Genomic DNA, 56,094 nt, shown 5'->3' on the forward strand with positions numbered 1-56,094 from the left:
CCACTCGCCGGTCCGGTTCAGCCAGCGAGAGGCGAACCACTCGTCGCTGCGCCGGCCGAGCAGCAACGCCTCGGAGCGCAGCGCCTCGTCCGTCTCGTACTCGGCCCACGCCGCGCGATCCGCACCGCTGAACTGGTCGAACCAGCCGCCGTGCTTGAACCCCTCCTGACCGTCCGGGTCCTGGACGACCCCGTCCAGCGAGACGTTCGTCGAGATCACGATCTTTCCCATTGCAGTTCTCCTTGGCTTGGCTTGTACCTGCTGGTTGGACACCGAACCGACCGGAAACTGAGCGCTGCCTAGCGTCCAGGAAGTGCCAGGGGCAGACCGAAGGCCTCGAACACGGCGCTCTCGAAGCGGGTCATCGCACAGATCCGGTCGCCGGCGACAGCCACCACGAACAGGCTGGTTCCACGGCGTACACCGTCGGCGCCCAGGACGTACGCGCCGAAGGCAGGCTGCCCGTTGGCTCGCGTGGGCACGAGGCTGTAGGCCCGGCCGGGAACGAGCAGGACCGCCATGAACCGAGCCACGGGCTCTCGGCCCTCGTACTCCAGCGGCATCGGCGGCATCGACACGAAGACGTCGTCGGTGAACAACTCGACGAGCGCATCGAGATCGGCGGACTCGTAGGCCCGGACGAACCTCGTGACGATCGCATCCTCCTGCGGCGAACCGGCCGCGGGTGGCCGGTCCTGCCGTCGCCAGTCGGTTCGCTGTCGCTCCAGGGTCGATCGCGCGCGCTTGAGCGCGCTGTTGACCGACGGCACGGTGGCGTCCAGCATCTCGGCCACCTCACTCGCGCGGAACCCCAGCACATCCCGGAGGATCAGCACCGCGAGCTGGCGGGGCGGCAGTACCTGGAGCGCGGCGACGAACGCCAGCGAGATGGACTCACTCTGTTCGTAGCGCGCCTCAGGGCCGATCGGCACTCCGAGGGCCCCGTCCAGGATGGAGTCCGGGAGCGGCCCCAGCCACACGGCGTCGCCGAGTCTGGTTGGTTCGGGCGGCTCCACACCAGGGATGTCCCACGCCTTCGCGGGACGCCGGCGAGCTGCCCGCAAGGCGTTCAGGCACTGGTTGGTCGCGATCCGGTACAGCCAGGTGCGGATCGACGCACGCTCACCGAAGCCACCCAATCCACGCCAGGCGGCGGTCAGCGTCTCCTGTACGACGTCCTCGGCGTCCTGCAGCGAGCCCAGCATGCGGTAGCAATGCACAGACAACTCGTGGCGATGCGGCTCGGTCAGCGCCTGAAACGCCTCCCCGTCACCCGCCCGCGCTCTCGAGATCAGATCTCCCGTCACCACTTCCACCTTTCGCAGACCAGGACGCCGGTAAGTCGTCGTACAGACACCGCAGACCCTGGCAACTCATCGCCGGTTTCCACCGGGAGCGTCTTCCCATACTGACGTGGTGTGCGGACCGGCTCAGCGGGGATGACGGCTGGCTGGGCCGCTAGCTGGTTGAGCAACACCGACGACCGCGGCAGACAGGGCCGGCCGGTACGGGCGCGGTACGGGCAGCGATGCGTCGGAGACAACCCATACCGTGACGACCTGTTCAGCGGGCGGACCCCGACAGACAGGGCCGGCCTGCGCGAGGACACCTTTGGAGGATTGTTGAAGACACGCATTCTGGGCGCCGTGGTGGGGATCTCAGCGCTGCTGAGTGGGCTGCTGGTCGCCGAGCCGGCGCATGCCAGTGGCAGCTACACGGGCCTGCCCTACGTGGCCGGTAGCGGCACGATGTACACAGACTGGTACGACGAGGGCGTGGTGAGTGTCGCTGTCCATCGGTCTTCGAACGCCACGTGCTTGTGGCAGGCGATCCTCTGGTCCTACGGCCACCTGGCGAAGAGCGAGATCGACGGCATCTTCGGCGACCGGACCGATGCTGCGACGCGGGCGTTCCAGCGGGCGCACGGAATCTCTCCGGACGGCTCCGCGGGCCGCCAGAGTTGGACCGCCGCGGGCGGGATCTCACACACCGTCGACACGTCCGGCTGGACCAACGGACTGTTCTCCGGCTGGGAGCACTCGTTCAATGTCCGCCGCAGCACCGCCGGTAACTACCAGTTCAACATCGGCGACGGCTGGCAGTGGGCGTCGTACAACTCTCGCACCTGCAGCTAGCGTCGCGTGCCAGATGCTTGCGTGACCTGCGCCGCAGCCGTCCCCGCCGGTACCGGACGCCGAGGATCCCGAATAATACGCCGACCGCCGATTGCAGTACGGCGACTCCGTCACACCTCAGCGTCCTCACAGTGCGCACCAACGCGCCATGAACAAGCTCGGCGCCCGCGACCGCGCACAGCTCGTCGTCCTGGCCTACAAGAGCGGCCTGGTCACCGGGGCCGGCGCTTGAGAGCTGCCGGGAGTGGCGGGAACGGCATGTGCGGCGCGGTCTGGTACCAGTAGGCGGTGGTGGCGATGTCGTCCTGGCGTTCGAACAGGCCGTGGTCCCAGGCGCCGATCTGCTGGACGGTGACCTTGAGGCGTTCGGTGAAGTGGATCGGGTCAGGGAGATGCCATCGGTACAGGCCGTGCATGGGGAGCGCCTCGGTCGAGAAGGGGGATGCCTTCGTCCGGTCGCGCGCCGAGTGGAACGGATAGCCGCAGTACGGCGCGCTGAAGGTCCGGATCTCGGGTTCCGGATCGGCGCGGAGCTCGTCCTGGAAGGCCCAGGCGCCACCGGCGTAGTCCTCCAGGCCCGTGCTGCACAGGGTCGGGAACTCGTCATCGTCGTCGACGAAGAACTTGACCTCGCCTTCGCCCCACCAGTAGCGGTGCAGTGAGGTCAGCGCGAGGTAGGTGCCGACGTAGGTGCCACGGCCGGCGACTCCGTCGAGGATCACATGGTCGGTTCCGAGCGGCGCCGTACCGTCCGAATGCCGCCATTGAGCATGGAAGTACGGCGTACCGGCCGCGATCTCGTCGCCGAGGGTGTAGTCCACTTGGTAGTACACCCCGTGCAGGTCGCCGGGGTGCTGGCTCTCCAGGGTCAATCGGGCGCCGGCGCGGAACGGCATCGGGAAGTAGCAGTTCATCCCGCCGGTCGGCGCGACCACGATCGGGGCCGAGTTGACCAGCGCGCGGGTACCGAACCCGTTGCAGAAGAAGTCACCGAGCGGCACCTCGACCGACGGCAGATCCGAGTCGTCCCAGTACGCCCGCAGGACCAAGTCCCGCAGTACGAACGGACCCTGGTCGGTGCGATCGGCAACGGTCAGCCAGAGGTGCCGGATCACCCCCGGCCCCTCGATCTCGGCCAAGGTGAGCGTCTCACCCGCGCGCAAGAGTAGTGCGGGCGAGCCCTTCCGACCGGGCCCGAGGGCCGACGCGGCACGCGCGGCCGCACCAGGTGCGCCGGTCCGGTTCTCGGCGTTGATCGACCGGCTCACCACACCGTCGGGCAGGACAGGGACGTTGAAGGTGGAGAACAAGAGAGTCCTTTCGAGGGCTATTTGACGGCACCCGCGGTCACCCCGCGGTTCAGGGTGCGCTGGAAGATCAGGAAGAAGACGAGCGTCGGGAGCAGGGACAGCAGGGAGCCGGCGTTGAGCACTGTGATGTCGATCGAGTGCTGGCCGCGCAGTGTCGACAAGGCGATCGGCACGGTCTGCGACGACTGGTCGGCGAGCAGCACAACCGGGATATAGAACTCGTTCCAGGTCCAGATGAAGAAGAACACGACGAGCACCGAGAGCGTCGGGCGCAAGATCGGCAGCACGATCCGCCAGAGGATCTGCCACCGGGTCGCGCCGTCGATCGCGGCCGCCTCGAGGATCTCCTTCGGCACCGTCCCCATCACGCTCGCGAGCAGATAGGTGCCGAAGGCCCCTTGCAGTACGACGAACACGATCACGACCGACCACACCGTGTTGAAGGTGTGCGTGGCCTGAGCGCCGTAGAACAACGGGTAGATCAGCGCCTCGTGCGGCAGCATCGTGGACAGCAACAGTACGGCGAGGGTCGGCCCGCTCCCTCGGACCCGTCCGACACCGATGGGGTAGGCGCTGAGCAGGCTGAGCGCGACTCCGCCGAACGCGACGACGGTCGAGATCAGCACCGAGTTCCACAGTGCGACCGGGAAGTCCACCAGCGACAGGTAGTTGCTGAACGCATCGAAACTGAAGCTTCGCGGCCACGCGATCGGCCCGTGGCTCGAGTAGTCGTCACCGGTCTTGAAAGCGTTCAGCACCATCAACAGGAACGGCGACGACATCAACAACGCGAGCAGCCCGGCGAGCGCGAGCACGATCCAGGTCAACGGCGACCGGCGCCGCGGCCGGCGCTCGACCTCGACCGCCGTACGCTCCGGGGCGAGTGAGACGGTCATGTCAAGCCCTCCGTTCGGAGCGACGTTGCCAGCCGAGCAGTACGGCCGCCACCGCGAAGATGACGATCGCCATCACGGTCGCGATCGTCGATCCGTACCCGACCTGCGACAGCTCGAAGAAGTTCCGGTAGGCGTAGTAGGACGGAACCAGCGTCGACCCCTCGGGGCCGCCACCGGTCAGGATCAGGATTGGGGCGAACACCTTCAGCGCGGCGACTGTGGCGGTCAGCACCACGATGAAGATCTCCGGCCGGACCGTCGGCAGCGTGATCGCGCCGAGCTGCCGCCACCAGCCGGCACCGTCGATCGCGGCCGCCTCGTACAGCTCGGGATCGACCCTGGACAGCGCCGCCATGAAGATCACCAGCGGGTAGCCCAGCTGCAGCCAGACCAGCATCAGCATCACCGAATAGAGCGCGAGATCCGGACTCCCGAGCCAGTCGGGCGGATCGCTCACCCCGACCGAGCGCAGGAACGTGTTGATCGACCCGCTGCCCGGATCGAGGATCCAGCTCCAGATGAAGCCGGCCACCGCGATCGGCAGGATCTGCGGAAGGTAGTAGGTCGCCCGCAGAAAGCTCGCCGCCCGGGCCCCGAACCGCTTGCCGAGGTAGTCGACCAGGGTCGCGGCGAGCAGGATGCCGGCGCCGGTGGGGATCACCACGATCGCGATGATCATGAACACCGAGTTCCGGAACGACAGCCAGAAGTTCGCGTCGTGCAGCAGATCGCTGTAGTTGCCGAACCCGTTCCAGTGCAGCGGCGCGATCCCGCCCTTCCAGCGGAAGAAGCTGAGTACGACGTTCGCCGCGAACGGTACGGCGACGACCGCTGTGAACCCGATGCCGATCGGCAGCAGGTACCACCAGTACGCACGTCTCATCGTTTGGTGCCGTCGTCGTAGAACTTCTGCAGAGCATCGAGGTACTGCGCGGCCGTCTCGTTGCGGTTCGACATCGACTGCATGTGGGTCTGGATGAAGTCGAGGAAGCCCGGCACCGGGTAGTCCGGGTAGAACGACAGCGTGTCGGCCTTCACCAGCTGGTCGAAGCGCTCGGTGAACTGACGGGTGATCGGGTCGCTGATCGTCGCGGTGTCACCGGCGAGTGGCAGTCCGCCTTTCTGGCCGATCACGTTCTGCACCTCGGGGCTCAGCGTGGTGTTGATCCAGTCGTAGGCCAACTCCTTGTTCTTCGCCTTCGCCGGAACGCCCCACAGGTGCCCGGACGACCCCATCGACAGCTTCGCGCCGGGAAGCGTGAAGTAGCCCCACTCGAACTTCGCGTCCTTTCGGATCCGCGCGAATTCGCCGTTGTTCCAGATCAGCATCCCGGTCTTGCCGCTCAGGAAGTTGACCGTGGCCTGCTCGAAGGACAGTCCGCCGAGCTTGTCCCCGACGTACCCCTTGTCGATCCACTGCTGGAACTTCTCCGCGCCGTCCATCCACGGACCGCTGTGGAAGTCGACCGGCCCCTTGACGAACATGAAGTCGTCGATCTGCTGCCGCGTCGACAGCGCCGAGACCAGTGAGTACCAGATCCACATCTGATTGAAGCCCTGATTGGTGTTCGCGGAGCTGGAAATCGGGATCGGCCCGGCCGCCTTCAGCTTGTCCATCGCGGTCTCGAACTCCGCGAGCGTGGTCGGCAGCTTGGTGATTCCGGCCTGCTGGAACTTCGCCTTGTTGTAGTAGAACATCACGTACTCACCGATGTTCGGTATGCCGTACCAGTCGCCGGAGCCGGCGTGGCCGTTCTCGTCGTACTTCGCGAACGCCGCCATCGAACCGGTGACCTTCTGGTCCCAGCCGTTCTTCGTGACCTGCTCGGTGAGCGGCTCGAGCAGCCCTGCGCGGCGAGCTGACCGCCGTCGGCGTTGCCCTTGTTGAACTCGACGACATCCGGTACGTCGTTGCCGGACAGGGTGATCTTCGCGTTCTGACGGAACGCGTCGAAGCTGGTCTGCTGGAACTCGACCTTCACGTCCGGATGCTTGGCCTTGAAGAGCTCCAGCGCCTTCTGCCAACCCTGACCTTGCGCGGTCGACGCGTTCTCGTACTGGAGGATCTTGAACGTCTTGCCCGACTCGCCCGAGGATCCGTCGCCGCACGCCGAGACGGATGTCGCGGTCAGAGCAGCTACGGCCCCGATGATGACGCTTCTCCGCGAGATGGCTGCGTGGGAGATTGATCGCATGACAACTCCTTGAACTGTAGATAGGCATGACTGATCGGCCCACGACCGCGCGAGGTCGCAGGTGATCGGGTGGGTGATGGCTCAGCCGGTGCCGGGAGCGGGCGGCGCGACCGATGAGCGTTCGACGACCGGACAGGGCATCAGCCGGTGGGCCGGGTCCGGGTCCGTGTCACCACGGCTGCGGGCGATCGCCTGTTCGGCCGCCCACTCGCCCATGGCGCGATGCGGAAGCTGGATCGTGGTCAGACTGGGAAGCAGGCTCTCGGCAACGAACTGCTGGTTGTCGAAGCCAACGACCGACAGGTCGCCCGGGACGTCCAGCCCAAGCTGGTCGGCAACCTGGTAGAAACCCATCGCGATCCGGTCCGAGAAACAGAACACGGCCGTCGGCCGATCCGGCCGGCGCAGCAGCTCGAGAGCCGGCTCGCGTCCGGCCTCAGCTGTCACGTCGGCGGCCTCGACGATCAAGCCCGGGTCGACCTCGACGCCGTACGAACGCAACGCCTTCTCATACCCGGCGCGACGTAACTCGCGGGCGACGAAGATCGAGTCGGAGACGTTGCAGAACGCGATCCGGCGATGACCTGCCGCCAGCAGCCGCTCGGTCGCCGCCTGCCCGCCGCCTGCCTCGTCCGGCACAACCCAGTCCGCCCCTGCCAGCGGGTCCTTGGGGCGACCGTCCAGGACGACAATCGGCAGCGAGTTCGGAACCAGTGGCAGCTCGACGTCGCGATGAAATTCGGCGGCGATGATCAAGGCCTCGATGTTGCGCTGCAGCAGCGCCCGCGTCGCGGGTCCCTCCACCTCCGGGTGACCGACAGTGTCGATCAGCATCAACAAGTAGTCCTGCTCGGCCGCCGCCAGCTGCGCGCCGGCCACCATCTGACCGGCGAACGGAATCGACGCCGCACCGTCCGTCAGCAGCCCGATCGTGAGCGACTGCCGCGTCTTGAGCCCTCTCGCCAGCAGATTCGGCACGTAGCCCATCTCCGCGGCGACAGCTCGAATCCGGACCGCGACATCGGCCCGGATCCGTCCCTTGGCGCGGTCGTTGAGCACCAGCGACACCGCCGACACCGAGACGCCGACCTGCTCGGCGATGTCGCGCAAAGTCACCATCTCAACCATCCGTCAAACGATTGCCGTTCCAGTCGAAATTGACAGTGATCCCGTCAAACGCGTTGACGCAAGCCCCTGACCGACGACTGTGATCCCCCTGTTGCGAGAGCCCGCAGCATCCCGTGGGAACGGTGGACGCCGGTGCCGCGTCGACGTCACTCGATCACCCAGGTCGCTAGAAGGTGATCGAGGTGAAGGCTCGGGTTTGTTCGGTGAGGGCTCGTTCTACGGGGAGGCGTTCCATGGACGAGGCGCCGTAGAAGCCGTGGACGCCGGTGGTCTTGCGGAGCACGTACTCGGCATCGTCGGGTTCCGCGACCGGTCCTCCGTGGACGAGGACGATGATGTCGTCACGGACGCTCCGGGCGGCCGCGGACCATTCGTTGCTCAGGGCAACGCAATCGTCGAGGCTGCGAGCGGTGTCCGCGCCGATCTGTCCCCCGGTGGTCAGGCCCATGTGGCACACGATCACGTCGGCGCCCGCGCCGGCCATGGCGACCGCGTCCTCCGTCGAGAACACGTACGGCGTGGTCAGCAGGTCTCGCTCGGCCGCGATCCGGATCAGCTCGACCTCCTGTCCGTACCCCATGCCGGTCTCCTCGAGGTTGAGCCGGAACGTGCCGTCGATGAGGCCCACGGTCGGGAAGTTCTGCACTCCGGAGTACCCGGCCGCGACCAGGTCGTCGAGGAAGGTCTCGGGCTGGTAGAACGGGTCGGTGGCGTTGACGCCGGCCAGTACCGGTGTCCGTTGGACGACGGTGACGATCTCGGCGGCCATGTCGAGCACGATGTCGTTCGCGTTGCCGTAGGCCAGCAGGCCGGCGAGGGAGCCACGGCCTGCCATCCGGTAGCGCCCCGAGTTGTAGACGATGATGAGATCGATTCCCCCGGCCTCCTCGCACTTGGCGGACAGGCCGGTGCCTGCTCCGCCACCGACGATCGGCTCGTGCCGCTCCACCTTGCCGCGCAGTCGCTGCAGGATGTCCCGGCGCTCAATTCGACCCATCTCTATCTCCCTCGTGATCTCGTGGTCGCTACCTGATGGCAGAAATCGCTGTGTGCAGCCGCTGCACCATGGCGTCGGCGAACTCCACCGCGTTGATGTCGCAGTTCAGCTCGATCAGGTCGACACCGCTGTCCTGCAACCCCACCCGGACGGCTTCGAACAACTCCTGATCCGCGTCCGGGTCGTAGAACGCGCCATCGCGCACCGCGATCGCCGAGATTCCGTTCAGGGGGAGGAAGACGGTGGCGGATCCGACCGACTGCCCGACCTTCGCGGCAAGTTGGGTACCCAACTCCCGGCACTCTGCGGGCGTGGTGCGCATCAAGGTGGTGGTGGCGTTGTGCTGATAGGTCAGGCGTCCCGCGAAGCGTTCGGGAACGCTCTCCGGCGGCCCGAAGTTGACCATGTCCAAGGCGCCCACCGAGATCACCGCGGGTGTGCCGGTGCGGGCCGCGGCACAGAGCCGATCCGGTCCGGCGTCGAAGATCCCGCCCACAAGGTGGTCGGCAAGCTCGGTGGTCGTGACATCGAGGACCCCGGCGAGCATGCCGTTGGCTACCAGCGACTCGAGGGTCCGCCCGCCGGCGCCGGTCATGTGGAACACCAGCACCTCGTACCCCAGCGCCTCCAACTGTTCGCGGGCGCGCGTGACGCACGGTGTCGTGACGCCGAACATGCTCGCCGCCACCAACGGCTTGTCGTCGCTCGGCGTCCGGACCGGCGCGGCGGTCACCATGCCGGCCATCGCCGCCGCGGCATTGCCGAGAATCCGGGTGGAGATCCGGTTCAGTCCGGCCACGTCGACGACACTCGGGACCAGGATCAGATCCGTCTCACCGACGTACGGCGCGTTGTCTCCGGAAGCGGCCGTGGAGACGATCAGCTTGGGCACTCCGAGCGGCAGCGGCCGGAACGCGGCGGCTGCCAGCGAGGTGCCGCCAGTGCCACCGAGGGCCATCGCGCCCTGTAACCTGCCTTCACCGAACAACTGCTCGACGACGCCCGCCGCGCCGCGTGACATCGCCTGGACGGCGGCTCCGCGATCGCCCGCGGACGCCAGTCGGCCGAGATCCTCGCCGGCAATCCTGGCGACGTGATACCGGTCGATCTGCGGGACGAAGTCCGGTTCCCCTAGCACTCCGCAGTCGATCGTGATCACCTCGACTCCGAGGTCACGGAGTCGCTGGGCGACGAACTGATACTCGGAGCTCTTGGTGTCGAACGTACCGACGAGTGCGACGGTGGCCATGGTCTCCTCCCGAAGTCCTGTCCCATGATGGAGGACCGGTATGAAGCCAACGAGAGCCAATTCCCCGCGAATGGTCACTCAGCTGAGCGTGCATCAGATGGTTCGCCTGATGGGTCAGTGGGGGTCGGGTGAGGGTGCCCTGCACACTCAGCTGGCGAGTCAGCTCCGCATGCTCGTGGTTTCCGGAAGACTCGCCGCCGGGGTCCGGCTGCCGTCCGAACGGTTGCTCGCCGAAGCGCTGAACGTCAGCCGTAACACCGTCGGAGCCGCGTTCGACGAACTGCGCGGCGACGGCATCCTGACCAGCCGGCGCGGGGACGGAACCTATGTGAGCTCGGCCCGGCAGTTCCTCGGCGTCCGTGGCGACGACCGGTTCGAGTCGTTCCTCGCGAGCACGGCCGGCCCCGGCACACGCATCGATCTGCGCAGCGCCGCTCTCCCCGGGCTGCGCCTGGTCGTGGACGCGGCATCGGTCATCGGTCCGGAACTCGCGCCGCTCGTCGACTCCCACGGCTATCTCCCCGAGGGATTGCCGGCGTTGCGGGTCGAGGTCGCCGGGTACTACAGCGCGATCGGTCTGCCCACCACGCCGGATCAGATCCTGATCACCACCGGCGCCCAGCAGGCGATGCGGATGGTCGCGGTGTCGATGCTGGAGCCGGGTTCGGTCGCGCTGGTCGAGGAGCCGTCGTTCCGCGGCGTGATCGAGGTGCTCCGGGCGGCCGGAGCCCGTCTCGAGCCGATCCGTCGGGGCCCGTACGGCATCGACTCAGCCGAGTTGACCGAAGCGGTACGGCGGACCAGGCCGAAGCTGCTCGTGATGCAGTCCACCGTGCACAATCCGACCGGGACGGTGATGAACAGCGGCCGTCGGCGGCAGCTCGCTGTCACCGCGGCAAACCTCGGTCTGACGGTGCTGGATGACACGACGCTCGCGGATGCGATGATCGACGGCCCGCCGGCGACGCCGATGGCCGCTTGGGGGTCCAGCGTGATCACCGTCGGTTCGGTGAGCAAGTCGTTCTGGGGCGGGCTGCGGGTGGGGTGGCTGCGGGCCGATCCGGCCACCGTCGCGTCGCTCGCCTCGATCAAGGCCGGCGAAGATCTCGGTACTTCGTTGCTCGCGCAGGTGACGACCGCGCGGCTGCTGCCACGGATCGACGAAGCGCGGGCCGAGCGCAGCAGGGCGCTGTGCGCTGCCCGTGATCTCGTCCTCGGCTCGCTGGCGGAGCTCCTTCCGGAATGGGAGCCTGTCGTGCCGGCCGGCGGCGCTTCGCTGTGGATCCGCCTTCCGGCGCCGGGCGCGACCAGCCTGGTGCAGCGGGCCGAGCGCCTCGGCGTACAGCTGCTGCCCGGGCCGACCTTCAGTTGCGTCGACGCGTTCGACGACCATCTCCGCATCGGGTTCGCGACCGATCAGCAGCACGTACTGGCCGGTCTGCATGCGCTGGCCAAGGCCTGGCGGATCATCGGCAAACGCGTCTGAAACACCCACGGGTGCCGAATTGGCACTGTCCAGGTTCGCGCCCTGCTCGCAGGATGACAGGACAACGAACCGGACAGCCAACGCCAGGAGGCACATCGTGGGCCGTGGTGGACTGACACCTGCCGACAAGGTCATCGTCGAGCTCCAGGAGTGGGGCAAGCTGGAATGGATGGTGTCGGGAGCCATCGGCAACTCCGACACCATGACGGTCGGCCGCTGCACGATCGAGCCCGGTCAGCAGAACCCTCCGCACCATCACCCGAACTGCGACGAGATCCTGCATGTCGTCAGCGGCACGATCGACCATCGGCTGGGCGATCGGCAACTGCCGATGTCCGCCGGGGACACGATCTCAATTCCGGTCGGCACAGTGCACAACGCCCGGAACGTCGGCAGCGAGCCGGCGGTCCTGCTGATCGCGTTCTCCACCGCTGAACGGAAAGTCGTCGGCGAGTAGCCGCGACCGTGAGGTCAGATGACCATGACAGAAGAGCTCGCAGTCCGCGCCGCCACTGCGCAAGCCGGCCGAAGGTCGCGAAGCGGGGTCAGCGGCCAGAGCCGGCTCGAACGCCGGTGGGGCCTGCTGCTGGCCCTGCCCGCGATCGCCGGATTCATCGTCTTCACCCTGGTACCGATGGCCGCGTCGGCGGTCCTCAGTCTGACCGACTGGACGATCGGATCGTCGCCGTCGTTCGTCGGTGTCGACAACTACGTGCAGATGTTCACCCGTGACCCGCTGTTTCTCAAGTCCCTCGGTGTCACGACGTACTACACGCTGGGCGCGGTACCGCTGACCCTCGTGGTCGCCTTCGCGATCGCGATGCTGCTCAACGCGAAGGTCCGCGGCCTGGGCGTCTACCGCACCATCTACTACCTGCCGACCCTCGTGCCCAGCGTGGCGAACGCCGTGCTGTGGCTGTGGATCTTCAACCCGGACTTCGGTCTGCTCAACTCGACCCTACGGCAACTCGGTCTGCCGACGTCCAACTGGGTCTTCAGCGAAACAGTGGTGGTGCCGTCGCTGATCCTGATGAGCACCTGGGGGTTCGGGAACATCATGGTGATCTTCCTGGCCGGACTGCAGGGCGTGCCACGGCATCTCTACGAAGCCGTGGCCATCGACGGCGGTGGAGCCTGGCGGCAGTTCCGTCACGTCACGCTGCCGATGATGACGCCGGTGCTGTTCTACAACCTCGTCACCAGCATCATCGGGACGTTCCAGGTCTTCAACCAGGCCTACATCATGACTCAGGGCGGCCCGAACAACGCGTCGACCTTCTACGTGTACTACCTGTACACAACTGCCTTCACCAAGAGCGCGATGGGCTACGCGAGCGCGCTGGCCTGGGTTCTGTTCGTGCTCGTCATGGTGATCACCGTGGCGCTCTTCCGGTCGTCCCGCCGGTGGGTCTACTACGAGATGGGAGCGGCGCGATGACCGGGGCCCGCACGCGGCGGGTGCTCATCTACGCGGCGCTCGTCGTTGGCGTCGTACCGACCGTGCTGCCGTTCGTGTGGCTCGTCCGCAGTGCGTTGATGGACAACAACCAGATGTTCATCGCGCCGCCGGAATGGCTACCGCGGCCCTTCGAATGGGCGAACTTCAGCGGAGCGCTGACCGCCCAGCCGTTCGTGCGGTACTTCGTCAACACGATGGTCATCGAGGTCTTCACCGTCGTCGGGACACTGCTCACCTGTTCGATCGCCGCCTTCAGCTTCTCCCGGCTCCGCTGGCGGGGACGCAACGTGGTCTTCGGCATACTGCTCAGCGGGCTCATGCTCCCGCAGGCTGTCCTCCTGGTGCCCACGTTCCTGATGTGGGACGCGGTCCAGGCGATCAACACGTACTACCCGCTGATCGTGCCGGCCTGGCTGGGCGGTGCCGGCGGCGGGATCTTCAACGTCTTCCTGCTCCGGCAGTTCTTCCTCACCATCCCGTACGAGCTCGACGAGGCGGCGTACATCGACGGAGCCTCGCCCTGGCGCGTGTTCTGGCAGGTCATCGTTCCGCTGTCGAAGCCGGCACTGATGGTGGTGGGGATCTTCACCTTCATCCGGACCTGGAACGAGTTCCTCGATCCGCTGATCTATCTCAACGACAGCAGCAAGTTCACGCTCGCCCTCGGCCTCGCGTCGTTCCAAGGCACGTACAACGCGCAGTGGGGCTATCTGATGGCGGCCGCCACCGCGACCATTCTGCCGATCATCCTCTTGTTCTTCTTCGCTCAGCGATACCTCATCGAAGGCGTCACCTTGACCGGCGTCAAGGGCTGATGACCACACTTCCGGGAAGGCACATGACCGTACACAAAGTCGCATTGGTCGGCGCGGGCAACATCTCGCGCACGCATCTCACCAGCTACGCGAACCATCCCGATCGGGTGCAGGTCGTCGCGGCCTGCGACCCACTCCCCGAGCGACGTGAATGGGTGCGCGACACCTTCGGGATCACCCGCACCTACGACACCGTCCGCCACCTGATCGACGCGGGTGGGTGGGACACGGCGGTCGTGTGTACGCCGAGCCACGTGCGGACATCCGCCGTACTCGAGCTCGCCGCGGCCGGGAAGCACATCTTCGTGGAGAAGCCGCTCTCGTTCGAGATCGCGGACGCCCGTTCCATCGTCGAGGCGTGTGACGCCGCCGGTGTCCAGCTCGCCGTCAATCAGAACTTCCGGGACAGCTACGCCTTCAGTCTCGGTCGTGAGCTGATCGAGCAGGGCGAGATCGGCGAGGTGCTGGCGATCTCTCAGCAGGAGCTGACGTTCCGGCAGGACAAGGGCTGGCGACTGTCCCAGCGCCACCACGCGCTCTCGGTCATGGGAATCCACTGGTTCGACGGATTCCGCCTACTGCTAGGCCGTGAAGCGGACTGGTTGTCGGCGCGCACCTTCTCCTCCCCCGCCGTCGACTCCGCCGGCGAGACCGACGCCAGCGTCCAGATCTTCTTCGGCGACACCCCGGTCACGTACGTGCAGAGCTTCTCCAGCCGCGTCGAACGCACCGAGACGCTGGTCTTCGGCACGTCGGGCACGCTCCAACTCGGGTACGCCGAAGCGCAACTGCACACCGACGGCGAGACCAAGACGATTGCCAACCCACTCGTGGGCAGCGAACGGTCGGAAGCCATGTTCCTCGGACTCGACCGCCTGCTGACCGCTGTAGAGACCGGAACCGAAGCCGCCAACAGCGGCCGGGACAACCTGCGGACCGTCGCGCTGCTCGACGCGGCCTACCGTTCCGCGGAGACCGGCGCGCCCATCGAACTGAAGGACGGACTGCCGTGGTGATGATCGCGTTCTCCAAACCCACCCGCGGAGCAGAGCAGCAGCGACTGCTGTTCGACCGCTATCCCGAGTTCGGGTTTGCCGGGCTTCAACTCAAGGGCGGACAGTACGGCGACTACCTCGACGACCCGGCTGCGGGTGCAGATCGATTCCGCTCCGACTGGGGCGTCGAGCCCGGGCACATCTCGTCGCTGATCACGATGAATCCCCTCGACGAGGCGGGCCGCGAGCGGCTTCACGCGCTGCTGGTGTTCGCCGGCGCGGTCGGTTCCCAACGTGTCGTCCTGTGCCACGACGTACCCAAGGACGGGCTGGACGACAGTGACCTGATCCGCTTCGCCGGCGAGCTGTCCGACCACGCGGAGGAGGCCGCGGAGCAGGGCGTCGTACTGTCACTGCACCATCACACGGGCGAGCCCGTGATGCATCGGCGTGACTTCGAGGTGTTCTTCGGTGCGGTGCGCGAGAACACGCTCCGGCTCACGGTTGACACGGGGCATCTGCTGATGTCCGGGGTGAACGACATCCCAGGCTTGCTCGCCGACTTCGCCTCCGTGATCGACAACGTCCATCTCAAGGACTACGCCGACGGCGAGTTCCGCCTGCTGGGGCAGGGATCGGTGGACCTGATCAGCGTCCTGGACGCCATTGCCAAGCTCGATCCCGGCATCACGCTCTGCGTCGACGAGGAGAGCCGCGCCGAGATCGTCGAGGGGCTCGAGGTGTCGCGGGACTTCCTGGCCCAGCACCAGACTTCCATCGCGTTCAGAGGAGACACCGATGCCACCTGATTCCCTGCCTTCCAGCTTGTCCCGCCGGACGTTCCTCAGCGCCGCCGCACTCGCCGGCCTCGGACTCTACGGTTGCGGTGGGCAATCAACCACCAAGAGCAGCGGGGGCGCCGCGAACCTGCAGTTCATGTACTGGGGCTCGGCCAATGAGAAGGCCGCGATCGAGCAGATGATCCAAGGTTTCGAGAAGTCGCACTCGAGCATCAAGGTGCAGGGTGTGCACGTGCCGGGCGACTACGAGACGAAGGTCAACACCCTCGTTGCCAGCGGCAATCTTCCCGACGTCGCGTACATGACCGCGCCGACGGCGTACCGGTTGGCTGACCAAGGCAAGATCGCCAACATCTACCCCTACATCGAGAAGTACTCGCAGCTGTCTGGCCGGAAGCCGCAGAACTTCTTCTGGTACGGCGACAAGAAGGTCGCCGGTACGCCGGCGGCGAGCGAGATCAGCCTGCTCTGGTACAACAAGGATCTGTTCACCGACGCGTCGATGATCCCGCCTGCCGAGGCCGCCAAGGCGTGGTCCTGGGACCGTCTGCTCGAAGTGGCGACGTCCCTGACCTTGGATCAGGACGGCAAGCGGCCGAGCGACTCGGGATTCAAGCCCGATCGCATCCGCCAGTTCGGCATCTCGGCTCCGTTGACGACGCAGTGGACCTGGTATCCGCTGATTCGCAGCAACGGCGGCGACGTCACGGACGAGACCGGCACCAAGTACACGCTGAACAGCCCCGAGTGCGTCGAGGTCTTCCAGAACCTGCAGGACCTGATCTACAAGCACAAGGTCGCGCCCAGTCCGGCCCAGCTCGGCGGCGGCGACGGTAGCAACGCACCGACCACCACGGTCCAGTTGCAGACCAAGCGGGTCGCGATGGCGATCGACGGTCAGTGGACCCTGCTCGACATGGGCGAGAGCGATCTCAAGTACGGCATCGGCGTACTGCCCTCCTACCAGGAACCGATCACCCAGGAGGCCGGCAGCTGCCGGGTCATGTCGGCTGCCACCAAGCACCCGGAGCAGGCGATCGAGCTCTACGCGTACAGCGTGGACGGCAGCAACAGCGACCTCTTCAAGAAGGGGCTCTGGATGCCGGTCGAGACCAAGTACTACTCCGACAACGCCGCGATCGACTCCTGGACCAAGAACGACGTCCACCCGCCCGAGTACCGCACCGCGGCCGTCGACTACCGACTCAACAACTCGGTCCGCGACTTCACCCAGGCACTCAAGAACGTCCCCGCGATCCAGGAGATCCTGACACCGGCCATCCAACAGATCGCCACCGGCAAGACACCGGCAAAAACGGTCCTGGACGGCCTACAGGCCAAGATCCAGCCACTACTGCAGGGTCGCTACCCGATCCCGACCTCCATCTAAGCGCCCGGCGCCCGGCGGGTCAGAGAGACGAAATCCTCCGTTCCATGCGCTGCAAGGCGGCGCCGGAGATCTCGACGCCCCACCCGGGCGAGTCGGACAGGACGATCTCGCCGTCGCACGCGACCGGGAACGGCTCGTAGACCCGCATGGTCGAGGTGTCTTCGATGGTCCACTCGTGGAACAGGCTGCAAGCCGGCATCGCCGTCACCAGATGCGCGGTGAAGATCGCCGTCAGCGATCTCCCCGACGAATGCGGAACACACGGGAGCCCGGCAAGGTTGGCCAGATCCGCGACCTGCCGGGCACGCGTGACGCCGCCGATGTACCCGATGTCGGGCTGGATCACGTCGGCCGAGCCGTCCTGCATGATCTGTCGCATGTTCTCGACCGAGAACTCCTGCTCCCCCAGTCCGACGGGGATGTCCAGGGTTGCGGCGACGCTCCGGGTGTTCTCGTACTCCCAGAAGGGCACTGGCTCCTCGAAGTGCAGGTAGTCGTGTTCCTCGAGATCTTCACCGCGCGGAAGCCGTGCGCGGAGACGGCGGCGACGATCCGATCGGCCTCCTCCGAAGGCGTCGTGTCGCGACGCATCGCCGAGCCGTAGACCGGCACCGACGACCGGAACAGGAAGCTGCCGAAGTACTTGTACTCGGCACGTGCGCACTCGTCGGCCAAGGTCATGACGTCGAACGGATCCCGGCCCAGATAGTTCGGCGCGATCAGAGTATGCAGCACCTCCCCGGTGATCCGGGCTTCGGAGTGCGCCGTCTGCCCGTACCCGACCAGTCCGTCGTCGGTGCGAACGCGGACGATGCAGCCGTGGCCGGCGAACGTCTCGATCGAGATGATCTTGGTCAACGGGCTCAGCCTTCGCGTGCCGGCAGCTTGTAGAACGCCCGGGCGTTCTCGGTGTAGATGTTGTCGCGCTGCGCCGCGGACAGCCGGACCTTGAAGGCGTGCTGGGGATGGTCGAAGTCCCAGTGCGGATAGTCCGTGGAGAACATCACCTTGTCGGTTCCGCCGAGGTGTTCGAACACCTTGTGCAGATCGGCCGGCCGATGCGGTTCCTCGATCGGCTGCGTCGTCGTCCAGAAGTGCTCGCGCACATACTCCGAAGGCTTGCGGCGAACCTGCGGAACCTCGGCGCGGAAGCGCTCCCAATGGGTGTCCATCCGCCAGGCCAGGGACGGCAGCCAGGCGAACCCGCCCTCGATCAACGCGATCCGCAGGTTGGGGAGCCGCTCGAAGATTCCGCTGAGGATCAGGCTCGCCACGTGCGCCTGGAACGCGGCGGACATCCCCGCGTGGTCCTCCAGGTAGAACGACGGCCACCCTGCGGAGCTGATGGGAACGCCTCGAACGCCACCGCCGTAGTGGATGCCGATGGGCAGGTCGTGTCGGGCGGCGGCCTCGTACATCTTCCAATAGCGGCGGTCGCCGAGCGGTGCTGCACTGCGGGCAACCAGGAGTACCTGCACGAAGCCCGGATGGCCCGCGAGCCGCTCGATCTCGGCAACCGCCTGCTCGCTGTGCTCGGCCGGCACGATCATGCCCGCTCGGAGCCGCGGCTCCGGCTCCAGCCACTCCTTGACCTGCCAGTCGTTGGTTGCCGCCGACAACGCCGCGGAGAACTCCGGGTCGAGCTGGCTGCCGGCCGAACCCAGCGGACCGAGGATCCCGAACTCGACATTCAGTCCGTCGAGATGCTGTTTCTGCATGAATCCCAGATCGGCGCCCGCCGGCAGTCCAGACGGCGGAAAGGCGTCGTACCGGGCCGGAGATCCCTTGGGATACACATTCCCCGAGTGCTGGCGCGAGCCGAAGGTCCGCAGGTGGCTGAGCCAGCGGTTCGAGAGGTAGGGCTCCAGGGCTCCGGGCGCCATCACGTTGTGGATGTCGCAGTCGATGATCATCTGCTGCGCGGCGGTACGGCGTACGGTCCGCGGCTGTGTCTGTGTCTGTGTCTCGGTCATGTCTCCTCATCCCAGCCGGTACGTCGCGTGCGCGTTGACCGACATGATCCTGGTCTGCAGATCCCCGGAGATCCCCTGCGGCAACGCGTCGGCAGCGTTCGCGAAATTCGCGTGCGGGTAGTCGGTGGAGAACATCAGCATCTCGTCACAGAGCAGTTGATCGATCACCTCGACGAGAAATTCCGGGGTATCGGGCCGGTCGAGCGGCGCGATGGTCATCCGCACGTGATCGCGGATCACCTCCGACGGAGGACGTCCCACCCACGGAACCTCACGCCGCAGACCTTTCCAGTCCTTGTCGAACCGCCACATCAGTGGCGGCAGCCAGGCGAAGCCGCCCTCGATCGTCGCGACGGTCAGCTCGGGGAACTCGACGAAGACGCCTTCGGTGACGAAACTCATCAGCTGTGCCTGGAACGCCAGCGGGACATCGACGTAGTCCTCCACGAAGTACGTCGGCCAGCCGACCGGCGTCACCGGGTTGCCACTCAGCCCGCCGGCCTGAACGCCGACGACGAGCCCGGCGCGCTGCGCAGCGTCGTACATCGGCCAGAACCCGCGCCGGCCGAGCGGCTCACGGCTGCGCGACGGTACGGTCACCTGGACGAACTGACTGTGCTGCGCGGCCCATTCGACCTCCTTGGCCGCGAACGCCGGGTTCTGTAACGGCAGTACGGCCGATCCGCGCAACCGAGGATCCTGCTCCAGAAACTCGTGCAACTGCCAGCGATTCAGCGCCCGGGCGAGCGCGGCCGCCAGGTCGTCGTTGTGGATGGAGTCGATGGCATAGGTGCAGTTGAGGATCGCGTACTGCAACCCCCAGGCGTCGAGCAACTGATGCTGGAGCAACTCCAGGCTGGATCCGGGCGGTCCCTGCTCCGGCCGGGAACCCTCGAGGAAGAGATTCGGCGCGTTGGACGGATAGAGGTTCGAGGCCAGTCCGCCCATCCCGGACTCGGTGACGTAGTCGCGCCACCGCGCCTCGAGGTAGGGGAACAGGCTGGTCAGGCCATCGAGGTTGATGTGTACGTCGGTGTCGACCAGGTCGAGTCCGGCCCACTGCTGGGGGCGTGCGTAGTTCTCGAGTTGTTGCGTGGCCACTTGTGATCACCTTCGTGGTTGGTAGGAATTCACAGGTCGAGGACCAATCGGGCGGACAGCGCGCGGGAGACGCAGATCATCATCGTGTCGTTCGCCGCGCGCTCGTCCTCGTCGAGGACGGAGTCCCGATGGTCCGGAACGCCTTCCAGTACGGATGTTCGGCAGGTCCCGCAGGTGCCCTCTTCGCAGTTGGACAGGACGTAGATACCCGCCTCGTCGACGACCTCGAGGATGGACTTGTCGGGCGGTACGACCAGGACTTCGTCACTGTCGACCAGTTCGATCTCGAAGGAGGTGTTGGGAACGACCTCGGTCAGAGGTCTCGGCGCGAACCGCTCCACCTGCAGCGCTCCGTGGGGCCAGTGCGCGCTCTTCGCCTCGACGGCCGCGATCAGCGGTTCGGGGCCGCAGCAGTAGATCAAGGTCCCGGGCTGTGGTTCGGCGAGGAGCTGGTCCAGTTCGATCAAGCCGCGACGGTCCTGCGGCCATTCGATGACGCGCGCGGCATCGAACCGCCCGACGTCGTCCCGGTACGCCATCGACGCTTCAGTGCGACCGCCGTACACCAGGTGCCAGTCGGCACCTCCCGCGTGGGCGGCGGCGATCATGGGGATGATCGGGGTGATTCCGATCCCACCGGCGATGAAGAGGTACCGCGGGGACTCGTGCAGCGGGAAGTGGTTGCGTGGCCCGGTAGCCGTCAGCACGTCGCCGGCCTGTACGCGCTCGCACAAGGCGGCGGAGCCACCGCGGCTCTCGGGCTCGCGCAGCACGGCGATGCGCCACTGGCTGCGATCGTCGGGATCGCCACACAGCGAGTACTGGCGTACGAGCCCGGGATGAAGGTGTACGTCGATATGGCTCCCCGGGGTCCACGACGGCAGTTCCGAGGAGTCGTCGGCGACGAGCACCAGTTCGGTCACGCCGGACGAGACCTGCTGGTGGGACCTCACCCGCAACGTCAGGGTCGCTTCGCGCAGCACCTCCGCTCCCCCGGGCGCGTCAGATATTGACAATGACATAGTCGCGGTCGACCTCGACCTCGTACGTTTCTCCGGAGTACGGCCCAGGCTGGAATCCGGCCGCGGACAGTTCCGGATTCTTGGCCAGGGACTCACCGGATTCCACCCCGGTCGGATACGCCTTGACCTTGGTCTTCGCGGGATCGAACCATGACTGCCCGGTGGCGATCTCGAACTCCCAGCCGTGCCAGGGACAGCGGATGATTTCGCCACGCATGATGTACTCGTACTTCCCGGGCTTGTCCGAACGGACCAGTCCCGACGTCACGCCTTCACACATCGGTCCGCCGCCGTGCGGGCACTGGTTGCGGATCGCGTAGTAGTTGCCCTTGACGTTGAAGACGCCGATCGACCGCTTCGCGATCTCGACCACCTTCCGGTGACCGGGTGGAATCTCGTCGACCGTCGCCACCACGTACTTCGTCACGCTGTCTCCTTGTCCTCGACAGTGCTTGTCACTTGATTCCGGTCATCGAGATCCCGCGGGTGAAGTACTTCTGCGCGAAGACGAAGACCAGGACGGTCGGGATGATCGCGAGCGTCGCTCCGGCCATCAGCGGGCCGTACTGGGTACTGTCCTGCGTCTGGAAGAACGCCAGCCCGACCGGGACGGTGAACTTGTTGACGTCACTGAGGTAGACCAACGGGCCGAAGAAGTCGTTCCAGACGTTGACGAAGGTCAGCACCGCGAGGGTGGCCAGGGCCGGCTTCGACAGCGGCAGGATGATGCTCACGAAGATGCGGAAGTGGCTCGCACCGTCGACGAGGGCGGCTTCGTCGTACTCCTTGGGGATGGTCAGGAAGAACTGCCGGAGCAGGAAGGTGCCGAACGTGTTGGCGACGATCGGCGGGATGATCAACGGGAAGTGGGTGTCGATCAGACCGGCCTTGACGTACGCCGAGTACAGCGGCAGCACCATCAGCATGTCCGGGATCATCAGCGAGGCGAGCAGCAACCCGAAGGCGGCGTCCCGCCCGCGGAACTGCAGTCGCGCGAAGCCGTACGCGCCGAGCGCACAGACGAACAGCCGGCCGATGATCACCAGCACCGTGATGTAGGCGCTGTTCCCGAGGAAACGGATGAAGGGCAGGACGCCGTTGTTGATCAGGTACGCGTAGTTCTCGCCGGTGAACGGGTGCGGGATCAGGCTCGGGGTCAGGCTGATCACGTCGCCCGGCTCCTTGAAGGAGCTCGACAGCATCCACAGGAACGGGCCGATGGCAAGCAACGCCACCACGACGCAGACGACGTAGGTCGCCGTCGATGCCACGATCCGGCGCGGTCGGCGTCGCGTCATTGGTAGAACACCCACCTCTTCGAAAGCCGGTTCTGGATCCAGGTGACCGCGAGAAGCACAGCGAAGAGCACGATCGCCAGTGCCGAGGCGTAACCCATCCGTCGCAGCGTGAACGCCTCGTACCAGAGGTGGTAGATATAGACGTACGTGCCGTCGCCCGGTCCGCCACCGGTCATCACCAGGATGAGCGCGAAGACCTGGAACGAGCCGATCGTCTGCAGGATCAGCAACAGGAAGATCGTCGGCGTGAGGAACGGCAGCGTCACGTGGAAGAATCGTGAGAACCGGCCGGCTCCGTCGAGGACCGCCGCTTCGATCAACGTCTCCGGAACGCCTTGCAGGCCGGCCAGAACGATGATCATGTTGAAGCCCATGTTCGCCCAGATCGCCGTGACGATCACTGCGGCCATGGCCGATCCGGGTTCACCCAGCCAATGCGGTCCGGTGATGCCGAACTGCGCCAGGACCGCATTGATGACGCCGTACTGATCGCTGAACACCCACCTGCTGACAACGCCGACGGCGACCAGAGAGGTCACGTACGGCAGGAAGATCAGCGCCCGGATGACCGCCATCCCCCGGAGCCGGTTGTTGACCAGCAGGGCAAGGGCGATCCCGATGATGATGCCGACCGGAACGTACCCGACCGTGTAGATTGCCGTGTTGAGCAAGCTCTTGCCGAACAGCGGATCATGCCCGGCGAACATCTCCCGGTAGTTGGCCACGCCGGTGAACTTCGGTGCCGCCAGGCCGTCCCAGTCGGTGAAGCTCGTCGCCAGCGTCGGCAGGACCGGAATGATGTTGAAGATCAGTGTCCCGAGGACGACCGGACCGATGAACATCCAGCCGCGGAGGTTGCGGCGCCTCGATCGGCGGCCCGGCTCGCGCTTGTCGGCTGCCTCGAGGACCGGCGTCTGGATCGTCTGTGCGGTGGTCACTTCGTCGCGACCTTCAGGTCGGGATCGGTGAGCGCTCCTCCCTTCTCGAGCAACTCCTTGCCCTTGTTCCCGTTCCAGCTGCGCTTCTTGATCTCGGCGTTGACTGCGTCCCGTCCGCGCTTGATGTAGTCAGCGGTGGCGAGTTTGCCGCTCATCAGGTTGTTTGCGTTGGTGCCTTCGACGAAGGAGTCGGCGAGCACAGTCCCGATCGGCCCGCGCGGGAACGGGATGTCGACCGTGTGGCCGCCGGCCTCACCCAGCGTTTCGGCCCAGACGGTCGCGGTCTTCGGCCGCGGATGGTCGGTGAACGCGGCGCTCTTGGCGACCTCGGTCAGCGCCGGTACGGCGAACTGTGCCTTGGCCATGACCTCCGACGCGGCCTTGCCGCACAGTGCCGTCATCGCCAGGAAGGCGGCCTGCGGATCCTTCGCGGTCTTCGGGATGACCCAGGTCCGGGCGTAGTTCTTCGTCATCGCGAACTGCGGCGTCTTGGGCCAAGGCATCACGTCCCAGTCGACGTCCTTGCTGATCTGCGCGCTGACGTCCATGGCCTGCCAGGTCATCGCGAGCTTTCCCGCATTGAACAAGGGCAGGAACTCCACGTCGACGGTGGGTGCATGACCGTCGCGGATGTAGGAGATCTGCTTGTCGATCGCGTCCGCGGTATCCGGCTTGCCGTAACCGCACTCGGTCTGGTTGTTGTAGAGCGCGGTGTCACCAGCACCGTACGCCGTGGCCTGGACCGTGTTGACCGCGTACTGCAGACCGTAGATGTCGGTCCGACTTCCGTTCTTCTTCGTCAGCTTCTTGACGGCTGCGTCGAATTCGTCCCAGCTCCACGCATCGGACCACGACGTCGGCGCCGTGAGCCCGGCATCGGCGAACAACTTCTTGTTGTAATAGAGCGCATTGGCACTCATGCCGGGCGTGATGGAGAACTGGTACCCCTCCACGGCGACCTTGGTCGTGAATGTCGGGCTGTACTTGGAGAGATCGAACCCCAGGCCGGCGTCCTGCATCATCTTGTCCAGTTGCAGGATCTTGCCGTTCGTCGCCAGGTCGTACACCCGGTCGTCGTCGATGCGCTGCAGATCAGCCGCCGTACCGGATGCGAACTGCAGCATGACGCTCGCCCAGTCGTCGCCAGGGGCGGGCTTCCACACGATCTTGATCTTGTGCTCGTCGAGGCTCTCCTGCTGAGCAGCCGCGATCATGTCCTTGAACATCTTCTGCGTTGTGGGATCACCGACGGAACTGAAGGTGACCTCTGTCCAGCCGGCCGGCGTACCGGACGACTGCGATCCGCAGGCGATCAACGAGTTGCCGGCGACGCCGGCGGCGGCCAGCCCAAGGCCCCCTCGGAGCAATCGGCGGCGGGTGAGCAACGAGCCGGAGGTCATGGTGATCGTCTCCCTTGACAGGCGGGTTCGCCCGGCGCAGGCCCCCGAAGTCTGCGCAACACCAGCTCTCTACACCGATGTACTACGCGGCGACCGATAGCTGTGGGCTGTTGATCTGGGGGTGTGTCCCAAGTGTTTGCCTACCGAACCAAGGTGTCAACACTATGCGGAATATTAATTCCATTATCCGGAACCTCTAGCACTGACATCAGCTGTGGTCCAGTGCCAATTCGCCGCGGAAGGACCACCTATGCTTGCTACAGGCAAGTCCCGACCGGGGTCAGTGGTCGCAACGACAGAGAGCAGGATGGTGGACAACAGGGCGTCGGGAAGTGTCCAATCCGTCGAACGGGCCTTCCACCTTCTCGAGCTACTGGCCGCCAGCGGCGATTCGTCGCTGACCGAGCTCTCGGCCGCGATCGCTGTCCCGGCTCCGACCACGCACCGGTTCCTGAAAACGCTGGTCTCACTCGGCTACGTACGCCAGCTGCCGAACCGCCGCTACGGGCTCGGGCTCAGACTGGCGACGCTGGCGGGCCGGGTCGACTCGCAGTTCGGCCCGATCGTGAAACCGCACCTGGACACGCTCGCCCGGGAGATCGGCGAATCGGCGAACCTGGCGATCCTGGAAGGCAACATGGTCGTCTACATCGCCCAGTCCCCTTCCCCGCATGCGATGCGGATGTTCACCGAGGTCGGGCACCGCACGCACACTCATTCGACGGGTGTCGGCAAAGCGATCCTCGCCGGACTGGCCGACGACCAGGTAGCCCGCATCATGAGCAAGGTCGGTATGCCGGCCGCGACCGAGCGCAGCATCACCGACCCGGCAAAGCTCCGCACCGAACTGAACCGGATCCGCCGCACGGGCTACGCGAGGGACAACGGCGAACAGGAGGTCGGCGTCGTCTGCTATGCCGTCCGGATCCCCGATGTCCCGGTCTCGATGGCGATCTCTGTCTCCGGGCCGGCCTTCCGGATGACGCCAGAACTCGGCAAGGCCGCGGTCCCACTGCTGATCAGCGAGGCACAAGCGATCTCGGAAGAATTGCTCGGCGTCCTGAACTGACCCCGGCGGCCCAGGCGCTCACCATGGAGCACCCGGACGGCTGCCAGGTCGAACTCGCCGTCTATGCCCGGAGGCACTCCAGTCCGCGAACCCCGAGTTAGGTCGATCAACCCAACTGGAGGGCGCTGTCGGCGGCTCGGACATCGCCATGGCCGCCGGTCTGGCTCAGCGCTGCACCGGTCCAGAGGTACCGCGGCGAAGGCAACAACCCCTCGGCGATCGCCCGGGCGAGTCCGGCATCTCCACCGCAGGGGTCCCGCACGGTGGTGAATCCGCGGGAGAGCGCTCCGGTCAGCCGCCGGGCAGCAACCAGTGCCACATAGCTGAGCGGGGCAGATTCGAGCTTCAGTAGATCCAGATCGATGCCGTAGGCGTGGCAGTGCGCGTCGATGAGGCCGGGCAGCACGGTGCGACCTCGCGCATCAAGTACCTGGTCGGTCTCTCGAGGCGGTCCACCGATGGCCGTGATACGACCGTCTTCGATGTGCACGGATCCCTCGAGCAGGTCGTCCGAGATGCCGTCGAAGCCGACGGCTTCGTTGGTTGCCTCCAGCCACTGCTCGCCGGTGCGCGGATTGACCCCGAGCCCCATCATCGAGCAGACGTCACCACCCGAACAGGCCGGGACCCGATCGGGCATCCCCTGCGCGAGCGCCTTGAGCACCACCTCACCACCGAGCAGACCTGTCCAGAGCGTGAAGGTCGGCATCGGCGGTACGGCATGCACCACCGAGCCGGGCTCGGTGACGATCCGCAGCGGCCGGAAGTTGCCTGCGACAACTGGTGAGTCCGGAGTGGTGAGTGCCTTGAACACGAGGCTGCAGAAAGCCGCGGTCTGGCCGACTGATCCGCCTTGTACACCTCGCAGGACGCCCGGAAATCTGGCACACCTAATCCATAGGAGGAGTCTGACGCGATGTGCAGCGGGATTACATGTCGCCCACGTGCCCGACGAAGAGCACCTGGAGTGCGAGAATCGAGGCGCAACAGCTGGATCGCGGACAGCCCGGTATACTGCAAGCGGTTGCTGCAACCGCAGCACGGTCGTCCTTCGAAGGGGTTCAAGGAGCGGCATGGCTGTCACTCTCGCTGACGTCGCGGCTGCGGCGGGGCTGTCGGGTTCCACCGTTTCCCGGGCGCTCTCCGCCCCCGAAAAGGTCAACGCGACGACCCGCGAGCGGGTCGAGCGGATCGCGCGAGAGATGGGGTACGTCCCCAACCACAGCGCGCGGTCGCTGACGGCGGGCCGCACCGACCTGATCGGGCTGATGGTGCCGGACATCGCCAATCCGTTCTTCCCGCCGATCATCAAAGCGGTGCAGGCGCGCAGCATTCAGCATGGCAGGACAGTGCTGATCGCCGACGTCGACGAGCGCCCCGCAGACGAGCTGCCGCGGGCCCGGACGATGCGCCGGCAGGTCGACGGCCTCATCATCGCCTCGCCCCGCACCCCCGACGACATGATGGACGAGCTGCTCGCGCTCGGTCCGGTGGTCTTCGTGAACCGGGCCGTCCCGGGCGCGGCGAGTGTCGTCATCGACGAAGCAGGCGGGATGGAGCAGGCGGTCGAGCACCTCGCCGCCCTCGGGCATCGCGCCATCGCCTACCTCAACGGACCCAAGCGTTCCTGGTCGAACACCCAGCGCCGCGGCGCTGTCCTGGCAGCGAGCGCCCGGCTCGGCCTCGATCTCGTGGAGCTTGGACCATTCGAGGCGCAGGTCCAGTCCGGCGTCCATGCCGCAGACCTGGTGATCGCGCGCGGAATCACCGGAGTGATCGCGTACGACGATCTCATCGCCCTCGGCGTGATGGCGCGACTGACCGAGCGGGGGGTCCGAACCGGAGCAGACATCAGTGTCATCGGGGTGGACGACAGCCCGATGTCGGCGATGGCGTATCCGACGTTGACCTCCGTGCACGTTCCTGGCGACGCCGCCGGCTCCGAGGCGGTCGATGCGCTGCTTGCGATCATCGAGGACCGGCAGGTCGAGGACGACGAGCACGTCGTCCTCGACTCCCGGCTGATCGTGCGTAGTTCCACCGGCCCTGCGCGCACCGTCTGATACTGCCCAGCAGGGCCAGGGTTCAGCGACGCTCGGTCGTTACCGTCGAGTCGGTGCGGTCCAGCAGCGACGCCGAGGCAGGCTCGAGCAGCAGGACGGCGTTGGGCGATCGGCGCAAGATCGTCGCCGGGCAGTGCGGACCGATCTCCTCGACCAGCGTTGCGCGCACCGCGCCCGCCTTGCGGCTCTCCGGGACGCACACCTGGACTTGATCCGCCGACAGCAGCGCCGGAATCGTCAGCGAGATCGCCTGCTCGGGTACGTCGTCCAGGGACGCGAAATGACCTTCATCGACCTGCTGACGCCTCGACTCCGGCGTCAGCGTGACCACCCGGGCCCACCGCGGGTCGTCGAAGTCGGCGTCGAAGGGCTCGTTGAAGGCCAGGTGACCGTTCTCTCCGATGCCCATGCAGACAAGATCGAGCGGCGCTGAACGGAGCTCGCGCTCGTAGCGGTCCGCCTCCGCCTGCGGATCGCCGGCGCCACTGAGGTAATGCACCCGCGCCGGCGAGAACCGCCGCTCGATACGGTTCCGGATCCACAGCTGGAAGCTGGCGGGATGCTGGTCGTCGATCCCGACGTACTCGTCCATGTGAAAGACCTCGACCTGGCCCCAGGGGATCTCCTCATCGGCCAGGGCGTCGGTGAACGCGTACTGCGAGTTCCCGGTCGCGATCACGACGCGAGCCCGCCCGCGTGCCTCCACCGCGGTCCTGAGGACCTGGGCGGCCCGGCCGGCGGCGGCCGCCCCCATCGCGCCTTCGCTGGCGTGGATCTCGACCGCCAGGTCCTCGGCCGTGAAGCGGGTGTCGATCGTCATGGGTGCCTCTCCGATTTCTACGAGTAGTCGCAGCAAGCTATTGCAAGCGCATGCAGCATATGCACTATTGTTGCAGCAATCACTATCACAGGTCGGCAGGATCGATCACCCACTCGAGGAGCAGTTGATGGCTCGCATTGTGTTCATCGGGGCAGGCAGCGTCGTCTTCACCCGCCAGCTCGTCGCGGATCTGCTGAGCTTTCCGGATCTGCCGGAACTGGACCTCGTCCTCCACGACATCAACCCGGCGCGCCTGGACGTAGCCCGCGGTACGGCCGAACAGCTCGCTGCCCGCACCGGTCGCCCGCTCCGGATCACTGCTGCGGCGGACCGCCGTACCGCCCTGGACGGTGCCGACTTCGTGGTGAACATGGTCCAGGTGGGCGGTGTCGACGCGAGTCGCGTCGATCTCGAGCTCCCGAACGAGTTCGGGCTGCGCCAGACGATCGGCGACACCACCGGCATCGGTGGCGTGTTCCGCGCCCTGCGGACGTTCCCCGTCCTGTCGGGGATCGCCAGAGACATGCGCGCAGTCTGTCCGGAGGCGTTGTTCCTCAACTACACCAACCCGATGGCGATGAACATCTGGTGGCTGGCGACCGTCGCGCCGGACCTGCGAACCGCGGGCCTGTGCCACAGCGTGTTCTGGACCGTCCACGATCTCTGCGCGCTGATCGGCGTACCGCTCGAAGGCACCCGGTTCCGGGCGGCAGGCGTCAACCATCAGTCGTGGCTCTACGAGTGGAGCCGGGACGGCGCCGACCTCTACCCGCAGCTGCGGGAGAAGCTCGCGGCGGACCCGGAGCTCGAGCGCCGGGTGCGGGTGGAGATGTTCCGCCGGATCGGCTACTACCCGACCGAGACGAGCGAGCACAGCGCCGAGTACCTGTCCTGGTTCCTGCGCTCCGACGAGCAGATCGAGCGCTTCCGGCTGCGGCCGATGCAGCATCTCGACACCGACCGGCGCAACCTGGCCGAGTTCCACGCGGCCCAGCAGGCGCTTGCCGAGGGTCGGGACCTGGAGCTCGAGGACGAGGGCGGTGCCGCGGAGTACGCACCGCAGGTCATCCATTCCGTTGTCACCGGCACCGAGCGCGAGATCCACGTGAATGTCCCCAACCGCAGCCTCATCTCGAACCTGCCCCAGGGCGCGGTCGTCGAGGTCCCGGCCACTGTGGACAGGTCGGGGATCGCGCCGATCGCTGTCGGTGCGATCCCGGTCCAGGGGGCAGTACACAACCGGACGTACCTATCCGTGGCGGAGCTCGCCGTGGAAGCCGCGCTGACCGGGTCGCGGGAGCTGGTGCTGCAGGCGATGCTCGTCGACCCGAACGCCAGCTCCACGCTCACACCTGACCGGCTCGCCGCGCTCGTCGACGAGCTGTTCAAGGTCCATCAGGACCTGCTGCCGTCAACGTTGGGCGGCGGCGTGGAGCTCGATCTGTCCGACGTACCGAACTGCAGCTGAGTCACGACGCCCCGACCTCGAAGGAGCTTGTTATGAAGCGTCGCACCACTCTTTCCGTCGTCACGGCACTCGTGACGCTTGGTCTGGCCGGGCTGACCGCCTGCGGATCAAGCGGCCAGGGTGCAGGCAGCCTGGACAAGGACGCGAAGGTCTCGCTCACCATGTGGACAGGGCAGACCGAGAACTCGGAGAAGATCCTCGAAGGACTGGCCGCCGAGTTCCAGAAGGCCCATCCGAACGTCTCGATCGACGTGTCCCCCGGAGCCTCCAGCACCGACGACCTGCTGCAGAAACTGTCCGCCGGGTTCGTCGGCAACAGCTACCCGGACATCTCCTACGCCTACGGAAGCTGGGCGAGTGAGCTGGAGGCGTCCGGCCGTACCCTCGACATCACCGACCGCGTCGCCGAGCCCGACGTCAAGTGGAGCGAGTTCCCCGAAGGCGCCCGTCTCACCGCCCGGCCGACCGGCAAGAAGACGATCGGTTTCCCGGCGATCGTCGACAACCTCACCTTGCTCTACAACAAGACGGTCTTCGACGCGGCCGGCGTGCCCTACCCCACCGACCAGTGGACCTGGGACGATCTCCGGGCCGCCGCGAAGAAGCTCACCAACCCCGCGACGAGCACCTACGGCTACGCCTACTCGGTGTCCGGTGCCGAGAACACCGTCTGGAAGATGTGGCCGCAGCTCTGGCAGAACGGCGGTGAGATCCTCAGCCCGGACCAGAAGACCGCCGCGTTCGACTCCGATGCCGGCGTCAAGGCGCTGACCTTCCTGCGGGACATGGCCGTCACCGACAAGTCCGTGTATCTCGATCAGACCGACACCAAGTACGAGCAGCTGTTCCGGAACAACCGGATCGGCATGATGGCCTCCGGACCATGGGTGCTCTACGACCTCAAGACAGCGAAGACGAAGTACGGCGTGACGCTGCTCCCGGGGACGAACGGCGATCACCAGACCGCGTCCGGCCCCGACCTCTGGGCGCTGTTCGACCACCACGACAAGAACCGCGAGTACTGGGCCTACGAGTTCGCCAACTGGCTGACCTCGGCGGCGCAGGACGAGCGCTGGAATGTGGCCGTCGGCAACTTGCCGCTGCGTTCCTCCGAGGTTGGCTCGGCAGCCTTCAAGACCCAGGTCAAGACGTACCCCGGCCTGGACATCATGGCGGCGAACGGCGCCAATGCGAAGAAGGTCCGGCCGACCGTCTCCGGCTACGTGGGGCTGTCGCAGGCAATCGGCACGGCCATCTCCGAGGTGCTGCAGGGACGGGCCGAGCCGAAGCCGGCCCTGGAGAAGGCCGCCGCCAAGGCGAACACCGCGCTCGAGGCCGCGCGATGACCACCACGGAGCTGTCGCCCGCCGCCACTGCGTCGTCAAAGGCTGATCAACCGGATCGCTCCGGACGTCGGCACGACCGGCGGCGGGCTGCTCTCACAGGTTGGCTCTTCGTCGGCCCGGCAACGCTGATCGTTCTCGGGCTCTCGATCTTTCCGGCCGGTTGGGCGTTCGTGCTCTCGTTGGAGAAGTGGAACGGTTTCAGCGCACCCGAGTTCGTGGGCGGCAAGAACTACAGCCGGCTCATCACGGACGCCGAGTTCGCCGACGCCGTACTGCACACGATCATCTACACGGCGATGTTCGTCCCGATGTCGGTCCTCGCCGGGCTGTTCCTGGCGGTAGCGCTCAACCGGAGAATTCGCTGCATCGGGATCTACCGCACTGCGATCTTCGTACCCTTCGTAGCCTCGGCGGCCGCCACGGGCATCCTGTCGACCTACCTGTTCAATCCGCAGTACGGCCTGGTCAACAACGTGCTCCAGAGGCTCGGGCTGCCCGCTCAGGGCTGGCTCGAGGATCCGGCCCAGGCGATGGTCGTGATCGCGATCATGTCGTTGTGGGGTCAGGCCGCGTTCACCACGGTCATTTACCTGGCTGCACTGCAGGACGTACCGGGCGAGCTCATCGAGGCCGCGCGGGTCGACGGCGCCGGCAGCTGGCAGACGTTCTGGCGAGTGATCTGGCCGCAGCTCCGGCCGGTGACCGTCTTCGTCACCATCTGGCAGACGATCGGCGCTATCCAACTGTTCGACCTCGTCTACACGACGACTCGTGGCGGTCCGTTGAACGCCACCAGGACGATCGTCTACTTCCTGTGGGACAAGGCCTTCAGGTCTCTCGACTTCGGCTACGGCTCGGCGGCGGCGTACGTGCTGTTCGCGATCACGCTGCTGACCACGATCGGGGTCGTCGTCTACTCCCGGCGGAAGAACATGGAGGCGTTCTAGGTGACCGTTGACACAACCTCAAAGGCCCCGAAGTCACGTCCGTCCGGCTGGCACCTGTTGCTGGCGCCGGTGGCTCTGCTGTTCCTGCTGCCGTTCCTGCAGATGTTCCTCGCATCGGTGTCGCCGGCGGCCGAGCTGCTCAAGTTCCCGCCGCCGATCATCCCGTCACGGATCGACTTCAGCGGGTTCGTGACCTTGTTCACCGAGTCGGATGCGCTGCTGTGGCTGGGCAACACCGTGCTGGTGGCAACGTCGGCGATCGTGTCCCATCTGGTCCTGTGCTCGCTGGCCGGGTACGGATTCGCGCGGCTGGCGTTTCGGGGGCGAACCGTCGGTATCTTCATGATCCTCGCAACGATCATGATTCCCACCCAGCTGCTGATGATCCCGACGTACCTCCTCTTCTCGCGGCTGCGGCTGATCGACAGCCTCGGCGCCGCCATCGTGCCCTGGCTCTCGTCAGCGTTCGGGATCTTCCTGATGCGGCAGTTCTTCCTGTCGCTGCCGAAGGAGCTCGAGGAGTCCGGTCTGATCGACGGTGCGAATCGCTGGCAGGTCTTCTCCCGTATCGTGCTCCCGCTGGCGAAACCCGCGCTCGCGACCCTGGCGATCTTCACGCTGCTCGGCTCGTGGAACGACCTGGTCTGGCCGCTGATCGCGATCAACAACCACCACGCCTTCACCCTGCAGCTCGGCCTGGCGAACTTCCAGGGCACCCGCCGGACCGAGTGGTCCTTGCTGATGGCCGGCAACGTCGTCGCCACGTTGCCCCTCATCCTCTTCTTCCTGATCGCCCAGAAACAGTTCGTCGCCACCATGACCCTCTCCGGCCTCAAGGGCTGACCCGGGCACAGCAACCGAGCCGGCTTCAGACCGTTGTCACGTGAACTCCGGTTCGGCGGAGGGCGGCCAGCTGGTCGGGGTGGGCGCCTCGGTCGGTGATGATGTCCGTGACGCCGGAGAGCAGGCTGATGCGGGCGAAGGTCACCCGACCGATCTTCGAGCTGTCGGCGATCACGACGCTGCGGCGAGCCCGGCGCAGGAACGCCAGATCCGTCTGCGCCTCCATCTCGTCGTACGTCGTGCAGCCTTCTTCCGGTGTCAGGCCGTCCACCCCGATGAAGGCGATGTCGAGGTGGTACTTGGCGAGCATCGCCTCCGCGGCCGGGCCGACCAGCTCGTAGGTCGAACGCGCAATACCGCCGATCAGGACGAGCCGGATCCCGGCGTGGCCGACGAGCTCGGACGCGATGTTGATCGCGTTCGTCACGACGGTGATCCCGCGCCGCTGCGCCAAGGCGCGGGACAGCTCGAGGGCGGTGGTGCCGCCGGTCATGCCGACGACCGCGCCGTCCGCGACCAGCGCGGCGCCCGCCCTCCCGATGCTGCGCTTCTCCAGCTGCCGCATCGCAGCCTTCACGCGGGTCGGCTTCTCGTCTCCGGCTTCGTTGGACACCGCTCCGCCGTGGGTGCGAACCAGCAACTGGTTGCGGCTGAGCGCCTGGAGATCGCGGCGAATGGTCGCGCCCGAGACACCCAGCGCCGCAGCCAGCGCGGCGACGTCCACCGTGCCTTGCCTGCCGACCTGATCGAGGATCTCGCTCAACCGCTCCGACTTCCGCACAGCGGCACTGTACAAGATGCGCACGAACTGCGCGTTTGCTCAAGTTCCTGCGCATGTATACGAAATCCTTGACCGTTAGTTTTCTTTCAAACTACCTTCGCATCACATTCGCGCATTGAGCAGTGCGCAACTGCGCACCGCGCAAACCCTTGGAGCAACCATGCTGAGGAGCACACGCCGCCGGACCGGTCGCGCCCGGTGGAGCACCGGGCTACTGGCCGGAATCGCGAGTCTGAGCCTTGTCGTCGCGGGCTGCGGCGGATCGGGTGACAAGCAGAGCAGTGGCGGATCGACCCAGACCTCCGGCGTCACGATCACTGTCGCACTCGCCTCGGACGCCCCGCCGAAGGCGGCGCTGGACGCGTTCACCCAGCAGACCGGCATCGCCGTCAACTGGGTGAACATCGACTGGGACAGCCTGCAGAACAAGATCTCGGCGGCGGCCACCGCGAAGACGTACTTCGCCGACGCCACCAACGTCGACTGGTCCCGGGTCGGGCAGCTCGGCAAGCTCGGCTGGTTCTACCCGATGGACTCCTACGTCGACACGAAGGCGATGCAGGCCGACGTACCGCAGCTTGCCTCGTTCACCGTCGACGGGCACGTCGTCGGCATCCCGTACGACGCCTCCTTCATGGTCACAACCGTGAACACGGAGCTGTTCCAGAAAGCCGGCGTCAACCCGGCCCCGCGGACCATGGACGAGTACACGACCGCGCTGAAGACCATCAAGGCCAAGGGCGTGGCGGACCACCCGCTGAACATCCCGTTCGCCGCGGCGGAAGGACTGTCGACCTACTGGTACGAGACGACCGGCGCCTTCGGCGGAACGGTCCTCGACAAGGACGGCAAGCCGCAGTTCACCAGCCCCGACTCGGCCGGCTACAAGGCCGCCGACTGGATGGTGAACGCGCTGAAGTCCGGGCTCGTCCCGCCCGGCAACATCAACGTCACCGACTCGCAGGGCATGCAGAATCTGATGGCCAGGGGTCAGGTCGCGAGCACCTTCTCGGACTACTCCGGCAACGTCGGCACCCTGTACAACATCAAGAAGTCCTCCTCGGTGGTCGGCAAGGTGAAGTACATCGCCACTCCGGGCGCCTCGGGCCCGGCCGCGAACCTCAGCAACCCCGACGGCATCGGGATCGCGAAGCAGGCCAAGTACCCGAACGCCGCGGCGAAGTTCATCGAGTGGTTCACCGCCACCGAGCAGCAGGCCGACTTCGCCGGCGTGAACGGTCCGGAGAAGACGTTCGCGACGTACCCGATCCCGTCGCACCTGTCGGCGGTCAAGCAGATGACCGCGAAGGGCAACCTCATCGGCGGCGCGGAGCTGGTGCCGATGCTGCAGGGATCGAAGCCGGTCTTCGAGGGCGGCGCCCCGTCCTGGTACCCGAAGTTCTCCAACGCGGTCTACACCAACCTGCACGCCGCCGCCACCGGCTCGATGTCGGTCGAGCAGGCGATGAAGACGATCGGCGACACCGCCAACCAGTTGGCGTCCGGGTCGTGACCGTGACCTCCACCACGGCCGAAGTCAAGACGGCCGGACCGGCGCCGGGCATCGATCCGGTACGGCGGTCCCGCGTCGATCTGCTGCCCTACCTGCTGGTCGCGCCGGTGATGATCTTCATCGCCTTCCTGGCGCTGGTTCCGGCCGTGTTCACGATCGTGCAGTCCTTCTACAAGGTCGACGCCCTGGACCCGCCCACCAGGTTCGACGGACTGGGCAATTTCGTCCGGCTCGCCAAGGACCACGCCGTCATCGGCAGCCTCGGCAACACCGCGCTGTACGTCGTGATCGGTGTGACCCTGTCCACCCTGATCGGCATCGCGGCCGCGGTGGTGCTGCAGCGGCCGTTCCGGGGCCGGAGCCTGGTGATCGCCATCCTGATCCTGCCCTGGGCTATGCCCGGGGTGGTCGAGGGCATCCTCTGGACCGGCATCTTCGATCCGAACGCGGGCCTGATCAACAGCGTCCTGTCGTCGTTGCACCTCAGCGACGGCAACGCCGTACTGCTCGGCCAGAACCGGCTGCTCACGATCGCCCTGATCGAGCTGGTCCAGGTCTGGCAGATCGCGCCGCTGTCCGTCCTGCTGATTCTGGCCGTCCTGCAGCTCATCCCCAGCGAGCTCTACGAGGCGGCCCAGATCGACGGCTGTTCGGCGTGGGGCGCGTTCCGCCGGATCACGCTGCCATTGGCCAGGCCCGGGATCGCGGTCACCATGGTGCAGGCGGTGATCGCCACGCTCAACGTCTTCGACCAGCCCTACGTGCTGAACGGCGCGGCCAACACCGGTGCCTCGGTGACCATGCAGACCTACTTCATCAGCTTCCAGGACCTCGACTTCGGCAAGGGGTACGCGCTGTCCCTGCTGATCACCGTCGTCACCCTGCTCGTCTCGCTGGTCGTCGTCCGCCTCGTCTACCGGAGGGTCGAACTATGACGAAGCGACGTACCGGCCTGCGTGGCCTTGGGGTCGCACTCCTGCTCATCTGGTCGCTCGGACCGGTGTACTGGGCGATCAAGACCAGTCTGCAGACCGAGACCGACGCCCGCGCACGGCCCGCGCACTATCTTCCGACGAACGCCACGCTGCAGAACTACAGCACGCTCCTCTCCGGAGACAGCGACATTCCGGCGCAGGTCCGGCGGTCGGCCGTCAACATCGTCGTCGAGTGCGGCGCGGCGACCATCGTGACCGTGGTGCTCGCCACGCTCGCGGCGTACGCGTTCGCCCGGATGCGGTTCCGCGGCCGGAACGTTCTCTTCTACGCGGTGCTGGCCACGATGGCGTTCCCGGCGTACACGACGCTGATTCCGCTGTACCGGATCATGAGCACCTTCGGTCTGGTGAACACCTACACCGGCATCGTGCTCGTCTACGTGTCAGGATTCTTGCCGTTGGCAACATGGATTCTGCACAACTACTTCGCCAGTCTGCCCGACGGGATCGAGGAGGCCGGGCTCGTCGACGGCGCCCGGCGGCTCCAGGTGCTGTGGCACCTGCTGCTGCCGCTGGCTCGGCCGGGCATCATCTCGACCGCGCTGATCACGTTCTTGTTCGCCTGGGGCCAGTTCCTGTTCCCGCTCGTGCTGTCCAGTGACCTGTCGACTCAGCCACTGACCGTCGTCATCGCTGCTCTCCAAGGCCGGCACGTGGTGCCGTCGACGCTGCTGAACGCCGCGGGCGTCCTCGCGATCGTCGTCCCCGCGGCCCTGGCCCTGGCATTCAACCGCTACATCGTCAACGGCCTGCTGGCCGGCAGCACCAAGTGAAGGGGAAATCCGTGAGCGACAACTCCATCGTCCTGATCGGCGCCGGCAGCACCGTGTTCACTCCCGGCTTGATGACCGATCTCGCGGCGTCGCGGACGTTCGACGGCTGGACGGTTCACCTCGTCGATCTGAACGGCGAGGCCGCGGAGACCATGGCCAAGGTCGGACGCCGGATCGCGACGGAGCGCGGCGCCGACCTCACGTTCGTTCCGCACGTCGACCGGCGGGATGCCTTGCCGCACGCCCGGTTCGTCACGACGACGATCGCCGTCGGTGCCGCGGCCGGCTGGCGCGCCGACGTCGAGGTACCGGCGAAGTACGGCATCGCCCAGACCGTCGGCGACAGCGTCGGGCCGGGCGGGGTACTGCGGGCTTTGCGGCACGTGCCCGAACTCGTGGCGATCGCCCGCGACGTCGCCGACCTCGCGCCTGAGGCACAGCTGATCAACTACTCCAACCCACTCACGGCGAACGTCCGCGCAATCACGGCCGAAACCGGACTCCAAGCGGTTGGCCTGTGTCACGGCACCATGCACACCCTCGCCAAGCTGACCGCCGATCTGGGGTACGGCCGCGGCGAGCTCAGCGCGATCTTTGCCGGTTTGAACCACCTCTGCTGGCTGCTCGACCTGCGCCGTGGCACCGAGGACGTGTACCCGCAGCTGCGCCGTCTCGTCGCAGAACGCGCCGGGGACATCGACGCGCCGTCGACCGGCGAGGAAGGTGTCCACCTCGCGGTCTCGGCAGATCTGCTGAGGACGTTCGGCCGCTACCCAGCGCCGGGTGACCGGCACGTCGCCGAGTTCTTCGGCGGGTACCTGCGAGCCGCTGACGGCAGCCCGGCCGACGAGACCAACCTGCCCTGGGGCCTGCAGGGCGGCCGCGACGCGACAATGCGGTACATCGGCCAGAAGGACGACCTGTGGGAGCAGTTGCACGCCCAAGCGGACGGTAAGGCCCCGCTCCCCCGCACCGACAACCAGGAGGCAGAACGCCTGGTGGGAATCGCCGAAGCCATCGTCACCGGCAAGGACCACGTCGAGCTGGCGGTCAACGTGCCGAACGAGGGCAAGATCCCGAACCTCCCGTCGACAGCCGTCGTCGAGGTGCCGGCGGTCGTCGGCGCCGACGGCATCATCGGCCTCGGCGTCGGACCGCTGCCCGACGGCATCGCCGCCGTACTGTCCGCACGCGCACAGCAGCAGGAGATTACCGTCCAGGCGGCGCTGACCGGCGACCGCGCGCTCGCTCTGCAAGCGCTGGCCCTCGACCCACTCGTCAACGGCCTCACCGTTGCCACCGGCATCCTCGACGACGCGATCGACGCGCACGGTCCGCTGCTCGACCGGTTCGCCTCGGCAAAGAAGTCCGCATGACCGACACGACCACCCAGCAGGAGGTTCTGCAGCAACCCGCGGTCTGGCGCGAAGTAGCCGCGATACTGGCGGCCAAGTCGACCCAGGTGAACGAGTTCCTCAGGCCGGTGCTCGCACTGCCGGACCTGCGGATCGTCCTGACCGGTGCCGGCACCTCGGCGTTCGCCGGCCAGATCCTGGCTCCGGCGCTGTCGAGAAACCTGCGCCGCCGCGTCGAGGCGATCGCCACCACCGACATCGTGTCGAGCCCGCGGGAGATCTTCGCCGAGGACGTACCCACTCTGCTGGTCTCGTTCGCCAGATCCGGCGACAGCCCCGAGAGCGTGGCTGCCACGGAGCTGGCGGACACCTGCTTGCGATCGGTGCATCAGCTGGTCATCACGTGCAACGCCGACGGGCACCTCGCGCGGACGCACGCGGACGACCCGTCGTCGCTCGTGCTGTTGATGCCTCCGGCAACCAATGACCGGGGTTTCGCGATGACGTCGAGCTTCACCTCGATGCTGCTGACCGCCTGGCTGGTGCTGTCGCCCGATCCGGATCTCGCGCTCGCCGACCGGCTCGCCGCCACCGCCGAGCAGATCCTCTCCCGCGCCGGCGAACTGGCGACGTACACCACGCGCCGCTACGACCGGATCGTCTATCTCGGCAGTGGCCCGCTGGCCGGCCTCGCCCGCGAGTCGGCCCTGAAACTTCTCGAGCTCACCGCCGGGAAGATCGTCAGCTACTACGACACCCCGCTCGGCTTCCGGCACGGTCCGAAAGCGGTGCTGGAGGAACGCACCCTCGCGGTCGTCTACCTGTCCAACGATCCCTACACCCGGCAGTACGACCAGGACATCGCGCGCGAGCTCCGCACCGCGATCGACGCCGGCGACGTGCTGGTCGTCGACGCCCAACCGAGCGACCAGGACACCATCCTGCAGATCGACGGTGTGGCCGACGTGAGCGACGCGGTACTCGCTCTGCCGTACGTCGTGATCGCGCAGTTGCTCGCGCTGCGATTCTCGGTGGCTCTCGGCCGGACACCCGACAACCCGTTCCCTGACGGCGAGGTGAACCGCGTCGTCCAGGGCGTGACCATCCACCCGCTGCAGCCCGTGAACAGGGGACCACTCGAGTGAGGTGATCGTCATGGGTACGGCAACGCCCTCTGCCGTGCGCTCTTGGCAAACGTCGCCGCGGCGCGCTCAGCGGCTGGTAGAGATTCTCGACCTGCTGGGTGAGCGCGGCCTGATGTCTGTCGATTGCTTGTGCCGTGAGCTTCGCGTGTCGCCCGCGACGCTGCGCCGCGACATGACCCACCTCGAGGAGCAGGGCCTGATCAGCAGGACACACGGCGGTGCCCGGCCCGCCACCGGTCCGGAGCTCCCCGTCCGGCTGCGGGACATCAAGAGACCGCGAGCCAAGCACGCCATTGGCGTCACGGCCGCAGCGCTGCTGCCGTCCAACCGGCCGCTGGCGGTCGCGATCGGCGGTGGCTCGACGACCGCCGAGGTCGCCCGTGAGCTCGGCACCCGGCGACGGCTGACGATCGTGACGAACGCGCTGACGACCGCGGCGGCGGTCGCGGCCCGGCCGAATCTTCAGGTGATCATGACTGGTGGCGTGATCCGGGCAAGCTCGTTCGAACTCGTCGGCAGCCTGGCCGAGAGCGCCTTCAACGGGATCAGTGTCCACGTCGCCATTCTCGGTGCCGACGGTGTGAGCGTCGCCCACGGCGTGACCACCCACGACCCGACCGAGGCGCGCACCAACCACGCCATGGTGTCGCACGCACACCGACTGATGGTGGTCGCAGACGGCTCGAAGATCGGTCGGGCCACCGTGGCGAAGGTCGCCGACGCATCGGCCATCGACATCCTGGTCACCGATGCGTCGGCGGACCCGCGTGAGCTCGCCGGGCTGAAGGAGCTGGGTGTCAGGGTGCGGCTGGCCCGGCTCCCCCGCTGAGTCAGCCCTTCACCCCGGAGAACGCGATACCGCTCATCAACTGTCGCTGGAAGACGACGAACACGGCGATGACGGGCAGGCTCGCCACGAGTGAGCCGGCCATCAGCACCGGGAAGTTCGTCGTGTACTGCCCCTGCAAGCTGGCCAACCCGGCAGAGACCGGCATCTGCCGGGGATCCGAGTTCACCACGAGTGGCCAGAGCAGGTCGTTCCAGGACCAGATGACGACCAGAACGCCGAGCGCGATCATGCCGGGTGCCGCCATCGGCAGCATGATCCGCCAGAAGATCTGGAAGATGTTCGCACCGTCGATCCGCGCCGCCTCCTCGATCTCCATCGGCAGCTGCCGGAAGAACTGCCGCATCAAGAAGGTGCCGAAGGCACTGAACATGCCGGGCAGGAACAGCGCGACCAGTGTGTTCAGCAGCCCCAGCTTCTGCATGATCTGGTACTGCGGCAGCAGGAATACCTGGTACGGAACCATCGTCACCGAGAGGAAGATCGCGAAGAGTACGCCGCGCCCGCGGAACTGCATCCGGGCGAACGCGAAGCCCGCGAGGGCGCTGAACAGGACCTGGCCGACGGTCCGCGCGATCGTCATGACGGTGGTGTTGAGCAGCTCCCGGCCGAACGGCAAGGCGCCGAAGACGGTCGACAGGTTGGACCACTGTGGCGAGGTCGGTACGAACGTCGGAGGCACGCTGACCGACTCACCGAAGGTCTGCAGCGAGGTCGAGAGCTGCCAGAGAAACGGGCCGACCATGAAGATCGCGCCGATGCACAGGACCAGGTGCGCGATGGGGTGCCTGAAGCGCCGCTTGGCCGACTCAGCCATAGTGGACCCACCTCCGCTGCAGCCGGAACTGGGCCGCGGTAAGGATCAGGGTCGCAAGCAGCAGCAGTACGCCGATGGCGGCCGCGTAGCCACCGTCGTGCTCGGCGAACCCGCGTTGGTAGAAGAGGTAGACCAGCGTCTCGGTCCTGGTGATCGCGGGACTCGTCTGACCCACCATCAGATACACGAGATCGAAGGCCTGCAACGAGTTGATCACCGTGATCACGGTGACGAAGAAGATCGACGGCGTGAGCAGCGGGACCGTGATGTGGAAGAACTGCGCCACTCGCCCGGCACCGTCCAGCTCGGCCGCCTCGTAGTAGTCGGTCGGGATGCCGCGGATGCCGGACAGGAAGATCACCATGTTGTAGCCGATCGATCCCCAGACCCCGACGATGCTGATGGCAAAGATCGCGGTCGCCGGGTCGGACAGCCAGTGCGGGCCGTCGATACCGACCTTGGACAGCAGCCAGTTGATCAGGCCGTAGTCGCCGTTGAACAGGTACTTCCAGGTCAGCGCGACCGCTGCCGGAAGGGTGACCACGGGCAGGAAGTACAGCGTGCGGTAGATCGTGACTCCGCGCATGCCGGGCAGGCTCAGCAGCGCCGCGACGACGGCCGACAGCGGTACGGCGAGCAGCGAGATCGCGCTGATGATCGCCGTGTTGACGATCGCGTGGAAGACGTCGGAGTCGGCGATCAGCGTCCGGTAGTTCTCCAGCCCCGACCACGCGTGCCCGCCGAAGGCTCCCCAGCTGGTGAACGAGTAGTAGATCGTCTGGAAGGTCGGCCAGATCTCGAACACGAGGAGCCCGATGGCGGCAGGCAGCAGCAGTACCGCTGCCCACCAGCCGCTGTCCCGGGTCGGCGGTCGCGGCCGGCCTGCCGTCCTGGCGCGCTGACCGGCCTGCTTGCCGGTCAGCGGGTCGGCCGGCACCGTGGCTGTGCCTTGGCCGCTCACTTCTTCTCCTTCGCCAAGGCCTGGTTCATCGTCTCCGCGACGCGCCGGGACACGTCGGCGACCGGTGCCTTGCCGGTCCAGGCGTCGGCGAACTGCTTCGTCGCCGCGTCCCGCCAGGCGGCGGTGTCGGTGGACGCCGGGAACGGCTGCGCGTACTTCAGGTGGTCGACGAAAACCTGCAGGTCGAACTCCGGCATCGCCTTGGCGTAAGCGTCCGCGTGGCCCTGGTACGCAGGGATCACCGTGCCGGTCTTCGCCTGGATCTCGGCGGCGCGGTCCGATCCGAGGAACTGCAGGAATTCCCACGCCTGGTCGGGGTGCTTCGTCTTGGCGGACATGCTGTTCGCGAGGCCGTTGCTGTAGTAGTTCCGGTTCCCGTCGGGTCCGGCCGGCAACGGTGCGATGCCGATGTTGGCCTTGCCGTACGGCACGGCGGCGATCTCCTCGGGCTCCCACGAGCCGCAGTACCGCATCGCGACCTTCCCCGAGGTGAGCATCGCGAGCGGATCGGTGTCGGTCGTCTGCTGCAGCGTCGGTGAGACGTGGTACTTGGTGATCATGTCGGTCCAGAACTGGATGCCCTTGATCGTCGCCTCCTGGTCGTAACCGGAGCTCGTGCCGTCGGGCGAGATCACCTGGCCGCCGACCTGGGGAACGGTCAGGTACCAGCTCAGCTCGTCTGCCTCGGGAGCGACGAACCCGTAGACGCCCTTCTGCGGGTTGGTCAGCTTCTGCGCCGCGGCGACCACGTCGTTCCAGGTCCAGGAATCGTCCGGGTGCTTCAGCTTCGCGGCGTCGAAGAGCCGCTTGTTGTAGCAGAGTCCGAATCCGTTGACATCCTTCGGTACGCCGTACACCTTGCCGTCGAACGTGTACGCCTTGGTGACCGCGGGCACGTACGCGCTCAGGTCGAGTTTCGACTTCTTGATCTGGTCGTCGAGCGGTGCGATGCCGCCGCCAGTGGCGTAGTACTTCGCGTACACCATCGTCATCCAGAACAGGTCCGGTCCGGTGCCGGCGGTGACGCTGGTCTGGAGCTTCGTCCAGTAGCTCTCCCAGGGCGTCACCTGAACCTGTACGTCGATGTTCGGGTGCTTGCCGTGGAACTCCTGGATGATCTGCTTCATCGCGGGCGCCTGGGCCTGGTCCCAGATGGCGTAGGTGAGGGTGACGTGGTCGTCGTCGCCACCCGATCCGGAGTCGCCCGAGCAGGCCGCCGCGGCGACCAAAGGTGCCACCAGCAACAAGCTCAGCAGGCGCCTGCGAATTCGTCGTACCGTGTTCATGCGGACTCCTTCGTGAGAGGACGGCCTGGGCTGAGGAAGTCGAGCCGTTCCGGTAGTTGTTCGCCGAGCGCGTGCCGTGCCGCGAGCTCGCCGAGCAGTGGGCCGAGGGTCAGCCCCCATGCACCGAGCCCGGTCGCGACATGGACCGCCGGCGCCACCGCTCCGACCAGGGGCAGGCCGTCGCTGGTCGCGGGCCGGAGGCCGACTCTGGTCTCCAGCACGGTGGCAGCGGACAGGCCCGGCGCCAGGTCGAGAGCGGCTTGCAGTACGGCGTGCTGCCCGCCGGCGGTGACGCGCGCATCGAATCCGACGTCCTCGTGCGTCGCACCCGCAACGATGCGGTCGTCGAATCCGAGCAGGTAGCCGGAGCCCGGGGTGTTCACCACTGGTCGCATACCGGTTTGCTGACCGTCGAGACGCAGGTGCACGAGCTGCCCGCGGATCGGCCGGACCGGGATCTGGACGCCGTACGGGACGAGGTCTGCTGTTGCCCAGGCGCCGGTCGCGAACAGAACGGCTCGGCCGTCGAGCACGCGGTGCCCGACGCGGACCCGCGGGGACCCCGCATCCAAGACCCCCGCACCGGGAATGATCTCCAGTCCTGCGCCATCAGACTGTGCACGGGCCAGCCGGCGCGCCGCGGTCAGCAACCGGTCGTGCAAGCGGGAACCGACGACTCGGCCCACCTCGGTGATGAACAGGCCGCGAAGGTCGCGCCGCAGCTCGGGCCAGTACGTGCGAACGTCCTCAACGATCTCCACCGGTTTGGTGACGCCGTGGGACCGGCGACCCTCTGGGGTGGAGAGGCGCTCGGCAACAACGTCGAGCGCTGCCTGCTCGCCTGGGTCGTCGCCGGCAACGACCAGTTCACCGACCTGCTCGTACGTCGCCGACCCGGCGCCGGCTGGGTCGACGGCGTCCAGCTCGGCCAGGAGGCTCTCGTAGTAGCCGACGCATTCGGTGATGAGCGCCGTCCACTCGGGACGTTGTTCGCCGCGGTCGAGTGCGACCGGCGACACGATGCCCGCTCCGGCGTCGGTCGCGCGACCTGCCAGTCCGGCATCGATCAGCACGACCCGCGCGCCCTTCCGGACGCCGGCCAGGGCGGCACTCGCTCCGACGATGCCGCCGCCGATGATGATCAGGTCGTAGTCAGCCATCGTTCGTCCTCGCCGCGAGGGCCGGGATGAAGGCTCTGGCGTTGTCGCCCTCGACCCGCGCGGCCAGGTCGTCAGGCAGGCCGAGGCCCGAGATCGTCCAGCGGCCGGTCGGCGGTGGTTCCTCCGTCGAGTACGCGAAGGCTTCGTCGCAGCTCGCCAGGAAACGCAGGTACAGCTGGTAGTCGGCGGCTTCCGGCGGCGCGCAGTCCGTGCCGAGCAGGACCCGGTCCGGGTGATGCTCGACGAGCGCTCTGGTACGTCGCGGTTGCCGGCCGAGCTCGGCGAGCCGCGCGGCGATGTCGACCCGATAGTTCGGGTACCGGTCGAGCATCTGCTCCACCCAGTCGAGGTTCTCCGCCAGGCAGCCGACGTGCGCGCCGATGAACCGCACCCGCGGGTGCGCGGCGACGACTGCCTCGAACGCGTCCAGCAGGCGCTGCAACGACGGGAACTCAGGTCCGTAGAAGTGCCAGTCGGGATGCCGCAGCAGCTCCTCGAGCCTTTCGTTGCGGGCATCGAGCGGCTGGAAGAACGCGGCCGGATCGGCGGTGTGGATCAGCGCGGGGACGCCGGTCTCGGCGAGCGCGTCCCACAACGGCTCCAGCCGCTCGTCGTCGAGGAAGATCAGCTCGTCCCGCTCATCGCGTACGCGGAGCCCGATGTCCTTCCAGAGCTTGAGCCCGGCGGCTCCGCGGCGTACCGAGTCGGCCAGTGAGGCGGCCATCCGGTCGCCCCAGCCGGGTGTGGACGTGTCGTTCCAGTCCACCCGTGCGAAGGTGACGAACCGCCCGGGATACTTACGGTCGTAGCGCTCGAGGTTTGCCTCGAGCTCGTCGGTCCACTCACCGTCGAGGTTCACAATGGTCGCGACGCCGGCGGCGTCCATCATCGCGATCAACGCGTCCGGGTCCGGCGCTCGCCAGACTCCGGTCAGGCGGCGGCCGAGGTGATTGTGTACGTCGACGATCGGAGCGGCGGGCTCGGTCACGTGCGTGGTGTGGGCGGTCATCATCGACACCGGAGCGAAGTCGCGCAGGCGGACATCGGCGAGTGGCTCGGACATAGATCCCTCGATTCGCGAGTGCGAGATTTCGGGACGACGCTAGGTCCAGCAGTTCACCGGCAACAGAAAACGCTCACTCCAACTGATCGGATGGAGCTGAGTGCGAAATGAGAGCCCATGCGGCTTCGGTCGGGGCTACGGGGCGCCCAGGATGTCTCCTACGACGACGGGGAGTTCGACGCGTCGTGGCTTCTTGGCGATCTTGGCTCCGCCGAGTCTTTCGAACAGCATGCGTGCAGCTTGAGCGCCGAGCTCTTTCGGATCGTGGGAGACAACGAGGAGAGGTACCTGCATCAGGTGAGCCAGTTCTACGTCGTCGAAGGCTACGAGGGTGGGTGGCGGCGGCGCCGCAGACCGCAGGCGGCGCAGGCCGATGGCTTCCAGCTGACCTCGCATGATGAGCTCTGGATCCGGCGCGAGGCCGAACTCGGAGAGCGCCTGGCAGAACCCTTCGTAGCGGCGGCTCGCGGTGGCAACGGAGATGACGTTGCCCAGGAACGCGACTCTGGTGTGCCCGGCCTCCAGGACCCGCTTCGTGCTCTCCTAGGCTCCGCTGATGTCGTCGATGAGGACCGTGTCGGCCTTCAGCCCGCGCACGGTTCGCGACGCGAGGACCAAGGGGATGTCTCCCAGGCGTGCGGGCCTGAGGTGATCGGCGGCAGTGCAGGTGAAGAACCCGCCGCCGAACGTCTCGGCGTCGCCCGATCCACCGCCCACCGGCTGTTGTCCACGCTCGTCTACCGCGACTTCGCCGTACCTCAGCATCCGCACCAGCCGATCCGCCTCATCGCGTCAGTCGAATCCCGCCAGACCCTCCGCGTGATGCGCTGCACGCCTAGTTGGTTCCCGCTAGCTCGCTGAAGAGCTTGTTCGCGGCGTCTGAGTGAACTGACGCTGCAGTTCTGCTCGGGCGACCTGCTTGCGGAACTCTCCCTCGAAGCCGGCGAAACCTGCGTCGTGAACAGCGAGCCTGACTGGTGGCCTCCGCCCGCTTCGCGATCGAACTGCTGACGCTCGACGCCGGCCGTCATGCATTCCTTCTACTCGATCAACCCGTGGGAGCGGTCGCTGCTCACCCAGCAGGAGCGCGAGGAACTCGCCGACCCGACAAAGCCACGCACCGAGCGGCTCTGGGAGGCGCCGGTCGCACGCCGGATCGACCGGCTCGTCGCCGAGGGTTGTGTCTACTTCCGGGTCATCGCCCCGCCGGCCATGCTCGGCTTCAGCACCGAGGTCGCCATCTGGCTGCGCGTCGCCAGCGCCCACCTCGACGAGGCCGCACACCAACTGGTCGAGCACCCCGGCAGTCAAGTGCCTGTTGACGGCCGGCCGGTTCAACCTCTGCGCCGCCGTGCACCTACGCCACCTGGGCGAGCTCTACCCCTCCAGCGTCCCCCGGCCCCGCCGAAGCAGACGGGTCCGGCCGTAGCACCTGGCTCGCTTCCGGGACCGCGTATCCTGGACGGATAGGAGTCCTATTCAGGTGGGTGCATGACTGAACCGAACCACGAAGCCGACCTCGATCGCAGGTTGGCCGATGCGCTCGAGCGGCTCGGGAACGGACTGCGTTCCCTGGCCCAGCGCACCGCGCGGGGGCACGGGTTGTCACCGCTGCAGCAGCAGGCCGTGCTCGCGCTGGCCCGGCAGCCGCGGGGACGTCGCGAGGTGGGGGCGCTCGCGAAGGAGTTCGACGTCACGACCCCGACGATGGTCGACGCCATCGCGGCGCTGGAACGCAAGGAGTTCGTGACCCGCTCCCCTACCACCGACGGCCGGCGGCGGGTGCTGTCGCTGACCGGCACCGGCGAGGCGGTCGCCCGCGAGCTGTCCACCTGGGACGACCCGCTGACAACCGCACTGGCCGCGACGCCGGTGGCCGACCGGGCGGCGACGCTGCAGACAGTGCTCGACGTGATCGGCCGGCTGCAGCAGGCGGGCGTGGTCGGCGTGATGCGGACCTGCACCGGCTGCCGGTTCTTCGGGCGCGACGAGCACCCCGATCCCGCCGCGCCCCACCACTGCCATCTGCTGCGGACACCGTTGCCGCGCGCCGAACTGCGCACCGACTGCCCCGAACACGAACCGGTTCAGAGCGCGCCGAACGCCTCACAGGCCTTGCGGACACCTTCGCCGTAGGCGGCGTCGGCGCGGATGCAGTTCGCGATGTGGCGTTCGACCGTTTCCGGCCGGGCGCCCTTGATGGACCGCGCCGTGTTGTCGAACAGGACTTGCTGCTGCTCGGCCGACATCAGCCGGAACAGGTCGCCGGGCTGGCGGAAGTAATCCTCGTCGTCCTCGCGGAAGTCGTAGCGGCCGGCCACGCCGGTCACCGGCAGCCCCGGTTCGGCGTAGCCGGGCTGCTGTGGCCACCGGCCGACGCCGTCCGGTTCGATCGACGGCACACCGCCGTGGTTGCCGTCCACGCGCATCGCCCCGTCGCGGTGGTAGGCGTTGACCAGCGCCGCCGCGCGCGGGTGGTTGACCGGGATCTGGTGGTGGTTGACCCCCAGGCGGTAGCGGGCGGCGTCACCGTAGGAGAACAGCCGGCCCTGCAGCATCCGGTCCGGGCTGACGGAGATCCCCGGTACCAGGTTGCCTGGCGTGAAGGCGGCCTGTTCGACTTCGGCGAAGTAGTTGCCCGGATTCCGGTTCAGTTCCAGCTCGCCGACCTCGATGAGCGGGTAGTCCTTCTTGCTCCACACCTTGGTGAGGTCGAACGGGTGGAACCGGTAGCCCGCCGCGTCTTCTTCCGGCATGACCTGGACGTGCAACGTCCACTTCGGATGATCACCGCGTTCGATCGCCTCGTAGAGGTCGCGTTGGTGGGACTCGCGGTCGGCGCCGACGACGGCAGCGGCCTGTTCGTCGGTGAGGTTCTCGATGCCCTGCCGCGTGCGGAAGTGGAACTTGACCCAGTGCCGGACGCCGTCGGCGTTGATCATGCTGAACGCGTGCGAGCCGAAGCCGTGCATGTGCCGGTAGGACTTCGGGATGCCCCGGTCGCTCATCACGATCGTGACCTGGTGCAACGCTTCGGGCAGGCTGCTCCAGAACCCCCAGGTGTTCTCCGGGTTCCGCAGGTTGGTCCGCGGGTCGCGTTTGACCGCGTGGGCGAGATCGGGGAACTTCAGCGGGTCGCGGAAGAAGAACACCGGCGTGTTGTTGCCGACGAGGTCCCAGTTTCCTTGCGTGGTGTAGAAGCGTGCGGCGAAGCCGCGGATGTCCCGTTCGGCGTCGGCGGCTCCGCGTTCCCCGGCGACGGTGGAGAACCGCACGAAAGTCTCGCACTCGGTGCCGACCTCGGCGAAGAGCGCGGCGCTCGTGTAGCGGGTGATGTCGTGGGTCACGGTGAACTTCCCGAACGCGCCTGAGCCCTTGGCGTGCATGCGCCGCTCGGGGACGACCTCGCGGTCGAAGTGCGCCAGCTTTTCCAGCAGCCACAGGTCTTGCAGCAGCACCGGCCCGCGCGGGCCGGCGGTCACACTGTCCTGGTTGTCGGCGACCGGGGCACCCGCAGCCGTGGTCAAGGGCTCCCGGCCGGTGTCGTGGTGATGTGTCATCTTCCTTCTTCCTGGTGTGGTGGTGCTCCGGCGGACCGGCACGATGGGCACGATCCCCAGTGGGTCACCTCGGTTTGGTCGATCCGGTAGCCGTGCCCGCGCGCGGGCCGCAGAGTGGGCACGGCTTCGACGTCGGCCACCGCGCCGCAGCTGCGGCACGCGACGTGGTGGTGGTTCGGCTCGCACAGCTCGAAGCGGACGGGCCAGCCGCCGAGCGCGAGCCGGCGCACCAGCCCGGCCCGCACCAGAGCAGCGAGCAGGTCGTAGATCGCCTGCGTCGAGATCGAGCCGATGTCGGCGCGAACCGCGTCACGCACGGAGTCCAGGTCGGAGTGCGGCGCGCGCCGCAGCGCCCCGACGACCGCGAGGCGCTGCTTGGTCACCCGCAACGACGACGCGCGCAGCGCGGCAGCTGGATCGGCGATGCGCACCTGCACTCGACCCCCTCGCAAGATAGGTAGGACTCCTAGCTAGATTGTGGCATGCTTGGCGAAAACGGCACAACAACTCAGGAGGCCCGAGTGCAGGCGGCAGTGATCCAGCACGTTCCCTTCGAGGGACCCGCCCTCATCGCGCGCGCCCTGGTCGCGGCCGGAGCCGAGGTGCGCGTCGTACGAGCCGACCGGGGCGAGGAACTACCCGACGCGACCGAACTCGACGTGCTGGTCGTCCTCGGCGGCCCCATGAGCGCGTCGGACGAAACCCTGGCCGGAGAGCGGGAGCTGATCGCCGCGTGCGTCGGGCTCGGCCGTCCCGTGCTGGGTGTCTGCCTCGGTGCACAACTGCTCGCGGCGGCCTTGCGAGCCGAGGTGCGGCGCGGGCCGGAGGCCGAAGCCGGCACGGGTTCCGTCCGGCTCGTCGCCGACGACCCGGTGCTGGGCGCGGCCGGAACCGAACTGCCAGTGCTGCACTGGCACGAGGACACCTTCGACCTGCCAGAAACTGGTGTCCTGCTGGCGAGCTCGGCCCGGTACCCGAACCAGGCGTTCCGCTCCGGCGCGTCGTACGGCTTCCAGTTCCACGTCGAGTTCGACGCCGGCGCGCTCGACCGCGCCGCGCCGCACCTGCCCGCGGGCACCATCGTCGAGCCGGCTGCCGCACGTGCGGCAGCCGCCGCGGGAACGGGGATCCTGCGCCGTTGGGCCGAACACGCCGTGGGCAGTGCGCGGTGAAGGTCCTCGCCGTCTCCGTCGGCACCGCCCGCCCTCTGCCGTGGCACGGCCGCACCCTGCTGTCCGGGATCCGGAAGACCCCCGTCGACGGCCCGGTCGAAGTCACTCCGCTCGGCCTGGTCGGCGACGAGCAGGGCGACCGGAAACACCACGGCGGTCCGGACAAAGCCGTCCTGCTGTACCCAGCCGAGCACTACGCAGCCTGGGTACCGCTGCTCGGCCCGCTCGCCCAGCCCGCCTTCGGCGAGAACCTCACGACGACGGGACTGCTGGAGAGCGACGTTGTGGTGCGTTCGATCTACGCCATCGGCACGGTCGTGCTCCAGGTGACCCAGCCCCGCCGCCCCTGCTACCGGCTGGCGGCGCACCACGATGTCGAGGACCTGGCCGTGCGGACGCAGCGCAGCGGCCGGACGGGGTTCTACTGCCGCGTGCTGAGTCCCGGGCATCTCGCCGCCGGCGACCCGATCGAGCTTCGGATGCGCCCGCAGCACGGTCCCACAGTCGCCGAAGCGCTGCGTGCCCGCTCGGACAACCGGGACTCCCGCCTGTACGGAGCTTCTCCCGACACCGCAAAGGAAAGCAGATGAGCACACCCGCCCCGCCCTGGGCGACCACCGCCTGGTTCAACAGCGAGCCCCTGACCCTGGCCGGCCTTCGCGGCCGGGTGGTCGTGCTCGAGGCGTTCCAGATGCTCTGCCCCGGCTGCGTCAGCCACGGCCTGCCCCAGGCCACCCGGCTGGCCCAGGCCTTCGGCGACGACCTCGCGGTCATCGGGCTGCACACCGTGTTCGAGCACCACGAGGCGATGACCCCGGTCGGGCTCGAGGCGTTTCTGCACGAATACCGGATCAGTTTCCCGGTGGGCGTCGACGCTCACGAAGGCGACGAGCCCACACCGATCACATTCGCCCGCTACGGGCTGCGCGGCACACCGTCCACAGTGCTCATCGACCGCGACGGCACCCTCCGTGGCCACCACTTCGGCGCGGTCGACGACATGACGCTCGCGGCGTCCGTCGCCCGCCTGCTGGATTCAGCGCCCACCGGCGCCACTTCGACGTCCGTCTGCTCCATCGACGGCACCTGCAGTTGAACCCGATCCCAAGGAGAGATCATGACCCGCATCGACCTCGTCGACCCCGACCAGATCACCGACCAGCGCGCTGAAACGCTGGCGGAGATCAAGGGCGCCTTCGGACTGGTGCCGAACATGTTCCGCGCCGTCGCCAACTCCCCCGCGGCCCTGACGAGCATGTGGTCCCAGTTCGGCGCCCTCGGCAACGGCTCGCTCGGCGCCAAGATCGGCGAACAGATCGCCGTCGCCGTCGCCGACCGCAACCGCTGCGACTACTGCCTTTCCGCGCACACCATGCTCGGCAAGAAGGCCGGCGCCACCACAGAGGAGATGACCGCGGCCCAAAGCGGCCACTCCGACGACCCCCGCACCGACGCCGTCCTGAAGCTGGCCGCCGCCTTGGTGGACAAGCGCGGCCAGATCGACGAAGCCGACCTGCAGGCCGCCCGCGACGCGGGCCTCGGGCAGGAAGAGATTGTCGAGACGGTGGCACACGTGGCGCTCAACGTGTTCACGAACTACGTCAACGTGGCACTGGACGTGCCGGTCGACTTCAAGCGGGTTTCCTTGACCCGCTGATCGCAGGGTGCCGGGCCCGCGCAGGTGCGCGGGCCCGGCACCACATACCGGGCGACAGATGCTCAGGAAAGCACCGAGCGGTCCCCCGGAGCCGCGGGCGCCCCACCTACCAACGGATGCTGACCGCCGGCCGCGACCAGGACCTGACACTCGCCCTCAACCAACTCGCCGGCCTCACCTGAGGTCCACGCCGCTTGGCACCTCGGTCAGGCCGACTTGCTGGAGCGTCGACGGTAGATCAGGGGAACCAGACCTCGTGGATATGGGCGTCGACGCCTCGGTAGACGACGTGTTGGGTGCGGTCTACATCCCAGGTGTAGCCGGCCGGGTCACCGGTGGCGTTCGGGGCGCCCGCCGCCGCGACGAGGTCGTTGTGGTTCCAGGTGCCGTTGAACCACAACTCGTGAATGTGGCCGTCACCGGCCCGGTAGACGACATGCTGGGTGCGGTCCACGTCCCAGGTGTAGCCGGACGGGTCACCGACGGCGTTCGGCGCACCGGCCGCCGCGACCAGGTCGTTGTGATTCCACGTGCCGTTGAACCACAACTCATGAATGTGCCCGTCACCGGCCCGGTAGACCACATGCTGGGTGCGGTCCACATCCCAGGTGTAGCCGGCCACAAGTGCAGTCGCGTTGGGCGCGCCCGCGGCCGCGACCAGATCGTTGTGATTCCACGTGCCGTTGAACCACAACTCGTGAATGTGACCGTCGTTTCCGCGATAGACAACATGCTGGGTGTTGTCGACATCCCACGTATACCCCGCCGGATCGCCGGCAGCACTCGGCGCACCGGCCGCCGCGACCAGATCGTTGTGGTTCCAGGTCCCGTTGAACCACAACTCGTGAATGTGACCGTCGTTTCCGCGATAGACAACATGCTGCGTGCCGTCCACGTCCCAGGTGTAGCCAGCGGGGTCACCGACGGCGTTCGGGGCACCGGCCGCGGCCACCAGATCGTTGTGGTTCCAGGTCCCGTTGAACCACAGCTCGTGGATATGCCCGTCGTCGCCGCGATAGACAACATGCTGGGTGTTGTCGACATCCCACGTATACCCCGCCGGATCGCCGGCAGCACTCGGCGCACCGGCCGCCGCCACCAGATCGTTGCGATTCCACGTCCCGTTGAACCACAACTCATGAATGTGCCCGTCACCGCCGCGATAAACGACGTGCTGGGTCTTGTCCACGGCCCACGTGTAACCGGCCGGCACTCCGGTCGCGTTCGGCGCGCCCGCCGACGCACTCAGGTCGTTGTGATGCCAGCCGACCGTCGGGTACATGGCCAGGACGGCCGCGATGTCTCCGGCCGACAGACCCGTTCGCTGTCCGATCTGCGCATTCGTATCGACGGGCGTGATGGTCTCACGGCCGTTACTGCTGAACGCCGTCCTCGGGTAATGCATGATCGAGGCGTACTCGTACCCGCCGAGGTCGTCTCCATCGGTGATGTGCTGATCGAAGTTGTGTTCCATACCCGCTTGGATGTTCGCCCAGTTGATCGTGACGAACCGGTCGCGGTCCTCCCGGCTCTGCTCATGCCACAGCCCGACCGCATGGCCGATCTCGTGGATCGCGTTCCCTCTCGTACACCCGGTCCCGAGGCTGATCGTCTGCGACCCGCCCTGCATTCCGACCGAGGACCAACAGCCGCCCGCGTCCGCGAAATGCACGAAATTGGGAAAGTCGCCGGCGTTCGCCGCGGTGCGCTCGGGGAACCGGATCGGCGTGTTCGCCTCCCAATGCGCGATGGCATCGCGGACCCGCTGCTGATTCGGCAGGTTCGGGTCGATATCGAACGGGACCTGCGAGCGTGGCCACCGGAAGCGGGTACCGGTAATCCCGACACCGGCCTGCACGTCCCCGGCGATCGTGCCCTGCAGTTCGCTCATCCCCAGCTCGAGCTGGTCGACCGTCCCGAGCACGATGTCGCCTTCGAAGACGGCCAGGCCGTCCACCGCGCTGTACACCACCGGCGCGTTCGAGAAGGTGACTCCTGAGATCACCGCCGTACCGCGTTCTCCGCCGCGGAACTCCCCCGCGTTGCGCCAGACTCCGTTGTCCTGTGTCACGTCCTGCTCCCCCTGGTTGTCGTCACGTCAAACCCGTCGTACCTCCACCGCCAGTTCACCCGCGTCGAATTCAACCGGGTACGACGAAGTGGAGACGAAATCGTCCGAGGTCACACTCGCGGTTCCGGACACGTCGACATGGACCCGCACCGAGTACCGCAGCCGTGGATCGATCGAGGCGGCACGCAGATCAATTGCGAAAGGCAACGATCCCCAGTCGTCACGCGGCAGGACCACATGCTCCTGGACCTGCTCGGCGACGACCACGGCCGGCGCGTCCGCGCGCGAAACCTCCTCGACCCGAGCCACCACACGCGAGGCTTCCTCAGGTCGATCCCCCGAAGGGAAAACGATCCGCCCAGTCAGCAACATGCCGAAACACCACTCCCCCGACCGCACCGAAGCGCGCCCCCTCTGTTCGACCATGCGCCCACCCAACCGAACAGTCAAGGTCACACAGCGCACACTCGAAAACCCCATGAAAACAGACGTTTCAATCACACGCCCGCTCCACACCAGCCCCACCGGCACGTAGAGCGCCGGCGATCCTCCAATACCCGCGCTCGCTGCGCACCGCCCTCTCCTCGTCGGCAGCGCCGCCCGGTTGGTGGGCCGGGGTTGGCGGAGTCCTCCAAGGCTAGAGAGTTGCGATTACCTGAACTGGGCTGCGCTCGACGAATGACGGGAAGCGGCTTGTGAACTCGTCGGACGCTTTGAGGAGGTCGCGGGCGTAGCCGGGCGCGTTCGAGGCGGATGCGTCGACGTCGAGTTCGAGGATTGTGCGCACATCGGCGGGTCCCTCGATCAGGGACGCTTCGACGCGGCGTCCGTCTTGGTGAATCTCGTCGACGAGGTCGCGGGTCAGTGCGCGGAAGGGCATCAGGACTGTCGATGCGCCGATTCTGTTGACCTCGTCGCGCCAGTTGCTGTCGCTGTCTGGGACGTGTAAGCCGACTCCTCGCGGCAGTCCCGGGCTTGCCGCGACGAAGTCGGCGAGCGACAGCGAGCTGAAGCTTGTCACGATGCATCGTGCTTGATCGTGCTCAGGGCGCTGATTCAGCAAGGCGGCAAGGGGCCGTGCCGCGGCCAGTGCCTTGATCTCAACTCGGAGCAAGGCGGTCGTCGAGTCGAGAACCTCATCCAGCGTGGGGATCCGCTGGCCCTGGCCAAGGTCGACACGTCGGATCTGTTCAAGTGTCAGGTCCTCGATGGGCGTTTGCAGATGTGGAGTCGAGGTCGCGGCGGTGCGTTCGACAGTACGGTCATGGATGACAACCAGGGCGCCGTCTCGTGTGAGTTGTACGTCGAGTTCGATCTCGTCGGCGCCGACGCTTTCCGCACTTGCGAAGGAGAGCAGTGTGTTCTCCGGCGCAGCGGCCATGTTTCCGCGATGCCCGGCGAGGACGAAGGTTCGTGGTGTGGTCAAGATGTCTCCTTGAGGTGTGGTGCGATCGCGTCTGCGAGCCGGGGATGGGCGGCCAGGAGGAGGGGTGTTCGTGGTGAGTCCTTCCCGCCTTGAACTCGGGCGCCGGCGCGGGTGGCGATGAGCGCGGCGGCCGCGTAGTCCCAGATGGGAAGGTCCCAGAGGAAGAAGGCGTTGAGCCGCCCGTCGGCGACTGCGCAGATCTCCAGAGAGGCGGCACCGTTGAGCCTGAAGTCGCGAATCTTCGGTGCGAGCCCTGACATGGCGGCGAGGACTCGGTCTCGCCTGCCGTGGTCATAGGGGAAGCCGGTCGCGACCAGGGCGTTGTCGAGGGTGACTTGGTCATCGACGCGCAGTTCGCGTCCGTTGAGG

At 66.9% G+C, this 56,094-nt stretch carries 57 protein-coding genes and 2 pseudogenes (1 of these 59 only partly in view); 27 read left to right on the top strand and 32 right to left on the bottom strand.

Features of this window, described 5'->3' with window-relative positions:
* Positions 1-231: pseudogene (locus tag ACLJOO_RS39590) on the bottom strand (deaminase); the annotation flags it as partial.
* 68 nt (positions 232-299) lie between these two features.
* Positions 300-1,307 carry an RNA polymerase subunit sigma-70 gene (locus tag ACLJOO_RS39595; protein WP_410793122.1) on the bottom strand — a complete coding sequence of 336 codons (1,008 nt, stop codon included), beginning with the start codon at positions 1,305-1,307 and terminating at the stop codon, positions 300-302.
* A 315-nt stretch (positions 1,308-1,622) separates the two neighbouring features.
* Here ACLJOO_RS39595 and ACLJOO_RS39600 point away from each other — a divergent pair, with 315 nt between their 5' ends.
* Complete coding sequence (locus ACLJOO_RS39600; protein WP_410793124.1) at positions 1,623-2,135, top strand: peptidoglycan-binding domain-containing protein; 513 nt, start codon at positions 1,623-1,625, stop codon at positions 2,133-2,135.
* A gap of 212 nt (positions 2,136-2,347) precedes the next feature.
* On the opposite strand, the gene ACLJOO_RS39605 is transcribed toward ACLJOO_RS39600, so the two are convergent.
* The 7 genes and pseudogenes from ACLJOO_RS39605 to ACLJOO_RS39635 all read right to left on the bottom strand — a co-directional run bounded on the left by ACLJOO_RS39605 (position 2,348) and on the right by ACLJOO_RS39635 (position 9,910).
* Positions 2,348-3,445 (bottom strand): glycoside hydrolase family 172 protein, encoded by a 1,098-nt coding sequence (locus ACLJOO_RS39605; RefSeq protein ID WP_410793126.1) that lies wholly within the window; start codon positions 3,443-3,445, stop codon positions 2,348-2,350.
* A 17-nt stretch (positions 3,446-3,462) separates the two neighbouring features.
* A complete protein-coding gene (locus tag ACLJOO_RS39610; protein WP_410793128.1) occupies positions 3,463-4,341 on the bottom strand; it encodes a carbohydrate ABC transporter permease in 879 nt (292 codons plus the stop codon).
* A 1-nt stretch (position 4,342) separates the two neighbouring features.
* Positions 4,343-5,224, bottom strand: coding sequence for a carbohydrate ABC transporter permease (locus tag ACLJOO_RS39615; RefSeq protein ID WP_410793130.1), 882 nt, complete (start codon positions 5,222-5,224; stop codon positions 4,343-4,345).
* Positions 5,221-6,536 (bottom strand): annotated as a pseudogene (locus tag ACLJOO_RS39620) (ABC transporter substrate-binding protein). Before ACLJOO_RS39620 ends, ACLJOO_RS39615 begins: the two are co-directional and overlap by 4 nt.
* A gap of 81 nt (positions 6,537-6,617) precedes the next feature.
* On the bottom strand, positions 6,618-7,655 hold the full coding sequence (locus ACLJOO_RS39625; RefSeq protein WP_410793132.1) for a LacI family DNA-binding transcriptional regulator: 1,038 nt from the start codon (positions 7,653-7,655) through the stop codon (positions 6,618-6,620).
* Between the two features lie 175 nt (positions 7,656-7,830).
* Entirely contained in the window at positions 7,831-8,661 is an 831-nt protein-coding gene (locus ACLJOO_RS39630; RefSeq protein ID WP_410793134.1) for a phosphoenolpyruvate hydrolase family protein, read from the bottom strand.
* 28 nt (positions 8,662-8,689) lie between these two features.
* Positions 8,690-9,910: a Tm-1-like ATP-binding domain-containing protein gene (locus ACLJOO_RS39635; protein WP_410793135.1), complete on the bottom strand. Its 1,221-nt coding sequence runs from the start codon at positions 9,908-9,910 to the stop codon at positions 8,690-8,692.
* A 97-nt stretch (positions 9,911-10,007) separates the two neighbouring features.
* On the opposite strand from ACLJOO_RS39635, the gene ACLJOO_RS39640 reads away from it, so the two are divergent.
* The 7 genes from ACLJOO_RS39640 (at position 10,008) to ACLJOO_RS39670 (ending at position 16,855) form a co-directional block, all read left to right on the top strand.
* A complete protein-coding gene (locus ACLJOO_RS39640) occupies positions 10,008-11,396 on the top strand; it encodes a PLP-dependent aminotransferase family protein (RefSeq protein WP_410793137.1) in 1,389 nt (462 codons plus the stop codon).
* Positions 11,397-11,493: 97 nt separating this feature from the next.
* The gene (locus ACLJOO_RS39645; protein ID WP_410793138.1) at positions 11,494-11,853 is read left to right on the top strand and encodes a cupin domain-containing protein; all 360 of its coding nucleotides are present in this window, start codon (positions 11,494-11,496) and stop codon (positions 11,851-11,853) included.
* A gap of 18 nt (positions 11,854-11,871) precedes the next feature.
* Positions 11,872-12,834: a carbohydrate ABC transporter permease gene (locus tag ACLJOO_RS39650; RefSeq protein WP_410793139.1), complete on the top strand. Its 963-nt coding sequence runs from the start codon at positions 11,872-11,874 to the stop codon at positions 12,832-12,834.
* On the top strand, positions 12,831-13,670 hold the full coding sequence (locus tag ACLJOO_RS39655) for a carbohydrate ABC transporter permease (RefSeq protein ID WP_410793141.1): 840 nt from the start codon (positions 12,831-12,833) through the stop codon (positions 13,668-13,670). Before ACLJOO_RS39650 ends, ACLJOO_RS39655 begins: the two co-directional genes overlap by 4 nt.
* A gap of 23 nt (positions 13,671-13,693) precedes the next feature.
* Positions 13,694-14,686 (top strand): Gfo/Idh/MocA family protein, encoded by a 993-nt coding sequence (locus ACLJOO_RS39660; RefSeq protein ID WP_410793143.1) that lies wholly within the window; start codon positions 13,694-13,696, stop codon positions 14,684-14,686.
* Positions 14,686-15,474, top strand: coding sequence for a sugar phosphate isomerase/epimerase family protein (locus ACLJOO_RS39665; protein ID WP_410793546.1), 789 nt, complete (start codon positions 14,686-14,688; stop codon positions 15,472-15,474). Before ACLJOO_RS39660 ends, ACLJOO_RS39665 begins: the two co-directional genes overlap by 1 nt.
* Positions 15,464-16,855, top strand: a complete 1,392-nt coding sequence (locus tag ACLJOO_RS39670) for an ABC transporter substrate-binding protein (protein ID WP_410793145.1) — start codon at positions 15,464-15,466, stop codon at positions 16,853-16,855. The genes ACLJOO_RS39665 and ACLJOO_RS39670 overlap by 11 nt, the downstream gene beginning before the upstream one ends.
* Before the next feature lie 19 nt (positions 16,856-16,874).
* On the opposite strand, the gene ACLJOO_RS39675 is transcribed toward ACLJOO_RS39670, so the two are convergent.
* The 8 genes from ACLJOO_RS39675 to ACLJOO_RS39710 form a co-directional block, all read right to left on the bottom strand.
* Positions 16,875-17,327: an enolase C-terminal domain-like protein gene (locus ACLJOO_RS39675; RefSeq protein ID WP_410793147.1), complete on the bottom strand. Its 453-nt coding sequence runs from the start codon at positions 17,325-17,327 to the stop codon at positions 16,875-16,877.
* 391 nt (positions 17,328-17,718) lie between these two features.
* Positions 17,719-18,828, bottom strand: a complete 1,110-nt coding sequence (locus ACLJOO_RS39680) for an amidohydrolase family protein (protein ID WP_410793149.1) — start codon at positions 18,826-18,828, stop codon at positions 17,719-17,721.
* A gap of 6 nt (positions 18,829-18,834) precedes the next feature.
* On the bottom strand, positions 18,835-19,929 hold the full coding sequence (locus ACLJOO_RS39685; protein WP_410793152.1) for an amidohydrolase family protein: 1,095 nt from the start codon (positions 19,927-19,929) through the stop codon (positions 18,835-18,837).
* 29 nt (positions 19,930-19,958) lie between these two features.
* A complete protein-coding gene (locus ACLJOO_RS39690) occupies positions 19,959-20,912 on the bottom strand; it encodes a PDR/VanB family oxidoreductase (RefSeq protein WP_410793154.1) in 954 nt (317 codons plus the stop codon).
* Between the two features lie 19 nt (positions 20,913-20,931).
* Entirely contained in the window at positions 20,932-21,378 is a 447-nt protein-coding gene (locus ACLJOO_RS39695) for a Rieske (2Fe-2S) protein (RefSeq protein ID WP_410793156.1), read from the bottom strand.
* Positions 21,379-21,406: 28 nt separating this feature from the next.
* Complete coding sequence (locus tag ACLJOO_RS39700) at positions 21,407-22,249, bottom strand: carbohydrate ABC transporter permease (protein ID WP_410793158.1); 843 nt, start codon at positions 22,247-22,249, stop codon at positions 21,407-21,409.
* Positions 22,246-23,187, bottom strand: coding sequence for a carbohydrate ABC transporter permease (locus ACLJOO_RS39705; RefSeq protein ID WP_410793160.1), 942 nt, complete (start codon positions 23,185-23,187; stop codon positions 22,246-22,248). Before ACLJOO_RS39705 ends, ACLJOO_RS39700 begins: the two co-directional genes overlap by 4 nt.
* Complete coding sequence (locus ACLJOO_RS39710) at positions 23,184-24,587, bottom strand: extracellular solute-binding protein (protein ID WP_410793162.1); 1,404 nt, start codon at positions 24,585-24,587, stop codon at positions 23,184-23,186. Before ACLJOO_RS39710 ends, ACLJOO_RS39705 begins: the two co-directional genes overlap by 4 nt.
* Positions 24,588-24,894: 307 nt before the next feature.
* Between ACLJOO_RS39710 and ACLJOO_RS39715 the strand changes: the two genes are divergently transcribed.
* A complete protein-coding gene (locus ACLJOO_RS39715; RefSeq protein WP_410793164.1) occupies positions 24,895-25,656 on the top strand; it encodes an IclR family transcriptional regulator in 762 nt (253 codons plus the stop codon).
* Positions 25,657-25,762: 106 nt separating this feature from the next.
* Here the strand turns inward: ACLJOO_RS39715 and ACLJOO_RS39720 are convergent, their stop codons facing one another.
* A complete protein-coding gene (locus tag ACLJOO_RS39720) occupies positions 25,763-26,731 on the bottom strand; it encodes a hydantoinase B/oxoprolinase family protein (RefSeq protein WP_410793166.1) in 969 nt (322 codons plus the stop codon).
* Here ACLJOO_RS39720 and ACLJOO_RS39725 point away from each other — a divergent pair.
* The gene (locus ACLJOO_RS39725) at positions 26,730-27,719 is read left to right on the top strand and encodes a LacI family DNA-binding transcriptional regulator (protein WP_410793168.1); all 990 of its coding nucleotides are present in this window, start codon (positions 26,730-26,732) and stop codon (positions 27,717-27,719) included. The genes ACLJOO_RS39720 and ACLJOO_RS39725 overlap by 2 nt on opposite strands.
* A gap of 22 nt (positions 27,720-27,741) precedes the next feature.
* On the opposite strand, the gene ACLJOO_RS39730 is transcribed toward ACLJOO_RS39725, so the two are convergent.
* Complete coding sequence (locus ACLJOO_RS39730) at positions 27,742-28,539, bottom strand: 6-phosphogluconolactonase (protein ID WP_410793170.1); 798 nt, start codon at positions 28,537-28,539, stop codon at positions 27,742-27,744.
* Between the two features lie 127 nt (positions 28,540-28,666).
* On the opposite strand from ACLJOO_RS39730, the gene melA reads away from it, so the two are divergent.
* From melA to ACLJOO_RS39750, 4 genes are read left to right on the top strand one after another with little or no spacing between them, the layout of a single operon-like run.
* The gene (gene melA, locus ACLJOO_RS39735; protein ID WP_410793172.1) at positions 28,667-30,007 is read left to right on the top strand and encodes an alpha-galactosidase; all 1,341 of its coding nucleotides are present in this window, start codon (positions 28,667-28,669) and stop codon (positions 30,005-30,007) included.
* Positions 30,008-30,039: 32 nt separating this feature from the next.
* Entirely contained in the window at positions 30,040-31,353 is a 1,314-nt protein-coding gene (locus ACLJOO_RS39740; RefSeq protein ID WP_410793173.1) for an ABC transporter substrate-binding protein, read from the top strand.
* The gene (locus ACLJOO_RS39745; protein ID WP_410793174.1) at positions 31,350-32,300 is read left to right on the top strand and encodes a carbohydrate ABC transporter permease; all 951 of its coding nucleotides are present in this window, start codon (positions 31,350-31,352) and stop codon (positions 32,298-32,300) included. The genes ACLJOO_RS39740 and ACLJOO_RS39745 overlap by 4 nt, the downstream gene beginning before the upstream one ends.
* Positions 32,301-33,143, top strand: a complete 843-nt coding sequence (locus ACLJOO_RS39750; protein ID WP_410793175.1) for a carbohydrate ABC transporter permease — start codon at positions 32,301-32,303, stop codon at positions 33,141-33,143.
* A 25-nt stretch (positions 33,144-33,168) separates the two neighbouring features.
* Here the strand turns inward: ACLJOO_RS39750 and ACLJOO_RS39755 are convergent, their stop codons facing one another.
* Positions 33,169-33,924, bottom strand: a complete 756-nt coding sequence (locus ACLJOO_RS39755) for a DeoR/GlpR family DNA-binding transcription regulator (RefSeq protein ID WP_410793176.1) — start codon at positions 33,922-33,924, stop codon at positions 33,169-33,171.
* 160 nt (positions 33,925-34,084) lie between these two features.
* On the opposite strand from ACLJOO_RS39755, the gene ACLJOO_RS39760 reads away from it, so the two are divergent.
* The 6 genes from ACLJOO_RS39760 to ACLJOO_RS39785 are packed head-to-tail and all read left to right on the top strand — an operon-like array spanning position 34,085 to position 40,534.
* Positions 34,085-35,437, top strand: a complete 1,353-nt coding sequence (locus tag ACLJOO_RS39760; RefSeq protein ID WP_410793178.1) for an ABC transporter substrate-binding protein — start codon at positions 34,085-34,087, stop codon at positions 35,435-35,437.
* Positions 35,434-36,372 (top strand): carbohydrate ABC transporter permease, encoded by a 939-nt coding sequence (locus ACLJOO_RS39765; protein ID WP_410793179.1) that lies wholly within the window; start codon positions 35,434-35,436, stop codon positions 36,370-36,372. The genes ACLJOO_RS39760 and ACLJOO_RS39765 overlap by 4 nt, the downstream gene beginning before the upstream one ends.
* Positions 36,369-37,205 carry a carbohydrate ABC transporter permease gene (locus tag ACLJOO_RS39770; protein WP_410793180.1) on the top strand — a complete coding sequence of 279 codons (837 nt, stop codon included), beginning with the start codon at positions 36,369-36,371 and terminating at the stop codon, positions 37,203-37,205. Before ACLJOO_RS39765 ends, ACLJOO_RS39770 begins: the two co-directional genes overlap by 4 nt.
* An 11-nt stretch (positions 37,206-37,216) precedes the next feature.
* Positions 37,217-38,581 carry a hypothetical protein gene (locus tag ACLJOO_RS39775; protein ID WP_410793182.1) on the top strand — a complete coding sequence of 455 codons (1,365 nt, stop codon included), beginning with the start codon at positions 37,217-37,219 and terminating at the stop codon, positions 38,579-38,581.
* Positions 38,578-39,705, top strand: coding sequence for an SIS domain-containing protein (locus ACLJOO_RS39780; RefSeq protein ID WP_410793184.1), 1,128 nt, complete (start codon positions 38,578-38,580; stop codon positions 39,703-39,705). Before ACLJOO_RS39775 ends, ACLJOO_RS39780 begins: the two co-directional genes overlap by 4 nt.
* A 10-nt stretch (positions 39,706-39,715) precedes the next feature.
* Positions 39,716-40,534 (top strand): DeoR/GlpR family DNA-binding transcription regulator, encoded by an 819-nt coding sequence (locus ACLJOO_RS39785; RefSeq protein WP_410793186.1) that lies wholly within the window; start codon positions 39,716-39,718, stop codon positions 40,532-40,534.
* A 1-nt stretch (position 40,535) separates the two neighbouring features.
* Here ACLJOO_RS39785 and ACLJOO_RS39790 read toward each other — a convergent pair whose 3' ends face one another.
* The 6 genes from ACLJOO_RS39790 to ACLJOO_RS39815 all read right to left on the bottom strand — a co-directional run bounded on the left by ACLJOO_RS39790 (position 40,536) and on the right by ACLJOO_RS39815 (position 46,235).
* Positions 40,536-41,369 carry a carbohydrate ABC transporter permease gene (locus tag ACLJOO_RS39790; RefSeq protein ID WP_410793188.1) on the bottom strand — a complete coding sequence of 278 codons (834 nt, stop codon included), beginning with the start codon at positions 41,367-41,369 and terminating at the stop codon, positions 40,536-40,538.
* Positions 41,362-42,330: a carbohydrate ABC transporter permease gene (locus tag ACLJOO_RS39795; protein ID WP_410793189.1), complete on the bottom strand. Its 969-nt coding sequence runs from the start codon at positions 42,328-42,330 to the stop codon at positions 41,362-41,364. The genes ACLJOO_RS39790 and ACLJOO_RS39795 overlap by 8 nt, the downstream gene beginning before the upstream one ends.
* A complete protein-coding gene (locus ACLJOO_RS39800; protein ID WP_410793191.1) occupies positions 42,327-43,616 on the bottom strand; it encodes an ABC transporter substrate-binding protein in 1,290 nt (429 codons plus the stop codon). The genes ACLJOO_RS39795 and ACLJOO_RS39800 overlap by 4 nt, the downstream gene beginning before the upstream one ends.
* Positions 43,613-44,776: an NAD(P)/FAD-dependent oxidoreductase gene (locus tag ACLJOO_RS39805; protein ID WP_410793192.1), complete on the bottom strand. Its 1,164-nt coding sequence runs from the start codon at positions 44,774-44,776 to the stop codon at positions 43,613-43,615. Before ACLJOO_RS39805 ends, ACLJOO_RS39800 begins: the two co-directional genes overlap by 4 nt.
* On the bottom strand, positions 44,769-45,839 hold the full coding sequence (locus ACLJOO_RS39810) for an amidohydrolase family protein (protein WP_410793194.1): 1,071 nt from the start codon (positions 45,837-45,839) through the stop codon (positions 44,769-44,771). The genes ACLJOO_RS39805 and ACLJOO_RS39810 overlap by 8 nt, the downstream gene beginning before the upstream one ends.
* A 135-nt stretch (positions 45,840-45,974) precedes the next feature.
* Positions 45,975-46,235: a substrate-binding domain-containing protein gene (locus tag ACLJOO_RS39815; protein WP_410793195.1), complete on the bottom strand. Its 261-nt coding sequence runs from the start codon at positions 46,233-46,235 to the stop codon at positions 45,975-45,977.
* Positions 46,236-46,487: 252 nt separating this feature from the next.
* On the opposite strand from ACLJOO_RS39815, the gene ACLJOO_RS39820 reads away from it, so the two are divergent.
* From ACLJOO_RS39820 to ACLJOO_RS39830, 3 genes are all read left to right on the top strand, one after another.
* Positions 46,488-46,700, top strand: a complete 213-nt coding sequence (locus tag ACLJOO_RS39820) for a helix-turn-helix domain-containing protein (RefSeq protein ID WP_410793547.1) — start codon at positions 46,488-46,490, stop codon at positions 46,698-46,700.
* A 168-nt stretch (positions 46,701-46,868) separates the two neighbouring features.
* Positions 46,869-47,309 carry a hypothetical protein gene (locus ACLJOO_RS39825; RefSeq protein ID WP_410793196.1) on the top strand — a complete coding sequence of 147 codons (441 nt, stop codon included), beginning with the start codon at positions 46,869-46,871 and terminating at the stop codon, positions 47,307-47,309.
* 21 nt (positions 47,310-47,330) lie between these two features.
* Positions 47,331-47,975 carry a MarR family winged helix-turn-helix transcriptional regulator gene (locus ACLJOO_RS39830; protein WP_410793197.1) on the top strand — a complete coding sequence of 215 codons (645 nt, stop codon included), beginning with the start codon at positions 47,331-47,333 and terminating at the stop codon, positions 47,973-47,975.
* On the opposite strand, the gene ACLJOO_RS39835 is transcribed toward ACLJOO_RS39830, so the two are convergent.
* Together ACLJOO_RS39835 and ACLJOO_RS39840 are read right to left on the bottom strand one after the other, a co-directional pair.
* Entirely contained in the window at positions 47,927-49,399 is a 1,473-nt protein-coding gene (locus ACLJOO_RS39835; protein WP_410793199.1) for a catalase, read from the bottom strand. The two genes, ACLJOO_RS39830 and ACLJOO_RS39835, sit on opposite strands and share 49 nt — an antisense overlap.
* Positions 49,396-49,836, bottom strand: a complete 441-nt coding sequence (locus tag ACLJOO_RS39840; protein ID WP_410793201.1) for a Fur family transcriptional regulator — start codon at positions 49,834-49,836, stop codon at positions 49,396-49,398. Before ACLJOO_RS39840 ends, ACLJOO_RS39835 begins: the two co-directional genes overlap by 4 nt.
* An 84-nt stretch (positions 49,837-49,920) precedes the next feature.
* Here ACLJOO_RS39840 and ACLJOO_RS39845 point away from each other — a divergent pair, with 84 nt between their 5' ends.
* The 4 genes from ACLJOO_RS39845 to ACLJOO_RS39860 are packed head-to-tail and all read left to right on the top strand — an operon-like array spanning position 49,921 to position 52,228.
* Positions 49,921-50,571 (top strand): type 1 glutamine amidotransferase, encoded by a 651-nt coding sequence (locus ACLJOO_RS39845; protein ID WP_410793203.1) that lies wholly within the window; start codon positions 49,921-49,923, stop codon positions 50,569-50,571.
* A complete protein-coding gene (locus ACLJOO_RS39850; RefSeq protein ID WP_410793205.1) occupies positions 50,568-51,161 on the top strand; it encodes an MOSC domain-containing protein in 594 nt (197 codons plus the stop codon). The genes ACLJOO_RS39845 and ACLJOO_RS39850 overlap by 4 nt, the downstream gene beginning before the upstream one ends.
* The gene (locus ACLJOO_RS39855; protein WP_410793206.1) at positions 51,158-51,667 is read left to right on the top strand and encodes a hypothetical protein; all 510 of its coding nucleotides are present in this window, start codon (positions 51,158-51,160) and stop codon (positions 51,665-51,667) included. Before ACLJOO_RS39850 ends, ACLJOO_RS39855 begins: the two co-directional genes overlap by 4 nt.
* A gap of 21 nt (positions 51,668-51,688) precedes the next feature.
* Positions 51,689-52,228: a carboxymuconolactone decarboxylase family protein gene (locus ACLJOO_RS39860; RefSeq protein ID WP_410793208.1), complete on the top strand. Its 540-nt coding sequence runs from the start codon at positions 51,689-51,691 to the stop codon at positions 52,226-52,228.
* A 238-nt stretch (positions 52,229-52,466) separates the two neighbouring features.
* Here the strand turns inward: ACLJOO_RS39860 and legP are convergent, their stop codons facing one another.
* The 4 genes from legP to ACLJOO_RS39880 form a co-directional block, all read right to left on the bottom strand.
* Positions 52,467-54,299: a Dot/Icm T4SS effector Zinc-dependent metalloprotease LegP gene (gene legP, locus ACLJOO_RS39865; RefSeq protein ID WP_410793211.1), complete on the bottom strand. Its 1,833-nt coding sequence runs from the start codon at positions 54,297-54,299 to the stop codon at positions 52,467-52,469.
* 27 nt (positions 54,300-54,326) lie between these two features.
* Complete coding sequence (locus ACLJOO_RS39870; protein WP_410793549.1) at positions 54,327-54,779, bottom strand: YbaY family lipoprotein; 453 nt, start codon at positions 54,777-54,779, stop codon at positions 54,327-54,329.
* Positions 54,780-54,936: 157 nt separating this feature from the next.
* Complete coding sequence (locus ACLJOO_RS39875) at positions 54,937-55,725, bottom strand: glycerophosphodiester phosphodiesterase (protein WP_410793213.1); 789 nt, start codon at positions 55,723-55,725, stop codon at positions 54,937-54,939.
* On the bottom strand, positions 55,722-56,094 hold the 3' end of the coding sequence (locus ACLJOO_RS39880; protein ID WP_410793215.1) for an inositol monophosphatase family protein. 428 nt of this gene lie beyond the right edge of the window; only the last 373 of its 801 coding nucleotides appear in the window; its start codon lies off the right edge, out of view; it ends in the stop codon at positions 55,722-55,724. Before ACLJOO_RS39880 ends, ACLJOO_RS39875 begins: the two co-directional genes overlap by 4 nt.

Origin of the sequence: Kribbella sp. C-35, from assembly GCF_046549195.1 — a bacterium.
Lineage (GTDB): Bacteria > Actinomycetota > Actinomycetes > Propionibacteriales > Kribbellaceae > Kribbella.

Coding starts and splice junctions, on each gene's coding strand:
- ACLJOO_RS39610 (WP_410793128.1), bottom strand. CDS start 4,341: ATGACCGTCTCACTCGCCCCGGAGCGTACGGCGGTCGAGGTCGAGCGC.
- ACLJOO_RS39615 (WP_410793130.1), bottom strand. CDS start 5,224: ATGAGACGTGCGTACTGGTGGTACCTGCTGCCGATCGGCATCGGGTTC.
- ACLJOO_RS39625 (WP_410793132.1), bottom strand. CDS start 7,655: ATGGTGACTTTGCGCGACATCGCCGAGCAGGTCGGCGTCTCGGTGTCG.
- ACLJOO_RS39630 (WP_410793134.1), bottom strand. CDS start 8,661: ATGGGTCGAATTGAGCGCCGGGACATCCTGCAGCGACTGCGCGGCAAG.
- ACLJOO_RS39635 (WP_410793135.1), bottom strand. CDS start 9,910: ATGGCCACCGTCGCACTCGTCGGTACGTTCGACACCAAGAGCTCCGAG.
- ACLJOO_RS39640 (WP_410793137.1), top strand. CDS start 10,008: ATGGTTCGCCTGATGGGTCAGTGGGGGTCGGGTGAGGGTGCCCTGCAC.
- ACLJOO_RS39650 (WP_410793139.1), top strand. CDS start 11,872: ATGACCATGACAGAAGAGCTCGCAGTCCGCGCCGCCACTGCGCAAGCC.
- ACLJOO_RS39655 (WP_410793141.1), top strand. CDS start 12,831: ATGACCGGGGCCCGCACGCGGCGGGTGCTCATCTACGCGGCGCTCGTC.
- ACLJOO_RS39660 (WP_410793143.1), top strand. CDS start 13,694: ATGACCGTACACAAAGTCGCATTGGTCGGCGCGGGCAACATCTCGCGC.
- ACLJOO_RS39665 (WP_410793546.1), top strand. CDS start 14,686: ATGATCGCGTTCTCCAAACCCACCCGCGGAGCAGAGCAGCAGCGACTG.
- ACLJOO_RS39670 (WP_410793145.1), top strand. CDS start 15,464: ATGCCACCTGATTCCCTGCCTTCCAGCTTGTCCCGCCGGACGTTCCTC.
- ACLJOO_RS39680 (WP_410793149.1), bottom strand. CDS start 18,828: ATGACCGAGACACAGACACAGACACAGCCGCGGACCGTACGCCGTACC.
- ACLJOO_RS39700 (WP_410793158.1), bottom strand. CDS start 22,249: ATGACGCGACGCCGACCGCGCCGGATCGTGGCATCGACGGCGACCTAC.
- ACLJOO_RS39710 (WP_410793162.1), bottom strand. CDS start 24,587: ATGACCTCCGGCTCGTTGCTCACCCGCCGCCGATTGCTCCGAGGGGGC.
- ACLJOO_RS39715 (WP_410793164.1), top strand. CDS start 24,895: ATGGTGGACAACAGGGCGTCGGGAAGTGTCCAATCCGTCGAACGGGCC.
- ACLJOO_RS39725 (WP_410793168.1), top strand. CDS start 26,730: ATGGCTGTCACTCTCGCTGACGTCGCGGCTGCGGCGGGGCTGTCGGGT.
- ACLJOO_RS39720 (WP_410793166.1), bottom strand. CDS start 26,731: ATGCCGCTCCTTGAACCCCTTCGAAGGACGACCGTGCTGCGGTTGCAG.
- ACLJOO_RS39730 (WP_410793170.1), bottom strand. CDS start 28,539: ATGACGATCGACACCCGCTTCACGGCCGAGGACCTGGCGGTCGAGATC.
- melA (WP_410793172.1), top strand. CDS start 28,667: ATGGCTCGCATTGTGTTCATCGGGGCAGGCAGCGTCGTCTTCACCCGC.
- ACLJOO_RS39740 (WP_410793173.1), top strand. CDS start 30,040: ATGAAGCGTCGCACCACTCTTTCCGTCGTCACGGCACTCGTGACGCTT.
- ACLJOO_RS39745 (WP_410793174.1), top strand. CDS start 31,350: ATGACCACCACGGAGCTGTCGCCCGCCGCCACTGCGTCGTCAAAGGCT.
- ACLJOO_RS39760 (WP_410793178.1), top strand. CDS start 34,085: ATGCTGAGGAGCACACGCCGCCGGACCGGTCGCGCCCGGTGGAGCACC.
- ACLJOO_RS39770 (WP_410793180.1), top strand. CDS start 36,369: ATGACGAAGCGACGTACCGGCCTGCGTGGCCTTGGGGTCGCACTCCTG.
- ACLJOO_RS39780 (WP_410793184.1), top strand. CDS start 38,578: ATGACCGACACGACCACCCAGCAGGAGGTTCTGCAGCAACCCGCGGTC.
- ACLJOO_RS39785 (WP_410793186.1), top strand. CDS start 39,716: ATGGGTACGGCAACGCCCTCTGCCGTGCGCTCTTGGCAAACGTCGCCG.
- ACLJOO_RS39790 (WP_410793188.1), bottom strand. CDS start 41,369: ATGGCTGAGTCGGCCAAGCGGCGCTTCAGGCACCCCATCGCGCACCTG.
- ACLJOO_RS39800 (WP_410793191.1), bottom strand. CDS start 43,616: ATGAACACGGTACGACGAATTCGCAGGCGCCTGCTGAGCTTGTTGCTG.
- ACLJOO_RS39805 (WP_410793192.1), bottom strand. CDS start 44,776: ATGGCTGACTACGACCTGATCATCATCGGCGGCGGCATCGTCGGAGCG.
- ACLJOO_RS39810 (WP_410793194.1), bottom strand. CDS start 45,839: ATGTCCGAGCCACTCGCCGATGTCCGCCTGCGCGACTTCGCTCCGGTG.
- ACLJOO_RS39815 (WP_410793195.1), bottom strand. CDS start 46,235: ATGCGAGGTCAGCTGGAAGCCATCGGCCTGCGCCGCCTGCGGTCTGCG.
- ACLJOO_RS39825 (WP_410793196.1), top strand. CDS start 46,869: ATGCATTCCTTCTACTCGATCAACCCGTGGGAGCGGTCGCTGCTCACC.
- ACLJOO_RS39830 (WP_410793197.1), top strand. CDS start 47,331: ATGACTGAACCGAACCACGAAGCCGACCTCGATCGCAGGTTGGCCGAT.
- ACLJOO_RS39835 (WP_410793199.1), bottom strand. CDS start 49,399: ATGACACATCACCACGACACCGGCCGGGAGCCCTTGACCACGGCTGCG.
- ACLJOO_RS39855 (WP_410793206.1), top strand. CDS start 51,158: ATGAGCACACCCGCCCCGCCCTGGGCGACCACCGCCTGGTTCAACAGC.
- ACLJOO_RS39860 (WP_410793208.1), top strand. CDS start 51,689: ATGACCCGCATCGACCTCGTCGACCCCGACCAGATCACCGACCAGCGC.
- ACLJOO_RS39870 (WP_410793549.1), bottom strand. CDS start 54,779: ATGGGGTTTTCGAGTGTGCGCTGTGTGACCTTGACTGTTCGGTTGGGT.